General features: G+C 49.6%; 48 protein-coding genes and 1 tRNA gene (1 of these 49 running past the window's edge). 31 read left to right on the forward strand and 18 right to left on the reverse strand.

The genetic code is table 11. From position 1 onward, the window contains the following. The first annotated feature begins 220 nt into the window (after positions 1-220). Complete coding sequence (locus BUB73_RS12205; protein ID WP_073286332.1) at positions 221-2,926, forward strand: TIGR02171 family lipoprotein; 2,706 nt, start codon at positions 221-223, stop codon at positions 2,924-2,926. A 5-nt stretch (positions 2,927-2,931) separates the two neighbouring features. Here BUB73_RS12205 and uvrC read toward each other — a convergent pair whose 3' ends face one another. After that, positions 2,932-4,812: an excinuclease ABC subunit UvrC gene (gene uvrC / locus BUB73_RS12210; RefSeq protein ID WP_073286216.1), complete on the reverse strand. Its 1,881-nt coding sequence runs from the start codon at positions 4,810-4,812 to the stop codon at positions 2,932-2,934. A 130-nt stretch (positions 4,813-4,942) separates the two neighbouring features. On the opposite strand from uvrC, the gene BUB73_RS12215 reads away from it, so the two are divergent. Together BUB73_RS12215 and BUB73_RS12220 are read left to right on the forward strand one after the other, a co-directional pair. Beyond that, the gene (locus tag BUB73_RS12215; RefSeq protein WP_073286219.1) at positions 4,943-5,704 is read left to right on the forward strand and encodes a hypothetical protein; all 762 of its coding nucleotides are present in this window, start codon (positions 4,943-4,945) and stop codon (positions 5,702-5,704) included. Between the two features lie 45 nt (positions 5,705-5,749). After that, complete coding sequence (locus BUB73_RS12220; protein ID WP_073159711.1) at positions 5,750-6,073, forward strand: hypothetical protein; 324 nt, start codon at positions 5,750-5,752, stop codon at positions 6,071-6,073. An 87-nt stretch (positions 6,074-6,160) separates the two neighbouring features. Here the strand turns inward: BUB73_RS12220 and BUB73_RS12225 are convergent, their stop codons facing one another. Beyond that, complete coding sequence (locus BUB73_RS12225; protein WP_073159713.1) at positions 6,161-6,517, reverse strand: Hpt domain-containing protein; 357 nt, start codon at positions 6,515-6,517, stop codon at positions 6,161-6,163. Next, positions 6,517-8,172, reverse strand: coding sequence for a putative bifunctional diguanylate cyclase/phosphodiesterase (locus BUB73_RS12230; protein ID WP_073286222.1), 1,656 nt, complete (start codon positions 8,170-8,172; stop codon positions 6,517-6,519). The genes BUB73_RS12225 and BUB73_RS12230 overlap by 1 nt, the downstream gene beginning before the upstream one ends. Positions 8,173-8,372: 200 nt before the next feature. Between BUB73_RS12230 and BUB73_RS12235 the strand changes: the two genes are divergently transcribed. From BUB73_RS12235 to BUB73_RS12295, 13 genes are all read left to right on the forward strand, one after another. Then, complete coding sequence (locus BUB73_RS12235) at positions 8,373-8,876, forward strand: RNA polymerase sigma factor (protein ID WP_073159717.1); 504 nt, start codon at positions 8,373-8,375, stop codon at positions 8,874-8,876. After that, positions 8,876-9,661, forward strand: a complete 786-nt coding sequence (locus BUB73_RS12240; RefSeq protein ID WP_073236058.1) for a hypothetical protein — start codon at positions 8,876-8,878, stop codon at positions 9,659-9,661. The genes BUB73_RS12235 and BUB73_RS12240 overlap by 1 nt, the downstream gene beginning before the upstream one ends. A gap of 12 nt (positions 9,662-9,673) precedes the next feature. Continuing rightward, positions 9,674-11,971, forward strand: coding sequence for a caspase family protein (locus tag BUB73_RS12245; RefSeq protein ID WP_073286224.1), 2,298 nt, complete (start codon positions 9,674-9,676; stop codon positions 11,969-11,971). Positions 11,972-12,116: 145 nt separating this feature from the next. Then, positions 12,117-13,334, forward strand: a complete 1,218-nt coding sequence (locus BUB73_RS12250; RefSeq protein WP_083538196.1) for an HD-GYP domain-containing protein — start codon at positions 12,117-12,119, stop codon at positions 13,332-13,334. 144 nt (positions 13,335-13,478) lie between these two features. Continuing rightward, a complete protein-coding gene (locus tag BUB73_RS12255; protein WP_254795029.1) occupies positions 13,479-15,935 on the forward strand; it encodes a TonB-dependent receptor plug domain-containing protein in 2,457 nt (818 codons plus the stop codon). 43 nt (positions 15,936-15,978) lie between these two features. After that, positions 15,979-17,592 (forward strand): hypothetical protein, encoded by a 1,614-nt coding sequence (locus BUB73_RS12260; RefSeq protein WP_139259209.1) that lies wholly within the window; start codon positions 15,979-15,981, stop codon positions 17,590-17,592. A gap of 42 nt (positions 17,593-17,634) precedes the next feature. Beyond that, positions 17,635-18,486, forward strand: coding sequence for a DUF3450 family protein (locus BUB73_RS12265; protein WP_073236128.1), 852 nt, complete (start codon positions 17,635-17,637; stop codon positions 18,484-18,486). Then, a complete protein-coding gene (locus BUB73_RS12270) occupies positions 18,486-20,021 on the forward strand; it encodes a MotA/TolQ/ExbB proton channel family protein (RefSeq protein WP_083538195.1) in 1,536 nt (511 codons plus the stop codon). The genes BUB73_RS12265 and BUB73_RS12270 overlap by 1 nt, the downstream gene beginning before the upstream one ends. A gap of 2 nt (positions 20,022-20,023) precedes the next feature. Next, positions 20,024-20,677, forward strand: coding sequence for a MotA/TolQ/ExbB proton channel family protein (locus BUB73_RS12275; protein WP_073286233.1), 654 nt, complete (start codon positions 20,024-20,026; stop codon positions 20,675-20,677). Positions 20,678-20,688: 11 nt separating this feature from the next. Next, positions 20,689-21,327 carry an FISUMP domain-containing protein gene (locus tag BUB73_RS12280; RefSeq protein ID WP_170932316.1) on the forward strand — a complete coding sequence of 213 codons (639 nt, stop codon included), beginning with the start codon at positions 20,689-20,691 and terminating at the stop codon, positions 21,325-21,327. Positions 21,328-21,380: 53 nt separating this feature from the next. Then, a complete protein-coding gene (locus BUB73_RS12285) occupies positions 21,381-21,785 on the forward strand; it encodes an ExbD/TolR family protein (protein WP_073159736.1) in 405 nt (134 codons plus the stop codon). Positions 21,786-21,927: 142 nt separating this feature from the next. Beyond that, a complete protein-coding gene (locus tag BUB73_RS12290; RefSeq protein ID WP_254795025.1) occupies positions 21,928-22,575 on the forward strand; it encodes an energy transducer TonB in 648 nt (215 codons plus the stop codon). Next, entirely contained in the window at positions 22,568-23,620 is a 1,053-nt protein-coding gene (locus BUB73_RS12295; RefSeq protein WP_254795026.1) for a tetratricopeptide repeat protein, read from the forward strand. The genes BUB73_RS12290 and BUB73_RS12295 overlap by 8 nt, the downstream gene beginning before the upstream one ends. A 26-nt stretch (positions 23,621-23,646) precedes the next feature. Here the strand turns inward: BUB73_RS12295 and BUB73_RS12300 are convergent, their stop codons facing one another. Both BUB73_RS12300 and BUB73_RS12305 read right to left on the reverse strand, forming a co-directional pair. Beyond that, entirely contained in the window at positions 23,647-24,705 is a 1,059-nt protein-coding gene (locus BUB73_RS12300) for a GGDEF domain-containing protein (RefSeq protein ID WP_073159738.1), read from the reverse strand. A 68-nt stretch (positions 24,706-24,773) separates the two neighbouring features. Continuing rightward, positions 24,774-25,913: a diguanylate cyclase domain-containing protein gene (locus BUB73_RS12305; RefSeq protein WP_083539766.1), complete on the reverse strand. Its 1,140-nt coding sequence runs from the start codon at positions 25,911-25,913 to the stop codon at positions 24,774-24,776. A gap of 204 nt (positions 25,914-26,117) precedes the next feature. Between BUB73_RS12305 and BUB73_RS12310 the strand changes: the two genes are divergently transcribed. Next, positions 26,118-28,109 (forward strand): cellulase family glycosylhydrolase, encoded by a 1,992-nt coding sequence (locus BUB73_RS12310; protein ID WP_083539767.1) that lies wholly within the window; start codon positions 26,118-26,120, stop codon positions 28,107-28,109. A 54-nt stretch (positions 28,110-28,163) separates the two neighbouring features. Here the strand turns inward: BUB73_RS12310 and BUB73_RS12315 are convergent, their stop codons facing one another. Continuing rightward, positions 28,164-29,108 (reverse strand): DHH family phosphoesterase, encoded by a 945-nt coding sequence (locus BUB73_RS12315; protein WP_073159740.1) that lies wholly within the window; start codon positions 29,106-29,108, stop codon positions 28,164-28,166. Next, complete coding sequence (locus BUB73_RS12320; RefSeq protein ID WP_073286239.1) at positions 29,105-30,226, reverse strand: GGDEF domain-containing protein; 1,122 nt, start codon at positions 30,224-30,226, stop codon at positions 29,105-29,107. Before BUB73_RS12320 ends, BUB73_RS12315 begins: the two co-directional genes overlap by 4 nt. Positions 30,227-30,348: 122 nt before the next feature. Here BUB73_RS12320 and glmM point away from each other — a divergent pair, with 122 nt between their 5' ends. Further along, positions 30,349-31,689: a phosphoglucosamine mutase gene (glmM, locus tag BUB73_RS12325; RefSeq protein WP_073286242.1), complete on the forward strand. Its 1,341-nt coding sequence runs from the start codon at positions 30,349-30,351 to the stop codon at positions 31,687-31,689. A 280-nt stretch (positions 31,690-31,969) separates the two neighbouring features. Then, entirely contained in the window at positions 31,970-33,064 is a 1,095-nt protein-coding gene (locus tag BUB73_RS12330) for an MBL fold metallo-hydrolase (protein WP_073286244.1), read from the forward strand. Positions 33,065-33,141: 77 nt separating this feature from the next. Here the strand turns inward: BUB73_RS12330 and BUB73_RS12335 are convergent, their stop codons facing one another. Both BUB73_RS12335 and BUB73_RS12340 read right to left on the reverse strand, forming a co-directional pair. Beyond that, entirely contained in the window at positions 33,142-34,500 is a 1,359-nt protein-coding gene (locus tag BUB73_RS12335; protein WP_073286247.1) for a hypothetical protein, read from the reverse strand. 334 nt (positions 34,501-34,834) lie between these two features. Then, positions 34,835-35,212, reverse strand: coding sequence for an Hsp20/alpha crystallin family protein (locus BUB73_RS12340; RefSeq protein ID WP_073159749.1), 378 nt, complete (start codon positions 35,210-35,212; stop codon positions 34,835-34,837). A 234-nt stretch (positions 35,213-35,446) separates the two neighbouring features. Between BUB73_RS12340 and BUB73_RS12345 the strand changes: the two genes are divergently transcribed. After that, the gene (locus BUB73_RS12345; protein ID WP_073286249.1) at positions 35,447-36,793 is read left to right on the forward strand and encodes an MATE family efflux transporter; all 1,347 of its coding nucleotides are present in this window, start codon (positions 35,447-35,449) and stop codon (positions 36,791-36,793) included. A gap of 96 nt (positions 36,794-36,889) precedes the next feature. Then, the gene (locus tag BUB73_RS12350) at positions 36,890-39,874 is read left to right on the forward strand and encodes a diguanylate cyclase domain-containing protein (RefSeq protein ID WP_073236019.1); all 2,985 of its coding nucleotides are present in this window, start codon (positions 36,890-36,892) and stop codon (positions 39,872-39,874) included. Here the strand turns inward: BUB73_RS12350 and BUB73_RS12355 are convergent, their stop codons facing one another. The 4 genes from BUB73_RS12355 to BUB73_RS12370 all read right to left on the reverse strand — a co-directional run bounded on the left by BUB73_RS12355 (position 39,875) and on the right by BUB73_RS12370 (position 42,781). Further along, positions 39,875-41,176, reverse strand: a complete 1,302-nt coding sequence (locus BUB73_RS12355; RefSeq protein ID WP_073286252.1) for a TolC family protein — start codon at positions 41,174-41,176, stop codon at positions 39,875-39,877. Between the two features lie 135 nt (positions 41,177-41,311). Continuing rightward, positions 41,312-41,386: transfer RNA gene (locus BUB73_RS12360), tRNA-Val, on the reverse strand. A 62-nt stretch (positions 41,387-41,448) separates the two neighbouring features. Next, a complete protein-coding gene (locus BUB73_RS12365) occupies positions 41,449-41,913 on the reverse strand; it encodes a PTS sugar transporter subunit IIA (RefSeq protein ID WP_073159757.1) in 465 nt (154 codons plus the stop codon). Between the two features lie 112 nt (positions 41,914-42,025). Next, complete coding sequence (locus BUB73_RS12370) at positions 42,026-42,781, reverse strand: type I 3-dehydroquinate dehydratase (RefSeq protein WP_073236010.1); 756 nt, start codon at positions 42,779-42,781, stop codon at positions 42,026-42,028. A gap of 482 nt (positions 42,782-43,263) precedes the next feature. On the opposite strand from BUB73_RS12370, the gene BUB73_RS12375 reads away from it, so the two are divergent. From BUB73_RS12375 to BUB73_RS12410, 8 genes are all read left to right on the forward strand, one after another. Then, on the forward strand, positions 43,264-43,845 hold the full coding sequence (locus BUB73_RS12375; RefSeq protein WP_073159761.1) for an ATP-dependent Clp protease proteolytic subunit: 582 nt from the start codon (positions 43,264-43,266) through the stop codon (positions 43,843-43,845). 21 nt (positions 43,846-43,866) lie between these two features. After that, a complete protein-coding gene (gene ftsY, locus BUB73_RS12380; RefSeq protein WP_073159763.1) occupies positions 43,867-44,793 on the forward strand; it encodes a signal recognition particle-docking protein FtsY in 927 nt (308 codons plus the stop codon). Positions 44,794-44,960: 167 nt separating this feature from the next. Further along, on the forward strand, positions 44,961-45,266 hold the full coding sequence (locus BUB73_RS12385) for a hypothetical protein (RefSeq protein ID WP_139258366.1): 306 nt from the start codon (positions 44,961-44,963) through the stop codon (positions 45,264-45,266). Continuing rightward, a complete protein-coding gene (locus tag BUB73_RS12390) occupies positions 45,266-45,730 on the forward strand; it encodes a thioredoxin family protein (RefSeq protein WP_088658847.1) in 465 nt (154 codons plus the stop codon). The genes BUB73_RS12385 and BUB73_RS12390 overlap by 1 nt, the downstream gene beginning before the upstream one ends. After that, a complete protein-coding gene (locus tag BUB73_RS12395; RefSeq protein ID WP_254795027.1) occupies positions 45,715-46,896 on the forward strand; it encodes a glycosyltransferase family 2 protein in 1,182 nt (393 codons plus the stop codon). Before BUB73_RS12390 ends, BUB73_RS12395 begins: the two co-directional genes overlap by 16 nt. 56 nt (positions 46,897-46,952) lie before the next feature. Continuing rightward, positions 46,953-47,423 carry a hypothetical protein gene (locus BUB73_RS12400; protein ID WP_073286255.1) on the forward strand — a complete coding sequence of 157 codons (471 nt, stop codon included), beginning with the start codon at positions 46,953-46,955 and terminating at the stop codon, positions 47,421-47,423. Positions 47,424-47,732: 309 nt separating this feature from the next. After that, positions 47,733-47,981 carry a hypothetical protein gene (locus tag BUB73_RS17000; protein ID WP_139259210.1) on the forward strand — a complete coding sequence of 83 codons (249 nt, stop codon included), beginning with the start codon at positions 47,733-47,735 and terminating at the stop codon, positions 47,979-47,981. Positions 47,982-48,343: 362 nt separating this feature from the next. Next, positions 48,344-48,865, forward strand: a complete 522-nt coding sequence (locus BUB73_RS12410) for a hypothetical protein (protein WP_139259211.1) — start codon at positions 48,344-48,346, stop codon at positions 48,863-48,865. Between the two features lie 82 nt (positions 48,866-48,947). Here BUB73_RS12410 and BUB73_RS12415 read toward each other — a convergent pair whose 3' ends face one another. Next, positions 48,948-50,021, reverse strand: a complete 1,074-nt coding sequence (locus BUB73_RS12415) for a glycoside hydrolase family 5 protein (protein WP_073286263.1) — start codon at positions 50,019-50,021, stop codon at positions 48,948-48,950. A 54-nt stretch (positions 50,022-50,075) separates the two neighbouring features. After that, positions 50,076-50,366, reverse strand: a complete 291-nt coding sequence (locus BUB73_RS12420) for a hypothetical protein (RefSeq protein ID WP_073159777.1) — start codon at positions 50,364-50,366, stop codon at positions 50,076-50,078. A 90-nt stretch (positions 50,367-50,456) separates the two neighbouring features. Between BUB73_RS12420 and BUB73_RS12425 the strand changes: the two genes are divergently transcribed. Both BUB73_RS12425 and BUB73_RS12430 read left to right on the forward strand, forming a co-directional pair. Further along, the gene (locus BUB73_RS12425) at positions 50,457-51,281 is read left to right on the forward strand and encodes a menaquinone biosynthetic enzyme MqnA/MqnD family protein (protein WP_073159779.1); all 825 of its coding nucleotides are present in this window, start codon (positions 50,457-50,459) and stop codon (positions 51,279-51,281) included. 84 nt (positions 51,282-51,365) lie between these two features. Continuing rightward, a complete protein-coding gene (locus BUB73_RS12430; RefSeq protein ID WP_073159781.1) occupies positions 51,366-52,232 on the forward strand; it encodes a GGDEF domain-containing response regulator in 867 nt (288 codons plus the stop codon). Between the two features lie 207 nt (positions 52,233-52,439). On the opposite strand, the gene BUB73_RS12435 is transcribed toward BUB73_RS12430, so the two are convergent. From BUB73_RS12435 to BUB73_RS12445, 3 genes are all read right to left on the reverse strand, one after another. Then, on the reverse strand, positions 52,440-53,081 hold the full coding sequence (locus tag BUB73_RS12435) for a bifunctional 4-hydroxy-2-oxoglutarate aldolase/2-dehydro-3-deoxy-phosphogluconate aldolase (RefSeq protein WP_073159875.1): 642 nt from the start codon (positions 53,079-53,081) through the stop codon (positions 52,440-52,442). A gap of 164 nt (positions 53,082-53,245) precedes the next feature. Next, a complete protein-coding gene (locus BUB73_RS12440; protein ID WP_073286266.1) occupies positions 53,246-56,452 on the reverse strand; it encodes a glycoside hydrolase family 9 protein in 3,207 nt (1,068 codons plus the stop codon). 66 nt (positions 56,453-56,518) lie between these two features. Beyond that, positions 56,519-57,671: the 3' portion of an ABC transporter permease gene (locus BUB73_RS12445; protein WP_073286269.1), read on the reverse strand. The gene runs 53 nt beyond the window's last position; only the last 1,153 of its 1,206 coding nucleotides appear in the window; its start codon lies off the right edge, out of view; it ends in the stop codon at positions 56,519-56,521.

Consider the following 57,671-nt stretch of genomic DNA (forward strand, 5'->3'; position numbering starts at 1 on the left):
ATGGATTTGTATAATTTTGACATGGGCTTTTTCTTCTGTTTTTTTTGGCGATTAAATTTTAGAAAATAGCCCATTTTTTGTTTAATTTAGGCGAATGTCAACAAAAAAGGGTGGCGAAGCCACCCACACATGTTGATGAAGAGCCTAATTTTTTCTTATTTGGAGGACCCATTGTAGAATATGATTATCTGGAGTGGCTGAAAAACTTATTTTTGTGGATATGGCAGAATTTAGGTTTTCAAAATTTGCGTTTTTCCCTGTTTTTCAGGTGCTTTTCTCTGTTTCGCTTCTGTTGGGGTGCGATGACGGTGGAAGTTCTAGCCCGTTGGGGGAAGAGGATTCTGAACGCCCTGGTTTTGTAAGGGTTCTTTCTTCAGGGAAATCAACTGTTCTTGGAACTGATGTCGGTACGGCCAAGGCTAATGAACGTCCGAAAATGACGGTCACCTTTGATTATGATTACTCCATCCAAGATCATGAGGTCACTTGCGGCGAATACAAATCCTTTGACAAGTCGGTAAATTGCCAAAAGGATAGTCTGCCTGTTTCCAATGTCAATTATTATGATGCGGTTCTTTATGCCAATGCCAAGAGCAAGAACGAAAAGCTGGATACGGCATACACCTATGTCAAGGCCTCCTATGACGGCGAAGGTCATTGCAATGGTATAGAAGGTTTGATTTTTCATCCGGAAGTGAATGCCTACCGATTGCCTACCGAAGCGGAATGGATTTTTGCCGCGAACATGGATTGGAATGTCCGTAACAGTTGGACTGCAGATGATGACGTTGATTCTCCTAAAAAAGTATGCTCCAGGAAAAAATCCATGGTCTGCGATATGGAGGGTAACGTGTCCGAATGGGTGAACGACTGGTTGGGCCTGTTCAGGGATACCACTATCTCAAATTATGTGGGGGCTCCCAATGGGGGGAGTCTTGGGGAACGTGTTCTGAAGGGCGGAAGTTTTCGCAACGAGTCCTCCTTTGTTAACCGCTACAGCCGCGGGGATGTGTATGTCGTGACTTCGACGACCCGGGCGTCCTATGTGGGTTTCCGTCTTGCGTTCGGTGCAATTCCCAATGCGGTGTGGTTGTCTGAAACAGGATTGGCTCAGAATAGCTTTGTGGCTCCTCTAGCCAGTTCTGCGACAGTTCGAAAACTTTCGGGGGCGTATCGGGCCAAGTTGGTTTTTCGAGATGACAGCCGCGGGAGCCTGGCCTATGTGGATTACTCGAATGCGTTCCTTTCTGTTGTTGAAATAAAAGATTCCATTGATTCCTACCATCCGGAAATTTCGCCAGATGGAAAGTGGGTGGCGTTCTGCACGGGGCTTGAAGGTGTTTCTGGAAAATCCTCTGTCTATGTTCGCAAGCTGAATGCAAGCGGCGAGCCTGCGATAAGACTGGATGTTGAATCGGCGGCCATACCTAGGTGGAATGTTCTTGAAAGCGGAGATACCGTTATCGTGTACGTTTCGGATGCCGGCGATAATAGCGATGAATCTACCTTTATGAAAAAGTCAACATGGCGTGTTCCTTTTTCTGGTGGAAAATTTGGCAAGCCTAAAAAACTGTTTGACGGATCCTATCATGGTGGCGTCCAGGGAAATTTTGCCGTTTCTGGATCGAAACTTTTGCGAGCTCACAAGAAAGATGTTGATACCGTCTGGTTTGATTCGAAACAGGCCTGCAATGTATCTTTGTCGAAATCCGGAAATGGGCAGACCCTGTTCCTTGATTTTGGGGACAAGACCGACAAGAATTTTGTGGGCGAAAAATATGGCGTTCACGAACGGATCCTGATTGCGGATAGTACCGGTGAACTGGTGAATTCTATTGGCGCTCCTTCGGGTTATGCATTTGACCATACCGAATGGGCCTCGTCAAATTTGATCGCTGCAACTTTGACTAACGGGGATGGCGCCCATTCCAAGGTTGTTGCCGTGAATACAAAAGATTCCAGCGTGACTGAACTGGTTGAAGGTGTAGAATTATGGCACCCTTCCCTATGGACTGAAAAACTGGATGCAGAACTGGATCAGAAACTCAGCTTGGATAGTGCGGCCGCTTATTATAGCGAAGATCAGGCTACCCACTATCTTTCGTACAAGTTAAGGCTGTTCTGGAATTACAAGGACTCCCTTGAAATTGTGGGCTTGGGCAATTCCCACATGAATGCGGGATTCTCTTCCAGTCTTTTGAGAAATGCCTTGAATATGGCTGTCATTCCTTGCGATATGTATTGCAGTCGTTATCTAATTGAAAATTATGTGCTGAACCATTGCCGTAATATTAAGTTCCTTGTTGTAGGTATTGATTTTGATTTGTGGAGGGATAGAGATGGGGTTGCTATTCTAGAAAACCAGGGCTCAGCTCTGGGGTACAAGTACGATATCAATCATGACTTCTGGAAGGATGGTTTGCTCAAGGGTTTTGTGGATGTTTCCCAGAAAAGCATGGTGGAAAATGAAGATATTATGACGACCTTTGATTATTACAGAGGGCAGGCGGCAACTGATGTTCAGAATGGCTGGTATGGCGAAGATGGTACTGCTGAAATTCTGGAACAAGGGTGGGATAAGGATAGCCCGAATCCAGAAGGAAACTACCAGGAACTTTTGAATATTTTGAAAATGGCAAAAAAAAATGGAGTGTATGTAATAGGTGTTGTTTTCCCCATCAGCCCCTACTATAAGAAAACAGACCAGTATGGTCGTCATGGTATGCTTCGCAGCACGGCAAAAAATTTCATCAAACGTTTAAAAGAACTGGATGAACTTGAAAAGTATTTTGTCCTGTTTGATGAAAATAAGATGGGGGATCATGATTACCCGTCTTCCATGGCGTATGATTATGACCACCTGAATATCTATGGATCCAAGCAGCTGACGGCACGACTGGACTCTCTTCTCAAGACTCTGGAGTAGTCCCTTTAAGATTGATCCTGTTCTGGATCCTTATCAAAGTCAGGTGTAATAAAGTCGGCGCAATATTGAGCAATCTGTTCGCGGAGTTTGTTTCCGCGGACTTTTCCCAACAGGATTTCTATATCTTCGAGCGGAGCGGCCATAAAGGCTTCTGCACTCTTGTATTTGCTTAGAATCTTGATGCGGGTTTCATGGCCGACGCCAGGCTGCTTTAGCCATTCCACTTCCAGATCCTTCTTGCGTTTGCTGCGCTGGTAGGTGATGGCGAAACGGTGGGCTTCGTCACGGGCGTTCTGCAGGAGTTTTAGGGCGGGGCTAGTTCTGTGCAGCACGATGCTCTTTCGGTCATCGGGGAATACGATTTCTTCGAGACGTTTGGCGAGACCGATTAGCGGTAAATCCTGATCGTGTCCCAGCTCCTTCAGAATTTGCATGGTGGCGTCCACCTGACCTTTACCGCCATCGCATACCCACAGGTCGGGCATGGGTGTGCCTTCATCTTCGAGACGGCGGATACGTCGGGTCATGACTTCACGCATGCTGGCGAAATCGTCTACACCCTCTACGGTCTTGATGATGAACTTGCGGTAGTTGGACTTGTCTGGTTTCCCGTTCTTGAAGGCCACGAGACTTGCCACCGTGTTGGTGCCGCTCAAGTGAGAAATGTCTACGCACTCGATTCTGAAAGGAGTCTTCTTGAGACCTAGAACTTTTTGCAGTTCGAAGACGCTCTGGTCGATTTCACTGTACTTCTGTACTTCGGCCCGCATTTCTACGAGGATCATGTCGGCGTTGGCACCTGCCAATTTCAGGAAGCCCAGTTTTTCACCTCGCTGTGGGTTGTTGAAATAGACCTTGTGTTTTGCTTGCTGCGTCAGGGCGTCTTGCAAAAGAGCCGCATCTTCGGGGAGGGCGATGTCTGTGGCGATTTCTCCGGGAATGAATTCCGCTTCGGCGTACCAGGTGAGAATCATCTGACGGAAAATTTCGGATTCGTCATCTTCAAGTTCGCATTTCAGCCGATAGTGGCGTCTGCCTGTAAGAACGCCTGCACGGTACTCCAGGATGACTGCGGCGGCTAGGCTTCCGTTGCGGCGCAGCGTCAGAATATCCAGGGAAAGGTTCGGGTCGGAAGTGTCGGTCTTGGCGTGGATACCTGTGGACTGAAGGGCTTGAATGGCGTCCCTTTTTTTGGCTGCCATTTCAAAGTCCAGGTTGGCGGCAGCCTCGTTCATCTCACGAGTCCAGATTTCCTGCAGGTCATCCCGCTTGCCTTCTAGCAGGAGTCTTGCCTGCATGACGTCCTTGTAGTAATCTTCGCGGCTGACGAGTCCTGCGCAGGGGGCCTTGCACCTTCCGATATGGTAATTCAGGCAGGGGCGTTGAGGCGTTCGTGCCGGCAGTTCCATATTGCATTCGCGGATCTTGAACAGCCTGGCGCAAATATCCTTCAGCTTGTCCACATAGCGGGAACTCATATAGGGTCCGTAATACTGATTGGAGTCCTTCCTGACGGATCGGGTCAGGAACAGCCTGGGGAATGGCTCGCGCACACTGAATGCCAAGTATGGGAAATGCTTGTCATCTTTCAGCAAGACGTTGTACTTGGGCGTGTGTTTACGAACAAGATTTGCTTCTAGGATCAGTGCTTCTTCTTCGGTCTCGGTAATGATCCATTCGATGTCGCGAATGTAGGGGAGCATCAGGGTGGCGGCACGGTGGCCCTGATGGTCGCTACCGTCGAAGTAGCTTCGCACGCGGTTCTTTAAAACCTTGGCCTTTCCGATGTAGATGATCTTACCGGAGGCATTCTTCATGATGTACACACCCGGTCGATCGGGCAGTTCGTTCAGTCTGCGCTGGATGTGTTCACTAACCGAAATCATGAAGGTTTTTCCCCGAAATTTTCAAGTACATTTTTTATAAAAATCAGCGGTAACTTCTAGAAGTTCCAATGAAAATTTAGTTATCTTATGATAGGAAAAGTTTCAAAGAATTTCAACTTATGGAGCGAAGATGAATTTTGAAAATATGAATGCGCTTTCCCAGAAGGTCGAAGGTGTCCTGGGGACTGTGCGCACCCTCAAACAGGAAAACGCCAAGGTTCGTAAGGAACTGGAAAATGCCAAGGCACAGCTGCAGGACAAGAGCATTTTGCTGGATACCGCAAACGCCAACATTGCGTCCCTGAAGTCTAACCTTAGCGATACCAATGCCAAGCTGACCGCTGTGGGTGCAAGTCTTACAGACGCCAAGGCTGCCCTGGACGCTCGCGTCAATCAGGTGAATGCACAGGAACAGGCTCTGAACGAAAAGCTGGTGAGCATTGCCAACCTCAAGAATCTTGCTGCCGAAAAGGATCGCGACATTGCGGCTCTGAATGGCATTATCAACGAAAAGATTGAATTGCTGAACGCCCTGAATGCAAAGGTGGAAGAAAAGGACGCCATCATTGCTAAACTCATGGATCAGCTCCAGGCTCAGTCCGACGAAATCGCTGACGCCCAGGAAAAGTTCAATCAGCTGGTGGCCACCATCGAAAACGAACTGGGCACCGACTTGAGCATCGAGGAACCTTCTGTAGAAACTGACGACGTTCAGGAAGCGGAAGAATCTGTCGAAGCCGTTGAAGAAGCTGTTGAAGAAGTTGCCGACGAGGTGGAACAGGCTCCTGCTCAAGAGGATCTGCCCACCATCGAAGTTCATGGCGCAGAAGAAAAGGAAGAATCCAAGAGTCGTGCGAGCGGGGAGGGCTCGCAGACAAGTTTTTTCGACTAAACTGGCTGATGGATGAAGATCCATTCGGCGTGGGGATGAAGTAAAATGGCAGAAATCGCACCTCTTAGATCAGTTAGCGTTTCCGTTGCTCAGGAACATATCCAGATCCGTACGGATTTGCCTGATGCGGAACTTAAGGAGATCGGTGATTTTATCGATCAGCGCTTTGAACGTTCGGCAAAGTTCCAGATGGATAACCGCAAGCGTCTAGCCTTGCTGTCTGTGGAACTGACGTCTGAAATCTTTGAGTTGCGAAAGCAGCTTCGCCGTGCCAAGGCCTACTACGAGCAGATGGAAAAGGATCTCAAGAACCTGAACCTTCTGCTTGACGAAGGTATGGAACGGTCTAACAGAAATGAAGAACTTTAATCCCATTAAAGATTAAAAAAGGGGTCCTGATAAAAATCAGGATCCCGTTTTTTTAAACTGTTCTTTCGCCTTGCTCGTTTGCAAAGCCTACTTGCTGGCGTTGTATTCGTTCAATGCGGCTACAACCTTTTCGTGGGCCACCTTGAGGACTTCTACCATGGCGGCGTCGGCGGGAGCCGTCTGGGGACGGAGCTGCTCTGTCAGTTCAGAGGCTGCCTGCTGCAATTCTGTAAAGGCCAGATTGGCTGCAACACCTTTCAGAGTGTGTGCGGCACGGAAGCAGTCGGGAATAGACCCTGCGCTGATGGCGTTCTGCAAGGAAACAAAGCTGTCGTCTTTCAGATACATCAAGGCGAACTTTTCGATGAAGGATTCCTTCATCAGTCGGTTCTGGGCTTCGGCGTAGTTGCCGTTGATCTTTGCGTACAATTCCTGGAGTGTCATTATATCTTTCCTTCGGCCTTGCACTTGGCAAGGAACTGCTTAAAGTCTTCTTCGGGGAGGGGCTTGCTGAAATAGTAACCCTGGATGTAGTCGCAGTTATCCTCGCGGAGTATGTTGACCTGGGTTTCTGTTTCGGCGCCTTCGGCCACAACTTTCATTCCAAGAAGATGGCACATGTCGATAATCATCTTGACGATGTGCTTGACATCGGGATTGTTTTCCAGCTGGCGCACGAAGCTCATGTCGATTTTCAGGATATCGAACTTGTAGTGCATCAACATGCCCAGGGAGGAATAACCGCTGCCGAAGTCATCCATCAGGAGCCATGCCCCCTGTTCACGCAGGGCGCTCAAAACGTCTCCGCGATTTTCCTTGAGGGCGGCGAAAGAGGATTCGGTAATTTCGTAACGTACGGAACCAGGTGCTGTGACGCGCTGTGCCACATGGTCAAGAATATTCTGGATCATGTCCTGGTCATAGAAGTCCATCCAGGAAAGGTTCACGGAAACGGGCACGGTCGGAAGTCCCTGATCATGCCAGCGTCGCATAACCTGGTTTACCTTGCGGTCTACGAACAGGTCTAGCTTAGAGATGAAGCCGTCTTTTTCGAGGACTGGGATGAACAGGTCGGGGCGTACGAAACCGCGAACGGGGTGAATCCAGCGAATAAGGGCTTCTGCAGAAGCGATCTTTCCGGTAGCGGCTTCCATGATCGGCTGGTAATAGACCTTGAATTCTTCGTTGGCCATACTGGTGTCGAATTCTGAAGTCACGGAAGCGGCGTTGATATAGTTGTTGGCCATCTTGTCGTCGAAGATGGCGTAAGGCTTAAGATATTCGTCTTCGATGTAGCTAAGGGACAGCTTGGCGCGGTCCACAAAGTTGATGACGTCTCCATCGCTGTCGATATAGCTGATGCCGGTACGGAAACGGAACTGCATGCTGCGTCCGGTCCAATCCAGAACCTGGTTGTTCTCGTGCATCATCGCATCGATGTTGATCTTGTCGGCCTCGACTAGGCACACGAAGTGGTCTGCCTCGAATCGAGAAACGAAAATGGGTTCCAGGCCGGCGCCCGACATTCCTCTGTAGGTCTGCTTTAAGACTGCGTCTCCGCCTTCTGTTCCGAGGACAGAGTTAATGGCCTTGAAATTCTTAACGTCAAAGAACATGACGGCGTACTTGGTACGGTCTTCGCACTTTTGCAAGAAATTGTTGGCCATCTGGAGGAAGCCAGATCGGTTATAGGCTCCGGTAAGTAAATCTCTATAGGAGTATTCGCGGCTGGCGATTACGTTCATTACACGGCGCAGAACGATCTGCGGGTTGTAAGGCTTGGCAAAAAAGTCTGCGGCGCCTAGATCGTATGCTCTAGACAGGGCTTCGTCGGTGGAGTCGCCGGAAATGATGATGACGGGGAGCTTGTGTTGCCACCCCCTCTTGTTGAATTCCTGTAAGGTTTCGTATCCGTTTAGGACGGGCATGACCAAATCCAGAAGTACCAAGCGAAATACGTGGTCGCCCTTTTCGATTATATCAATGGCTTCTTGGCCGTTGCTTGCCTCTACGATGTCGTACTCGTCTTCAAGAATCAGCCGCAACATCTCGCGGTTGATTTCGGAGTCATCGACAATCAAAATTTCATTTTTTACCATTTCGTACTCATGTAAAAAATTTAGATACGGGCTGGTCAGGGGGGCTTGGCTCCCTTCGCTCTCAATAAATCTAACCAAAAAAAACAAGTTTTGTGAGAAAAAAATAACAAAATGAGGATTATCACATTGTTTTCGTGTATAGAGGGGCAAAACTTCTAAATTTGGGTGACATTTTTGATCTCCAGTAGTGTTACACGGGTATGAATAGGCAAGAAATCGCAAGCAAGATGGCTTTTTCCAGGCTTTATGAAAGCTATGGGCCAATGGTGTTTCGCCGATGCGTCGCCTTGTTGAAAGATGATGCGGAGGCTAGTGACATGATGCAGAACGTATTTTTGCGGATTTACGAACGTCGTGACTCGCTGGATTTGTCCTCTCCATCTAGTCTGCTGTGGAATACGGCAACCAGGTTATGCCTGAATCGGATCCGTGATAAGGCCCGCCGTGGCGTAAATACCTGCAGTGAAGACTTGCTTCTGCAGTTGGCGTCTTTAGACGATGAGGTGGATGCCTACGAAGCCGGCAGTGTCCTGAAAAAGATTTTTTCGAAGGAGCCCGAGTCTACCCGTACCATGGCCGTACTTCACTTTGTGGATGGAATGACTCTGGAAGAGACGGCCGAAGCTGTTGGACTTTCTGTAAGCGGAGTTCGTAAACGTTTACGCACACTGCAATCCAAGGTTAAGAATTTGGAGGTCAAATAATGAAAACGAAAATGAATGTATCCGATTTGAAATTGGAACAGTATTTGACAGGGGACCTGCCTTCTGATGAAATGCAGGAACTGCGTCGTCGTGAAGCGACTGATGAAATTTTCCGTGCTCGTCTGCAGGCAATGCGTGACGAAAATGCCAAAATTTTGGCGGACAATCCCTTTAGCAATTTGTCACCCCGACTTGATGAAATCGATAGGGGAATGTCCGGTGATTCTCGCATGGTGGCTCCCAGTCTGTTTTTGAAGGTTGCCGCCGTCATGGTTATCGCCCTGGGCATTTTTGCTGCAGTTTTTGTATCGGGTGGCGAAAGGAATCTTGGCGTGAAGGGTGTTGACGGTTCAACTTCTGAAGTCGCTATGGTTTCGGTTGATGATGGAACCCGCATCAAGGGGCTGGAAGCTCGGATGGAAGTCTGGAAGAAAAATGGTGAAACCGCTGTCCAGATGGAAAATCTGGGTGCCGCTAGCGAAGGCGATGAATTGCAACTCCGCTACTCGGTCCCTGAGAAGTGTTACGGCATTCTCTTTAGCATGGACGGTAACGGCGTCTTGACGGTGCACTTGGGTAATGGATCTGGATCCATCGCTCTGGAACCGGGTAAAATGGTGACTTTGCCTTTTGCGTATAAACTAGATGACGCTCCTCATTTTGAAAAGTTCTTTTTGATGACGTCCAGGAATACGTTTGCCATTGATGGAAATGATATTGATGCATCCTTGAAGCAGGAAGGCATTAAGGTTGTTGAATTTACGGTAAGCAAATTGGAAAAGTAGCGGGGGTTGAAAATGAAAAAGGTGTTGATTAAGGTTTTTGATAGTGTGGTTGGTGCGGGACCATGGAAAAGTATGATTGGTCTTTGCCTGCTTTCCTTTGCCATGTTGTTCCTTATGGTGGGTCGCATTCATGCTGCTGCCGCAGTTGCTCCGGGGTTGCCTTCGACGACCATCGATCGCTATGTGATTGCCATTAGCGCCAACAATGGCGGTAAGGGACGACCTGTTCTTCGCTATGCGGAATCCGATGCCAAATCTTTCGCGGCGGTGCTTAAGGATATGGGTGGAGTCAGTCAGAAGAATGTCTACCTGATCCAGGAACCTAGTGTGGCTTTTTTGAATGCCCACTTTGACAATGTTGACAAAATCCTGGCGAAGGGCAAGGGGAAAAGCGGCCGTGAGGAAGTGCTTGTCTATTACAGTGGCCATGCCGACGAAAAGGGACTGCATCTAGGTGAAGAAACTTACAGCTGGCAGGAATTCCGCAAACGTGTAGATGCCCTGAATGCCGATGTGAAGATTGCTGTCATCGATGCCTGTGGTTCCGGTGCCATTACCCGAGCCAAGGGAGGTGTGGCTGTTCCTGCCTTCATGGTAGACCAGAGTAGCGACATGAAGGGCTATGCCTTTATTACCAGCAGTACCCAGGATGAAGCTAGCCAGGAAAGCGATAAGTTGAGGGGTTCCTTTTTTACCCATTCCCTGGTGAGCGGTCTACGCGGTGCGGGAGACTTGAGCGGCGATGGCAAGGTGACATTGTCCGAGGCTTACCAGTTTGCCTTTAACGAAACTTTGCAGAAGACGGAGACCACCATGGGTGGAGCTCAGCACCCCAGTCGAGACATGAATCTGACGGGTACGGGTGATGTGGTGATGACGGACCTGCGCAGTACTAGTGCCGGTATGATTTTGGATGAAGGTATAGAAGGCCGAGTTTTTATTCGTGACGCCTCGAACGAACTGGTAGCTGAACTTTATAAGAAGTCCGGTAGATCGATGAGCCTTGGTCTTCCTGCAGGAAAGTACACGGTTCGTCTAGAAAGGAATGCTGACCTGAATGAAACGAATGTTGAACTTACCAATGGAAAACAGCAGAAAGTGACCGTTCGAGACTTTAAGGCTGTATCCGCCGAAAAGACGGTGGCTCGTGGCGAAATCAAGTCTTCTGTTGTTGATGAGAATATGGAAGCCCGCTTTGATTCCCTGGATCATAATAGTAGATTTAGAACAACATTTAATGCGGCGGATAAAGCCCACGAACCTCGTAAGGGCCTGATGATGGGTGTGTTCCTGTCGAAGTCGGATGATATTATGATTGGCGCTCAGGCAAGCCTGATTGGAAACCTGGCTAAAAATGATATGCACGGTATGCAGGTTTCCCCGATATTCAATATCGGCAAGAAAAATTTCCAGGGGGTGCAACTTTCCGGTGGCTTTAATTATGCGGGACATATGGATGGTCCGCAAATCGGTCCTGTGAATGTCATAACGAATACAAGTCCCAATGCGGTTCAGGTAGGTGCCGTTAACGTAGCAAGGAGCGCACGAGTTCAGGTTAGCTCAATTAATATCGCCAGGGATACCGTAAGTGCAACCCAGGTGGGTGCCATCAACATTGTAGGAACGACTAACGTTCAGGTGAGTGCGATAAATGTCGCTAGGGATGCCCATGTTCAGGTTGGCGCCATCAACGTGGCAAAGAAGGTTGACGATACCCAGATTGCTGTTATCAATGTAGCCGGTAAGGCGACGGGCCGCCAGTGGGGTGTCATCAACGTGGTGGGTCACGCCGAAAAGACTCCTATCGGTCTTATCAATATCGTTGGAAATGGTGTATGGAGTTTTACCGGATCCATCAACGAGATGAATGCCCCCGCCATGTCCGTTCATTTTGGTACGGCCTACCTGTTTACGGCACTTGAATTCTCCCGAGCCCTTCAGAAAGGTTTTGATGAATTCGAGGATGTCTATGAGAACGGCATCGGTCTCGGAACCCAGTTCGGCCAGTACGGTACTCATCTTGAACTGGAGTACATGTTCCTCCATGTTACGGATAAGTACGGCGAAGACCGTGAGGAAGAGGACTATAAGGGAAATTTCCACCATCGTATCCGTCTTGGCGGTACCGCCAGGCTGATTCAGGGAATCGGACTTTCCGCCGGCGCAACTTTGAATCTGGCCACGGAGGGTTATGGCGAAAGAATCCTCGTGGAACCCAAGGGAAAGTGGCATGACGACTGGAATTATCACGGTCATAAGGCGAAATTCTGGCCTGGAATGTATGCCGGTATAACATTTGGGCGATTCTAAATCCTCAAAATCTTCAAAAATCCTCAAAAAACGTGAAAAATGCAAAAAAGTCCCTCTTTTCGAGAGACTTTTTTATTTTCTTACAAAAAACATACGCGAAGAAATGTAAATTCTGCCTATCATTTAGTTTTAGTTTAGGTATGGTATGGCTAAGCATAGTGATTTTATAGTACGTCAGAACGAGGCCGAAGCTAATAGAATTGTGGCTAGAGTGCTTCGGATGACTCTTTGCATTTTCTCTCTGGTGTTGATCCTGAACCTTTGCAGGGTATTCATTATCGACCAGAAGGTGATGCTTTCTGCCTTTGGTTTGAGTGCCCTGCTGCTTTTGGCTCCTACAGTCATTAACCGTTTTGTGGATAATGCCAACCCGAATTTAAAGTATCTGTATGTGATTCTGTCCAGCCTGTTCTTGCTGGTTATCGAAACCACCCTTTCGTTCCATGCGGTGGTGGTGTATGCGTTTCCTATCGCCCTGGCCTGCCTTTACTTTTCTAGGAAGCTGACTTTGCATATTTGGTTCCTGACGGTGGGCGTTTCCATTGTGGGGCAATTTGCCGGTTTCTATATGGGTTGCGTTCCCGACCAGAACTTCCTGGTCTTTAAACGTCTGGTGCTGTTCAGCATTTTGCCTAGAACCCTCTGCATTTTTAGTATCGGTAGCTTGATCTATTTTATTTCTGCCCGTACCACAAAGCTGGTGGATCGGCAGATTGCAGATACGGCGAGAATCAAGGAACTGAATACGGACATGGTGATGGGTTTTGCGAACCTGGTTGAAAACCGTGACGAAAATACGGGTGGTCATGTCAAGCGCACTAGCCGTTATGTGGAATTGCTGGTGAAGGAACTGCACCGTCGTGGTGTGTACAAGGATATTATTAACCACGACTTTATTCACGACTTGGTGAATGCGGCTCCTATGCACGATATTGGAAAAATTGCCATTCCCGATCATATTTTGCAGAAGCCGGGAAAGCTGACCGACGAGGAATATGCCATTATGAAAACCCATGCGGAACAGGGTGGCCGAATTATTCGTCAGACCTTCTCCCATATTGGTAATGCCGGGTATAGGCAGATCGTTTATGACGTGGCTCAGTTCCATCACGAAAAATGGAATGGTCGCGGTTACCCGGAAGGCCGAAAGGGACAGGATATTCCCCTGGCTGCTCGCATTATGGCTGTTGCCGACGTATTCGATGCAGTTTCGCAGAAACGCTGTTACCGCGATGCAATCCCTCTTGATGAATGTTTTTCCATTATTGAAAAGGGCCGCGGAACGGATTTTGAGCCTATCCTTGTTGACGTATTTTTGGGGATGAAGGATCCTATCCGTCAGACCATGGATGAAATTGCCTAATTATTAGGTGACACTTATCGTTCTTTCTGGTGTTTAACGGTTTAGAATAGTAATTGCTAATTTCTAAATTGGTAGACAAGCGCGAGAGACGATTTGAAAAAACTTCTTTTATACCTTGCAATGTTTTTGTTGCCTGTCTTGGCAGTGGCGCAGGAAGCCGCTGGTGAGGGGGCGTCTCTTGCTGCACAGAAAGGGATTCTGTTTTACGGCATGGTTCAGGATTCTTCCTTTGCTCCCGGTGAAAAACTGAATGTGGAAATTCTTGAAACTGGCGAAGCCCTGCAAACGGTCGTGGGTGAAAATTTCCAGGTGATGCTTCCCGAAGATACCCTGTGGAATGTTTGCGTTACCAATTCCGACACCAGTGGCGCCGAAAAGGAAAAATGCTATGAGTTGGTCTACCATGGCCAGGATAGTGTTTTTAGCTCAGTCATTGGCGATGCCGGGTTGACGGAATCTGTTGCCGAGGCTAATGAGGGAACTACTGGTACGGCTGATGGTGACGATTCCAAGACTGCTGTGGCAGCAGCAGATTCCGTGGAACCGCGAAACGACTCGCTACAGAACGATCCTCAGGAAAAAGATGTAGATGTGGATGCCCTTTTGGCTGCAGGAAGCAACGGCAAGGTGACCGAAATGAAGAAGGTGGTGGTGCAGTTACGTCGTCGCCCCAAGCGCAAACCTGGTGAGTCCGTTGTTAGCGCCAAGAGTATCAAGCGCATGCCCGGCCTAGGCGAAGCGGATGTGATCCGCAGTATCCAGCAGTTGCCCGGTGTGGTTGCCAGTTCTGACTTCAGTACGAAAATTTATGTGCGCGGTGGGGCCGCCGACCAGAACCTGTTCCTGTATGATAACGCGGTGGTGTATTCTCCAACCCATTTCTTCGGATTGTTCAGTACCTTCCTGGTGGAAACCATTGACGGTGTGCAGTTCTACAAGAGTGGATTCCCTGCCCAGTACGGCAACCGTCTGAGTTCCGTTTTGAAAATGGATGGTCGCGCCGGAGGTAGCGATACTACGGAGGAATGGTTCAGCCGTAGCAGCTTTAAGATTAGCACTTTTGCCGCCCAGCTCCATACCGAAGGCCATGTGGGTGATGCCCGTTGGGTGATCGCTGGCCGTACCACTTACATCGGCTATATGCTGGATTTGTGCCGCGCCCTGGGTATTCTGGATTTGGCCATCGATTACGAGTTTACCGATTTGCAGGGAACGTTCATGTATGATTTCGATCAGGATACCCGATTGAAGTTCAGCTTCTACACCGGCAAGGACGTTCTTGAATTTGATCCCCTTTATGTGGACTGGGGTAATGTGGCTGTTCCCATTAATTTCTACCACCGCTTTGGCGATTGGGATTATAATGCCACTTTGGCGTACAGCCGTTTTTACCAGACAATGAAATTGACGGACTTGATTAATATCGGTCAGGACCTTTATACCTTTGCGGCAAAGCAGTGGCTCAATTTCCGCGGAATCGATAATCATGTTCTAACCTTTGGCTATGAACTGGAATATGACTGGGATAAGTTCTATGAATACATTTCCAGTATGAGGGTGGAAGATGTCCAGAAGCCTTTGCACCATGTTCTTTATGGGCAGGATGCCTGGCGCCTGAATGAGGACTGGCTGTTTACTTATGGGTTGCGTCTGAATTATCAGGACCTGTCCAAGGATTTTGGAATTGAACCTCGCCTGTCTCTGGTGTGGAACATCGATGATCGGAAGACTTTGGAATTTTATGCTGGACACTACCTGCAGTATATGAACTCCATTATGTTCGGTGACGGCGAAGCTCTTAACGAATTCTACTACCCGTCGGTAACTACCAGCAAGGGTAAGCACTTGAAGCCCGCTCGATCCAACCTCTTTGCGGTGGAATACAAACAGGCCCAGATTGCAGATGAACTTGATTTTATTGCAGGCGCCTATTTCAAGACGCAGAACAACTTGAACACCTTCATGATGGTTCAGGATTCAACAGATGAAACCGCTTCTGCGGACTTTTTGATGGCGGATAATTTCGGAACGGCCGAAGGTTATTCCATGGGCTACGAACTTTCACTCCGTCGTGAAAAGGGTGCGATCTTCGGTGGCATTAACTGGAGCCAGAGTCTCAGCGTTCTTAAAAGCAATGACGGTACTAAACCCTATTTCCCCAGTTGGCACCAGCCCTATGCCTTAAAGCTGGATGCGGGTATTAACTGGAGGGGTGAAGATGGATTAAAGCCTCACAAGGTTAAGGGACGTTACTTTAGGTCTTCTGTGGTCATGAAGTATTCTGCAGGCATGCCTATCAGTGAATATCTAGGCTATTTCTACCAGCAGAAAATGGAAGATCAGAAGTATACCGATAATATCCAGGTTATCCCTGGTTCCCGCAATGCAGGCCGCCAGACGCCCTACTTCCGTATTGACGTAAAGGCCATCGATATTGGACGTGAAAACAAGTGGAACTTCAGCTGGACCATTATCAATCTGACGGACCACGAAAACATGTTCTATTCCTACTACGATACCGACAAGAACCCGCCGGAGTATAGCTCGATTTCTCAGTTCCCCTTTTTGCCGATCATGATCAATTATGAGTATTACTTCTAATAGGTGTGAGGCTTCTCGGACAAGAAAAGCCTTAACTCGTGTTTTGCTTCCTACTGTTTACTTCCTACTATCTACTATTCTCGCGGCCTGTGATTTTCAGGGGCCTTGGACTTACTATCCGGAAGAGACGGAAGTGTACCGCGGTATCTATACTTTCGGCTATATCGTAGCCGATGAATCGCCCTATGTCTGCTTTTCCAAGGTGTATGAATTGGACGAAACCTCTGCGGAAAATTTCGCTTTCTATGATAGTGCCAGTGTGACGGTGTCAGGAAATTTTGGCCGTGCAGAAGGGGATTCTGTAGCCCAGTTGCAATCTCTGGAATCCAAAGGAAAGCCTAATTGCTTTGGTATGGATGAAGTGGGTTATGCAGGTATTCCTGGCAAATCCTACACTATGAATGCAACCTTCAAGTGGGATAGCGCGGGCCACAAGGTGACTTCCAAGATGAAGGCTGAAACGAATATTCCTACCAAGATTCATGCTAAGGGCGTCATTCCGCCTAGTGTCAAGGATGATGCCGCCTTTGTCAAAAATGATTACAGCTACTTGCCTTTTGAATTCCTGGGATTTCCCAATGATGTGAAGACCTATAAAATTCCCATGGAGTATGACGAAAGTGTCCGTGGTGTTCTTATGACCATGTCCTACGATAAGATGGAAGGTGGAGAGTCCATGAATACCACCATAAACAATATGCTGGGTTCGTTCTTGGATCCCGACTCCACTGGTTATGGCGGCGTTTCAACAAAGAAGCCTGAAGAAAGTACGGCTAGCATGGGCTTTATGACCCGTATGATGGTGGCCGGTCGAAATTCGTTGGACACAATGGAGTATCCCGGAATGACTGTTCCTGTCGGCAAGTCTACCATTTATTTCTATGCTACCGATCAGGCTTATTCGGATTATGTGAATACGGTGCTGGAGGCCATCAGTGATTCCCGTGTGGTGCCCAAGAGCAACGTGAACGGAGGAACGGGCGTGTTTAGCGGCATGCTGAAGGATTCCTTGCTGATGGAAGTGTCTGCAGAAAATTATGTGACGTACACGCATATGCGTGGCTGGGATTGCCTGCAGGAAGGTGGCATGGCGGAACATGTTCCGTTTGAAACGAAGTGGTGCCGCTTAATAGAGGAATCGGTTTGTGTTGAGAAAGAGCAGACGGATGATGGTGTAAAGGTAAATCTCCTCGCAATCAAGAGCCATTGTGTTTCTGTTGCCGAAAAGGTCAGAATTGAATTGTCTGACACTTATGATTTTAAGGTGGCGTGGAATGACTACATCGATGAAATTGCCAAGAACGATGATGAATGGTGGTGGGGCCGTGGAAACCGTGATAAGATTGTTTCTCAGAAGGGTTCCATCAATGATAAGGCTTTGTTCATGTTCTGCGCAAACAGCGATTTTGTAAGCAACCGTGTGGCCAGTTGCGATAGTCTGCTTGAACAGTGCCAGATAAATCTGGAAAAAAATAAGTGCAAGGAATCCCTTTGGGAATGGTGTTCTGACCGTGACTGGAATATTTCTGAATATCCTCAGTGCGGGACCGCCTTGGTTAGCCGTTATTATCTTGAAGAAATCCAGTCTCCGATTTTGAAAAGGGTGGTGGACAATTGGTGCAAGGAACACCCCAAGGATGCACAGTGCAAGCGGTAACAGAATTTGTAATTTGAAGTGTTTAAGAGAACGAGTATGAATATGAAAATAAAAACACTGGCTTTTTTAATGTTCGTTGCGGTGTTTGCCGGTAACGTCTTCGCCGACGTGGATTCCGACATTCGGGATCTGCAACTGCAGAAGGAAACCCTTAACAGCGAAATCGCAAAATTGAATTCGCAGATTTCCGCTACGGATTCCATGCTGAAGGCAGACGAAAAACGCTATAAGACTTTGCAGGATCGCTATAAGTCGGACTCGGAACGTCGTAAGGCTGAAATCGATTCCTTGAATACCAAGATCAAGGCTGTTGCCGCTCAGCTGAATGATGAACGCAACAAGCAGGCTCGTGCCAAGAACCGTAGCGACAATGTGGCCGCCAAGCGCAAGGCGCTCATGACCACGTTGGCTTCCCTCAGCAAGCAGCTGGAATTTCAGGTGGGGCAGACTTTGCCTTGGAATCGTGACGTTCGCCTGGACCGTGTAAAGTCCCTGACCCGCGATATAGAAAGTGGAAACGCTTCTGCCGAAGAATCTTTCTCCCGCCTCAAGGCGCTCATTGCCGAAGAGACCAAGTTTGGTGATGAAGTGGCCATCATCAATTCTCCGCTGACCCGTAAAAATGGTGAACTGATCAACGCACAGATTTTGCGTATCGGAAATCAGTGGATGGTCTACGCCGATGAAAATGCAACGGTTTTCGGTTCCCTGGTTCGCAAGTGTGCCGGCGATGCGGGCAAGGGCTGTGCTTCTGTAGAATACGAATGGAATGAAGACCTGAATTTGGAAGAACGTGCCGCAGTAAAGTTTGCCATCGATGTGAAACAGGCCAAGAAGCCGCCTCAGATGGTAACGCTGCCCGTAAGCCTCTCTATTGTGAAGGAGGGCAAGTAATGAAGAACTTGATTCTGATTGCCTTGTTGTGCGTTTCCTCTGCTTTTGCCTGGCCTTGGTCCAGCGACAAGAAGTCTGCCGCCGTCGATAGCGCCTTGATTTTGGATTCCCTGAAACGTGAGGAATTCAAGAACTTGCAGCGTGAAGTGGATGCCCTTACCCGCATTCGTTTGCAGAAGGCCGATTCCCTTGAAAAACTGGAAGCTGAACATTGGCGTAAGCGATATAATGAAACTCAGCTGACAGAAGAACATCAAACTGAAACCCGAGAATTGGATGGCCGCTATTCCAAGCTTTCTACGGATTTAGGCCGCGTCAACGAAGAAGTTCAGGCCAGCAAGGATCTGACTACGGATGCGGAAGAAAAGGCAAAGTCCGATGAAGGGGCTTACGATAATTTTAATACCCAGGTGAAACTGGCCGTTGAAAAATCCCTGGGCGAAGTGACGGGTGATTATCCGGTGGGAATGAACGATCGTCTGTTGCGCCTGAAGAAAGCCCAGAATGATGCGGATGCCAAGAATCCCAATACGCTTGCCGCCATGCGTGCCTACCTGGAAGATGTTCTGGGTCGACATGAACTGACCTACACTCAGTCTTACGGTAACGAAAAATCCCAGGTGGGAAGCCGCCCCGATGTTAACGTGAACCGCCTGCGTCTGGGTACGGTGTTTCTGGGCGAAGTGGCTACAGACGGATCTGCCGATGGTCTTGGCGAAGTTCAGGCCCTGCTCCGTTCCGGTGCTCTGCAGGGTAAGATTTTCGAATGGAATTCAACCTTGCCCATGGAACTTTCTGCAGGTATTCGTGGTGCTGTAAACGAAGCCGGTTCCGCTCCGGCCGTGGTCAGCGTCCCGCTGGATGTTCTCCAGAATAAGGCTGTAAAGAATTCCATTACCGATACCAAGGAATTGACCTGGAAAGAGGAACTGCAGGCTTTCTTCAAGAAGGGTGGCATTGTGATGTACCCCTTGATGCTGGTGGCCGCTTTCGCCTTGCTCCTGTGCCTGGAACGTTTTATCATGCTCACAGTCCGTGGTCGCGTCGGTCGCCGTTTTGTGAAGAAGGTGCATTCCCTGGTTGATGAAAAGCGTTATGATGATGCCGCCAATTATTGCCTGAAGCATATGAATAGCCTTTCCATGGTTATGTTTGCGGTGGTGAATCGCGCCAGGGATTCCCGTGAAACGGCGGAGCGTGCCTTGCAGGAAGCCTTGCTTCGTGAACAGCCGAAACTGGAACGCAGAATGGGATTGCTTGCCGCCATGGGTTCCATCGCCCCGCTGTTGGGCTTGCTGGGTACTGTGACCGGTATTATCACCTTGTTCAACGTGATTACGGAAGTGGGAACTAATGATGCCCGCGTTTTGGCTGGAGGTATTTCTGAAGCCCTTGTTACGACAGAAACCGGTTTGATTATTGCCATTCCCGTGATGATTCTGCATGGCCTTCTCAGTGAAAAAATCGAGAAGGTGACCAGCGAACTTTATGTGCAGAGTACGACCTTGTTGAATAAGATTTTCCCCAAGGCATAGAATTGAATAACAGTTGGTACATATTCATAGAAGCTTTGCAGAGCACTTATGGCGCCGGCGGCGTCGTGATGCTCCCTATTCTGCTGTGCGGTGCCATCGGATTCTATTTTCTGTATTCTACCTGGATTCGCATTGGCCGAGATATCTTCCGTAAGGATGTCCACAAGGTTGTGGATCGCCTTCGCAAGGACTTGCATGAAAGTGTAAGCGGCCGCGGTTTAACCGCCCGTAGGCATTTGAAGAAACGTGGCGGAATTGTGGCCCGTGAACTTCATTTGGCCTTGAAGGTGGCTATCGATACTCCGGCAGATTATCAGGACTACATGCAAGTGCGCATGATCAAGACCGTGCGCTATATGCAGCAGGGAACTCACATTGTTTCGGTGATGGCGGCTGCGGCTCCGTTGTTGGGTTTGCTTGGAACCGTTACCGGCATGGTGTCTACCTTTGAAGTTATTACCCTTTACGGAAACCAGAATCCGGTCCTTATGGCAGACGGTATTTCTGAAGCTCTAATTTCTACACAGAGCGGTTTGCTCATTGCGTTTCCGCTGACCTTGTTAAAACAGCGCCTGGACGAGCGTATTGAATACCTGACTCAACAGTTAGAACTTGGCGCTACGATTATTGAAAACTGGACCTCTGGTCGGGAATAATGAGGCTGATTATGAAATTCAAATTTTTTGTTTTGCTCGCCCTGGGCCTCGTTTCAATGAGCTGCTCTTCTAAGGAATCCGCTGAAGAGTATAAGGCGGGAAAAAACGAAGTGACGGCTGAACCCGCGGTTGAAATTTCCATGGAAATCGTAAATGGGGAATCCTTCGTAGATGCCCGCGATAACCAGGTGTACCGCTATGTGAAAATTGGCGACGCTGTCTGGATGAAGGATAATCTGAGGTTCGCTTCCGAAAAAAGTTTCTGCAATCAGGAATATGGCGGCTGCGACAAGGTGGGCCGTTATTACACCATCGAGGAATTGTCGACCTTGTGCCCTGAAGGCTGGAGGATTCCCAAGGCTAAGGATTTTGCGGCCATGCAGAAGGCCTGCAAGAAAAATCCGGGATTCTGTCTATGGCACGAATTTGAAAAGCAGGGCTCTGACGAAATTGGGTTCTCTGCCTTGGCGCTGGGACGTTACGACTTGCACGTCTCCAAATTTTCTGAGGTTGGAACGCGGGCTTATTTCTGGAGCGAAACGAACGGAAAGGCGAAAGATGTATTTACCCTTAAAAAAGGGGAGTATGCCAGCAGCATCAACCGTGCCGAAAAATCAGATGCCTTTGCGGTTCGCTGTGTGAAGATGTAGGATTTTGGGTTCGCAAAAAAAACAAAGCATACCTTTAGAGTAAGAGTTAAAAAATGGATTTTAATTTACCTCGCCGAAAGCAAAAGGATATGGGCATCGATATGGGCCCTTTGATGGACATTGTGTTCATCTTGCTGATTTTCTTTGTGGTGACTTCTAGCTTTACTCGCGAAACTGGCGTGGATGTGACAAAGCCCGAAGCCCAGAGTGCCTCGCAGCTGGAAAAGGAAAACATCCTGGTGGCCATTACCCGCGAAGGTACAATCCACATTAACGAACGTCAGGTGGATTTGGCCAGCCTGCAGGATATTCTAAAGCAGACTCTTGCAAAGACGCCTGATCGTGAAGCCGTGATTATTGCGGATAAAGGTGCGGAAACTGGGGTGCTGGTTCAAGTAATCGACGCCTGTAATTTAAGTGGAGTGAAAAAAGTGTCAATCGCTGCACAAGCGGACTAAACAATGAATTATGAGATATGAATTACGAGATACGAAAGAAGTGAGCTGTGTGGACAGTCGTTCTGAACTTGTTTCAGAATCCCATGAATGCACGAGACCCTAAATATCTCATATCTCGTAACTCATATTTGCCTTTCGCCTTATGATAAAGTTTGTTCTAAAACTGGTTAAACGTTTTTCTGTGCTGATTGTTGCAGTACTCAGCAGCCTTCTGCTGGTGTTTTCGGTGACGGTCGCAAACTTGTTCATTTCTGGAAAGATGAATGCCCAGAAGAAATTCGTAAAAACAGAAGTTGCCGTAAAGAAACCCGAAGAAGTCCAGAAGAAACAGGAACAGAAAAAGCCTGCCCGCAAACCTAACCGTCAGAAGTCCAATTCCCGTTCCCCCAAGGCGGGCCCCCGCATGGCCATGAATCTTGGGGTTGCTGGAGGCGGTGGCGGTGCGGCCATTAGCGAGGAACTGGTCTCTGATTTTCGCGGTGGCGCCATGGCCAATCAGTCTGGCGATGTCGACAAGAAACCTAATAGCAGATCTATGCCCCAGTTTGAAGTCCCCGCCCAGATTCGTGATCGCGAAATTGACGCCAGCCTGCGTTTGACTTTCTGCGTCGATGCCAGCGGGCGTGCCTATGATATCCGCATTGTGGAGGAATCTCCGGCGGGATCTGGCCTTGGCCAGGCTGGTAAGGATGCCTTGAGCCGTATGACTTTTGAACCTGCAGAAAAAGATGGTAAGGCGGTGCCTTTCTGCGGAATGGAACAACCGTTCGAGGTGAAGTTCCATGATTAGGACTAAACGAGCCTTGAAGGGCCTGATTATTCTTTTCGCATTTGTTCTAGCGATTTCTGCATTTGCGGCACAGTCTGCATCGGATGTTATGGATCGCGCCAATGCTCTTTATCGTGAAGGCCGCTTTAAGCAGGCCATCACATTGTATCGCAAGGCGGCTGACCGCGGGGCTGATCCCGTTGCGGTAAGTTTCAATATTGCCAATTCCTATTATCAGTCCGAAAAGTATCCCGAGGCTGCAGCAAGCTACCGTAAGGCGGTAGACTATTCCAATGGAACTTTCGCTCCGGCACTGTTTAATATGGCCAGCGTTTACTTTAGATTGAAGCAGTTCCCAGAATGCGTGGCCGCTTATCATCGTGCGTTAAAGCTGGAACCTAATAACATTAGCGGCTGGCTTTATCTTGGCGAAGCCTACAGCAAGACGGGCGATAAGATTGGCGCCTTGAAGGCAGTAGAAAAAGCCTATGCCTTGGACAAGTCCGACATTAGCATTGTGTACCAGCTATCAGAAGCGAACATTGCTGTAGACGATTTTGATCGCGCTGTTGCCGTGATTCGCGAAGGCTATACTTCCCACCCGGAAGAAATTGACTTCCTGGTTTACCTGGGTGATGTTTTCCGCCTGCAGAAAAATTATGAGCAGAGCGCAGGCGCTTACCGCGAAGCCCTTTCCATTCGTCCCGACGATGTGAATACCATGTATAAGCTTGCCGACGTCCTTGTTGAAGACAACAAGCAGTTTGTGGCCATGGATATTCTGAATAATGTCTTGCAGATCAAGCCGGATTTTGTGGATGCGGCCATCTTCCTCGGGAACCTGGCTTATGACGCCAAGTTCCTGGAACGTGCAGAATCTGCTTATGAGATTGCAGCGAAACATGGCAACGCCGAAGCGGTTTATGGTTTCAAGAATCTGGCTTATGACGCCCACGCCCAGAAACGGGATGACGAAGCCCTTCGAATTCTGAATCTCGCTCTTAAGTATTATCCTGACGATGCCACAATTCAGGTTGACATTCTGGATCTGACGTCCAGCCAATAAATCAACCAAAAATTCAACCAATAATTCTATTCTTCGAATAGAACCACGTTGTTCCTGCCGGCGGCCTTAGCTTTATAAAGGGCTTGGTCCGCCTGGTCAATGGCTTTCTTGTAATCCATTCCGTCGTATCGGGAAACCCCTGCCGAAATGGTGATGGGGCAAACCTTGCTTTTAGCCTGGGATACTTTTTTGCGAATTCCCTCGACGAGACTCATGGCGTGTTTAATGGAGGTGTTGGGCATCAGCAGCACAAATTCTTCGCCACCCCATCGGATGAAATAATCGCCCTGTCTCATGTTCTTCTTTACGATCGCGGTAAAATCCTTTAGGACGATGTCGCCCTTGGCGTGACCGTAGTTATCATTGACGGCCTTGAAAAAATCGATGTCGAACATGGCGACGCATAGGGGTCTTGTCAAGTCATCGATGAACTGGTTGTTTTCTTCCTTGATCAGATTCTGGATGGCATTTCGGCTGTTGGCTCCGGTAAGCTGGTCGTACATAGAAATGTACTCGAGCATCTTCTGAGCCCTGAAATGCTTGATGTAGAGTTTCTGCATAAAGAAGTGGGCTACCGTCGTTCCTATAAGGCAGGGGAGATTCAGGGAAATAAGGATGTCAAAATTGGGGTAGTGGATAATGCAGTCTGTGCCCAGAATAGAAACGAGTACAATCCCGCTGACGGCGACTACATAGTGCCAGGGGGCCGCAAATCCAACTGCAAAAAACAGGAACTGGTTGATGACGGAACCTTCACCAAAATGAGTCTTGTCGGGAAGGTAATAGACGACCCAGATTGTACACCACAACACCGAAAGGACCGTCAGGTAGGTGGCGACGGTCATAATCTTGTAGTTGGTGGTCTTTCGGCTAAGGATGGCGAGTCCCGCTGCTATGACCAGAGGGAACAAGCGCATGGGCAGAACTTCCCAGGCTGTGTATCCGAAAATCTGACAGTCCGAAACGAAGTAGGTTACCATGCAGAAGGATGCGATGATTGCAACCCAAAAAGTGAACCTGTGGTAGAACAAGTACTTGGACTTATAAAATTCCTGGGGGTCGATATCTATTGGCAGTAAACGCATCTAGGAAAAACTAAATAACCAAACTTTTTTTTTGATGGTTTGCAGAAATAAATAAGTTCCAAGTTGGACTATGCTCGCCGGCGATTATTTTCACCTTGACTGTAGAAGTCAGCCTTTTCTTCTAGCATACGTTTGCTGATTTCATCAAGGAATGCGGAAATGTCGTTTTCCGGGTTGATGTTGCAGCTGCTGAAACAGGCGGACATTTTATAGGAGTTTCTGGGATCCCTGTTAAATTCGCTGAAAGCGGACTTGATGCTGGCAATACACATGTTGATGGCCATTTCGTCTTGCGTGTTCACGATGGCGATGAATTCATCGCTGGCATATCTGACCACTGTTCCTAATTCACCGATGGAATGGGCTATAATCTTGGCTGCGTCCTTGAGGGCATTGTTTGCGGTCGATCGTCCCAGTTCCTTGTTCATTTTCTTGAACCCGTTCAGGTTGATCATGATTCCCGATACGTTATGGCGGGTGTTGCCTATATATTGCCCTTCGAGTACGTCTAGGTAGGCAAAGTTATAGATGCCGGTCAATTTATCCCTGTAAATGCGTTCGCGCTGGAGGCTGGCCATGAGGCCTGCAATAGAAATGGTAAAACAGGAAGAGATGGTTGAAATGCCGTAAATCAGGGACTGAGCCACATTACCTGCCAGGAGGGGGAGTAGGTAGACTATGATGGGGAAGTTTTTCATGTAACCGCCGCGATGCCTGCAGATCAGGTAAAGGACGATGCTGTCAATCATGAATCCATAGTCAATGACACAGAAGAACCAGTAACCTGCCCGACGGATATAGGTGTTGGAATCCGATATTTCGAAAATAATCGGGAGGAAAAAGTTAACCAGGATAATGGCTATACCCAGCATCAGGGCGCAATTGAGAATGTACTTGTGGGTCAGGGAGAGCTTGATTTTGAGATGGCTTTTCAGGAATATTAACCAGAAGAAGGAGCCGAACATGTCGGTTGCGTAAAGCAGGGAATTGCCCGCCTGTACGACAAAACGGTTTAATGTTCCAGGCTGGCCATCGCATGCGAAAACGAAGGGGTCGATGACGCAACCCATGAATGCCGAAATCATCATTAGGAGCAGACAACAGCTTTCTATGTTTTTTTCGCGCAGACGGCTCCAATTGCTTATAAGCAGAATGCCGATAAGCATGATGCCGAAGCTATTGGCGACATAGATTGCTGTAAGATTCAAACCTTTTTCCGTAAAAAACCGTCCTGTTGTAAGAAAAATATAATATCAAATTGTTTAAATGTTGCACTTTTGCAAAAAAATGTAAAGATGGATGTGAGGTTTGGTTTTTGCAAAAACTGCAAAAGTGTTTTTGGAGAGGTAATGGTTATAGGGGGGCTTGAAATTTATGTTTAGACTATAACGAAACGTAAAAAAAGAGGATGTATGGGATTGCGTTTTTCTGTAAAGGGTGCGTTGGCGGTTGTGGCTTTCGCCGGCATGGGGGTGGCAAGTGCGGCTACTTCTCTTTCTGTGAATTTGGGGGATAGCATAAGACCCGTGACCCATGTGGCCACGGGCTCCCTTTACGGTCTAACTGAAACATATCCGCTGGATATCGACAAGGATGTGGCTCCCCTGAAGCCCAACGTCTTCCTGGCTCCTGCCCGCAGCGGACAGGGACGTCAGCAGCCCATTGGAGGCGCGTTCCTGGTGTCTCCCCGTATTAAGAACACCACGGGAAAGGTGCAGATCCGCCTGGCGGACATTTTGCCTGGTTGGCCCTATCGGTTCAAGGATATGAATTCCTGGAAGCAGGAAGTGACCGCCGTGGTGAACGACAAGAAGGCCTCTGAAGTTCAGAATTTTGACGGTTACGAAATCTGGAACGAACCTAACGATACCTGGAAATCCACTACCATTGACTTTAATTCGGGTTTGTGGAAGCAGACTTATGATTTGCTCCGTCAGCTGGATCCCAAAGAAAGGATTGTGGGACCTTCTTACTCTTGGTATAACGCTTCCAAGATGGAAGAATTCGTGAAGTACTGTTCCGCCAACAACTGTATGCCCGATGTGATTAGCTGGCATCAGTGGGGTTCTGAAGGCTTGGCTGGAGCGATCGAGAATTACCGCAATCTGGAAAAAAAGTATAACGTTACTCCTCGTGCAATCAGTATCAATGAATACTCTTCCAATGAACATCTGGAAGAAGGATGCCCGGGTGTTTCTGTTCCCTTCATCGCGAAGTTTGAACGCCATGGTGTAGAAAGTGCCATGATTTCCTGGTGGTTCACCAACTTGCCGGGTCGTCTGGGAAGCTTGCTTACCGCCAAGAACGAACGCGGTGGTGGCTGGCATCTGTACAAGTGGTATGGCGACATGAGTGGCTATATGGCCAAGGTGACTCCTCCTAACGACAAGAGCGATGGCGTGGATGGATTTGCCGCTGTCGACGTGAAGAAAAATTTTGCCAGCATCGTTGTAGGTGGAAATACCCTCGGCGATGTAACCGTGGATATTGCCGGTGTCCCTGCCGCTTTCGGAAGCAAGGTGAATGTGGCTGTGGAATATGTGACCTGGAAAGATAAGGATACCGCCGTTCCCTCGACGACTCCGGAATCCAGCAAGGAATATACCGTAAGCAACGGAAAGATTACGGTTCCCATCAAGATTACCAATGTCTATAACGCCTACCGTATTTACGTGACACCCATTATTCCCCAGAAGCCTTTTGGCTCCGAGGCTATCAAGCTCCCCGGAAAGATCCAGGCTGAAAACTACGATGTGAACGGCTCTGGCGAAAACAATACTTCCTATTATGATGCCGATGACGAGAACAAGGGCAACGTCTATCGCGAAGACGGTGTAGACCTGGAAGAAATTGAAGAAGGTAATTATGTTGTCGGTTATACCATTGCCGGTGAATGGCTGGAATATACGGTGGATGTGGATGCCGATGGCGAATACCCGCTAACGATCCGTGCCGCTGCCGGCGGCACCAGCGGAAGTGTGCAGCTCTTTGTCGATGGCAAGGCTGTGACTGATACCGTCGCCATTCCCCAAACTGCAGACAACAAGTGGGATGTCTATGAAAATGTGGACGCAGGAAAGGTTACGCTAACTGTCGGGGAACATATAATCAAGTTGGCCATTACCGGAAGCTACGCCAATATTGACTGGTTTATGCTGGGCGAAATTCCCCAGGAAATTGTGGAACAAGATTCCATTGAAAGCCTGAAGGAAATGAACCTGCGTCTGGATAATGGTAGAGAGGCTTACACCCTGTTCGATATGCAGGGCAACCGAGTTGGACAATTCATGGCTGCAAATCTGGGCGAGGCTTACGCTACTGCCAGTCTGCAGGCTCGTAAGTCCGGAGTCTATATTATGAAATCCGCTAGAGGCAAGGCTCTGCGGATATCAGTAAAGAAGTAAGAAGTTTCACTCCTACAACCCACCGGCCCCGCAGTAATGCGGGGTCATTTTGGTTTAAAGCTGTTCCTTGATCAGGTCGATGATTTGGTTGATTGCTTCTTCGGGAGGCAATTCTGTGTCGCCACCTGCAGCGCGGACATGGCCGCCACCGCCAAAGGTGCTGACGACCTTGTTGACATCGACATAGTAATTGGAACGAAGACTGATCTTGTATTTGCCGTTGACGGGGTAGAGGAAGACGGTGACTTCGGTTCCACTGACTTCGCGGAGGGTGTCTACTACGGTTCCCATTTCAAAGGGCTTCACATCGTAGCGTTCCATGTCGGCGGGAGTGACGTAAGAGTAAACGACTTTACCGTCCAAGGCCAGTTTGGATTTTTCTAGGGCGAAACCTGTAATCAGGGTTTGCTTGTAGCTACGGGTATAATAAGTCTCGTTGACAATCTTTGCAAAGTCGCAACCCTTGTCGATGAAGTCTCCAACGGCGTTCATGGTGCGCTTGCTGGTGCAGCTGAATTTGAAGGCTCCGGTATCGTGGACGACACCGAGGTACATGCAGTTGGCGGCGTTCTTGCTGATCTTATTCTTGTCTAGCTGATAGAACAGAACCTCGCTGGCGGAACTGGCTTCGGGTTCCACGATGTTCACGTTGCAGAGGTTTAGCGGGTTACTAATGTGGTGGTCAATGTTGCAGGTAAACTTGGCCTTGGCTAGGCACTCTGCGCCCTTGGCTCCACAACGTTCAAAACTGGGGGTGTCCAGCAGGAATGCCAAATCCACGTCACGGCCGTCGTATTCTGGCAGCGTCTGGTCGGACCCGCTTAAAAGGCGATAGCTTTCCGGAAAACCTTCGACAAAAACCGTGGCGCTGATTTGCGGATAGTTGTCCTTGATGTAATTGAAGAGGCCGAGGGTTGAGCCAATGCAGTCTCCGTCTGGGCGAACATGTCCAAAAATGGCTACGGTATTCGCCTGGGAAAGCATTTCGTCGATGGTCATGTCAGTTCCTTTTTTGCTGCCTTTACAGAAATCTTCAGACCGTCCAGGAAGTCGTCTACGGTTTCCTTGCTGGCTTCGTGTTTCTTAAAGCCGATGGCGGCCTTGATCTTGTAGGGCGTCGTGTTTTCTCGGTTGAACTTGTCGAAGTTCATCTTGAGTTTTTCAATGCAGTTTGAAATATGCATTTCTTCCTGAGAATCCACCATGATGATGAATTCGTCGCCGGCATAACGTAGGATAGATCCCCACTGTCCGACAGAGTCATGGATGATTTCTGCAGTTTTGCATAAGACTTCGTCTCCGCCCTTGTGCCCCAATCTGTCGTTGATCTCTTCAAATTCGCAGAGGCTGATCATAATGCCTGTCGCCTTGCGTCCCTTCTGGGAATACAGATTTAGTACGTAATCTAGGAACGGACGGTTGAAGAGACCGGTCAGGTGATCGCGGAAGACTCGTTCATTCTGCAGGCTTGTAAAGGCGCCTGCGATAGCGACTGCGAAACTGGGCGCCATGATAGATACGCCGTAGAAAAGGGACTGGATTACGGTTGCCACAAAGATGGGAATTGCATAAAGCCAAATGGGGAAGAAGCGGATGGTGCCATCTTGCCTATAATTGAGGTAGTAGATGGACAGGGAATTTAGAATGATACTGTAGTTGACGCAGATATAGATCCAGTAGCCGAATTTGCGGATATAGACACCCTGGGCATCAACATCATAGATAAAAGGATGGATCGTATTGATCACCAGCATGGCGGGAAGAGTGATGATGGTAATCAGCATGCTCTTGCGTTGCAGGCTACCCAGTTCCACCTTGAAGTGTTCCTGGAGGAAGACAAACCAGCTGAGGGCGCAAAGGAAGTTGGAGGCGTAAAGCCAACTATTCATGTGGAAGACGATTAATCTGGCGTGGGGGCCTCCCATGCCGTCTGTTGCAAAGGAGAGCAGGTCTGCAAGACAGCACGAAAAACAGGTAGCAAGCATGGCAATCAGCAGCTTACTTTCCTTGCTTTTCAAACGGAGACGCCAAATGTTGCCGATGATCATGATAATCACCAGAACCATACCGATAATATCGGTTCCTAGCGCCATTCGGATGTCAATAGGTGATTCCATTAAGTACCCTTTTTTCCCAACCCTTTCTAAAATTATAATAATATCTAATCTGTGGTTTACTTGATGGACTGATTTTTGTATGAAAAATTTATATTTTCTGCAGTTCCAAATTGGAGTTTAATATGTCTAAGTTGATGCGTTCTATTTCGGGTATTCGCGGTATTGTGGGCGATACCCTTACCCCCCAGGTTTTGCAGAGCCATGTTCGTGCTTTTTTGGAAATTACCCAGGCCAAGCGTATTGTCATCGGTCGCGATAGCCGTCCCACTGGCGATGCCATTGTGCAGTATGTGGCAGGAATTTGCCGTCTTTCCGGTGTAGACGTGGTCGATGTTGGCCTTTCTACGACTCCTTCCGTGGAAATTTTGACTACCCATTTTAAGGCCGATGCAGGTATCATCATTACCGCTAGCCACAATCCCCTGGAATGGAACGCCCTGAAGTTCCTGAACAACAAGGGCCTCTTCCTGGGTCCCGATGATGTGAAGAAACTGTTTGAATTGGCCGACGCCAATCAGTTCAGCTACCCTGACTACCGCACCATGGGCAAGTACGAAGTGGCTCCCGATGCAGACGGTATCCACATCGATGGTACCCTGGGCATCCCCTTTGTGGACGTTGAAGCCATCAAGGCCAAGAAGTTCAAGGTGGCCGTTGATGCCGTGAACGGTGCCGGTTCTTACATCGTGCCCCGCTTGCTGGAACAGTTGGGCTGCGAAGTGGTTCGCGTACACTGCGAACCTGACGGAACTTTCCCCCGCGGTGCAGAACCTCTGCCCGAAAATCTGGGCGACCTTCGCGAAGCTGTAAAGGCAAACGGATGTGCTGTTGGCTTTGCCGTAGACCCGGATGCAGACCGCTGCGCCCTGGTGGATGGCCTTGGCCGCAGCATCGGTGAAGAATACACTCTCGCCATTGCTACCGAAGAAGTCCTTTCCCAGAAGAAGGGCTCCGTCTGCGTGAACCTCTCTACCAGCCGCATGAACGAAGATGTGGCTACCAAGTACGGTTGTGAATTCAGCCGTGCCAAGGTGGGTGAAATCAATGTTAGCCTGCAGATGATCGAAAACGGTTGCGTTATCGGTGGTGAAGGTAACGGCGGCGTGATTCTGCCGGCCCTCCATTATGGTCGCGATTCCCTGGTGGCAGCAGCCCTGGTCTTGAGCTGGATGGCTCACCACGATGGCGGTCCCGAAAAGTTCGTTGCAGAAAATCCGGCTTACTCCATGCCCAAGAAAAAGTTTGAACTGGGCGACAAGAGCGTTGCTGAAATCCTGCCCAAGGTGAAGGCTGAATTCGCCGGCTGGACCATGGATGAACGCGACGGCCTCTGGCTGGGTTCTGAAAAGTCCTGGGTTCATGTTCGCGCAAGCAACACTGAACCTGTGATCCGCGTGATTGCCGAAGCCCCCACGGCGGAAGAGGCTGAAGCCCTCTGCTCTAAGGTGGAAAAGCTCATCTAAACGCCACAATTGCTTGCCACTTACGGACAGAATTGCTCAAACGGGTTACTAAATGAGGCTAAAACCTCGATTTAGTAACCCGTTTTCTATACAAAGTAATTTACTTCTTGCTGAAATCTTGTTTTAGAGGTTACTAAATGACTTTTTTACTATTGTTTGGTAACCGTATTTCTCAATAGAAAATGTCAAATTGATTAATTTTATACGTACAAACTAAAATTTTGGTTACTAAACTTGTTTAGAATTATGTTTTAGTAACCTCATTTCAAAAAAGAGATATATGCTTACCGCCATAATTCTTTCAATCCTATTCTTGCTGGGGGATGCCGGTGTGTTGTTCTTAAGTCAGAAAAGTTTTGGCCGCCTGCCTCAGGGGGAACGCCTTGCCCGTATCAAACAGTCGCCGAATTACAACGGCGAACAGTTTGTGAATCTTGATACCACCGTCAACTTGATTTACAAGAAAAGCAAACTGCAGGTATGGAAGGAATTCCTCTTTGACAATTCCGGCGTGCAGATCGCCCCTGCCAAGGGTGATTCGTTGACCGTTATCCGCACGGACTTGAAGGCGCTCCCTGCCGACAAGGATTGGTTGGTATGGTTCGGGCATTCCAGTTACCTGATGAACCTTTCTGGCAAGAAAGTCCTGGTAGACCCTGTTCTGTATGCGGGCTCCCCGGTTAGCTTTGTCAATAAGATGTTCAAGGGTACCGATGTGTATAAACCCAAGGATTTCCCCTTCATCGATTATCTGGTCATTAGCCATGATCACTGGGATCACCTGGATTACGAGGCCGTTGTCGAGTTGGAACCTAAAGTAGGCAAGGTCATTACTGGCCTTGGGGTGGGTGAACATTTTGAATATTGGGGTTATCCAAAGGAAAAGCTGATTGAACTAGACTGGTGGGAAGATTCCGTCTTGCATCAGGAAAAGGACGTCTCTGGTAATGACCGCATTTTTAAGGTCGTCTCTACGCCGGCCCGACATTTCTCCGGTCGCGAACTCCATCAGAATAGAACCCTCTGGTCTTCTTTCTATTTCAAGACGCCTAAACGTAACGTATGGATCAGCGGTGACTCCGGTTACGGTTCCCATTTCAAGACCATAGGCGAAAAGTTCAAGGATATCGACTTGGCTGTTCTTGAAAACGGTCAGTACAATCCTGACTGGGCCTTCATACATACCATGCCTAAATATCTAGGTCAGGAAATGAAGGAACTGAACGCCAACCGCTATCTGACCGTTCATCATTCCCGATTCGCCCTGTCGAAACACGATTACCGGGAACCTCTGGAAAACGCGAAGCAGGCTGCCAGCGAATCCGGCAAACCTGTTCTGATGCCCCAGTTGGGCGAAGTCCTCTATCTTGAATAATCGAAAGGATTGAATAAAAAAGGATTCCCTGCAACAAACAGGGAATCCTTTTTAAATGAGAGAGGATTTAAGATTCTTTAGAACTGTTCAAAGAACTTGTGGACTTCTTCAGGTACCCAGGTGTTCTGCCAGCTGCCATTGTCGAAAGCAGTCCACTGATGGGAACCGTTCCAGCTGCACCACTTCACAGGGAAACGTTCATCGACCTGCTTGAAGTCATAGCAGAGGTGACCGGAACCGCCCACTTCCTGGGGTTTTTCGGAACTGGCGTCAGTGAATTTGCTATCACCGTCAGATGCCTTGCCGTTCTTCTTGAGAACGCGGGGCAGTGCGCTTGTGAGGGCGGTGTTGTAGGGGCAGGTGCCGTCGTTCTTGCCGTGAACATTCATCCAGGCGATGGGCAGCTGCTTTTCAGTTCCGCTCTTGTGGGGTTCGTAAATGTTGTAGTCTGCTACAGCGTAGGTAACCACAGCACGGACTCTTTCCTGGAATTCTTCTGCCAGGGAGTAGCTGTACATGGAACCGAAGCTAAAGCCGGTGACAAACACGCGGGAGGTATCGATACAGTAGTTGTCTTCCATGGTGGTGAGGAGCTTGTCGAAGAACTTGTGGTCCTTGTCGCTGTACATGCTCCAGGGCATGCCATCGGTGTCACCGCGGGGAGCTACGAAGATGTAGTTTCCTTCGGTGTCCAGTTTCTGCTGACCGTAGTAGGGAGACGGATGGTCCTGATCTGCGAAGTGATGAACGAAATCTTCTGCATTGGAGCCCATGCAATGCATTGCGAAGAGCAACTTGTATGGCTTTTTGTTGTCGTAGTTAGACGGCAGGGTAATGAAATATTCGCGGTTTTCGCCGTTGATGTTCATTTCGAAACGGTCACCGTTTTCAACGCTCTTGGTCTTCACCAAGGTAGAATTCTTGCCGCAGCCTTTGGAGGGGCGCGGAGCGTTCTTTAGGGCATAGCCAAATGCATAAGTCTTTTCGGTGGGGCCCAGGGCGACTTCGCTGGAACTTTCGATTACAGGTTCGCTATCGGAGCTGGCGGGAGTGGGATCGCTATTGGAGCTTGTCGGGTTGGGTTCCTCGCCAGGGATGCCGGGGTTCACTTCTTCGCCGGGCTCGCCAGGAACAACTTCTCCACCGGGCACAACTTCTTCGCCGGGAACGCCAGGATTGACATTTTCACCGGGATTAACTTCTTCACCGGGGATGCCGGGATCGACATTTTCGTTGCCGGAGCCAACTTCTTCGCCGGGGACGTCCGGGTTGACATCGGGGTTCAAGGCCGGATCGCCACCCAGTTCTTCACCGACGGAGGCGCTGGAGGCCAGCAGACTTTCGGTGTTTGTGATGGTGTTGGTAGAGTCTTCGCTGCAGGCCATTAGGGACATGGCGACCAATGTTGCGCAGGCCAGACCGAACTTCTTTTTCATAACTACTCCTTTATAAATCGTACAACGAACTCAATGCCCGTAATACGCTCTATTTATATCTATTCAAAAAGGTGGATTATTCCTATAAGGAACACTTCCTTTTTATGGACAATATGTCCAAGCGCAAAGCGCCCCAAACCAGCTTAAATCTATGCCCAAAACTTCGCAAATGTTCCAATTCGGAATAAATGGTGTTGTTAAATGTTGTAAAGGGCGAAATATCGCGAAAAAAACGCAAAAAGGCCAATTTAATGCATAAAGAGGTTCCTCTGGGGAGGAACCTCTTGGTGGATTGGAGGAGTACGAATGAAGATAAAGAGCTGTTTTTTATGGCCTAGGCCACGGTGAGCTTGCGGGCGGCGGCCTGCTGCTTTTTCACCAGGGAGAATGCCAGGATGCCGTTTTCCAGGGCGACCTTGATGTTTTCGCAGTCGATATCGTCGGCCAGGCGGAAGCTACGTTCGTAGGTGGTCTTGGTTTCCTTGCGGGTGCGGGAAGCCTTGACGGTGATGATGTTCTTTTCTACCTGGATGTCGATGTCTTCCTTCTTGACGCCCGGCAGTTCCACTTCCAGCATGAAACCATTCTCGACTTCGTAGTAGTCTGCCTTGGGAGAGTAGTTGCATTCGCCCTGGGCGTTGGCGGCGTTCAAGCTGTCCAGGAAGTTCTGGATGCCATAGAAAGCGGTGGGGATAACGTTTGCATTGATCATGATTTTACCTCTTTTTTAATTTTTTTGCCCTTCGGCACTCGCCGTGGGTTTCTTTTTGTTTTTACACCCTGCCTATTGCAAAGGCCGTGCCAACTTTTTAAAAAGCGGTTCTTTTGGGCGAATTTTTTATAGTATGCGTTTTTTGTCTGCGTTCCCCATAAAACTCATTTCATCCCGAAACGTATGGTGTTTCAACCCTGCAACATCGGTCGTTTAATTTCTAAATTACCCCCTATGCCGCGCAATCTATACGAAGGAAATATCCTAAAGAACATCGGACTTTTCTCGGTCCCGTTCTTGATTGCGAACTTTTTGCAGACCCTTTACGGCATGGCGGACCTGTTCATTATCGGTCAGTTTACCGATGCGGCGGGGATTACGGCTGTGGCTGTTGGCAGTCAGGTCATGCATTTCGTGACGGTAATTCTTATTGGGCTTACCATGGGGGCGACGGTCCTTATGGGGCAAGCCGTGGGGGCGAAGCGTCATAGGAGCCTTAGCCGGATTCTCGGAAATACGGTGGTGATCTTTGCTGTGGTGGCCATCCTGTTTACGGCGGTGCTCCTGGCGACGGCTCCCCAGATTGTCTCGTTGCTTTCGACGCCTGCAGAGGCTGTGTCCGGAACAGTCCGTTACCTGGTTATATGTTTTCTGGGCGTTCCCTTTATTACGGCCTATAATGTCATTGCCGCCGCTTTCCGCGGTCTAGGCGATACCAAGAGCCCCATGTATTTTGTGACGGCTTCCTGCGTGGTGAATATTGCGCTGGATTACCTTTTTGTCGGGCCTCTGGGAATGGGGCCGACTGGGGCTGCGCTTGCCACGGTGTTTTCCCAGCTGTTCTGTGTGGTCGTTACCCTTGCGGCTATCCGGCTTGAACGGGTACGTTTTGGGGTGGGGCTGTGCCGACGGGATTTCCGCCTGAACAAGGCGCTTATGTGGTCCTTGCTGAAAATCGGATTCCCCGTGGCCTGCCAGGAAGGCTTTATCCAGATTTCGTTCCTGTTTATTACGCTGATTGCCAACTCCCGCGGCCTTGAAATTGCCGCGGCGGTGGGGGTCGTCGAAAAGATAATCTGCTTCCTGTTTTTGGTGCCGTCGGCCATGCTCTCTACGGTTTCTGCCATTAGCGCCCAGTGCATCGGTGCCGACCGTTATGATCGTGCCCGACAGACGTTGTATTGCGGCATCGGTATCGCTGCCGGTTTTGGCCTGGTCTGCGGAATCCTCTTCCAGTTCGTTTCGGAACCGGTCCTTGCCCTATTTACCGATGACCTCCAGGTTGTAAAGTTTGGGGCCCAGTATCTGCACGCTTACGTTTTTGACTGCATGGTGGCGGGAATTCATTTCTGCTTCAGCGGATACTTCTGTGCCTGCGGGCTTTCGCTTGTTTCGTTTATTCACAATGCCGTGTCCATTGTGACTCTCAGGGTGCCCGGAGCCTACCTCGCTTCGGTCTGGTATCCGGATACCCTGTTCCCTATGGGAATCGCCACTTTGTCGGGGTCCTTCCTATCGGTTGTGATTTGCGTCACAGTCTACGCTTGGTTAGAACGTCGCCGCCGCCAGAAACAGAATTAAAACACAAAAATTTCCCATTGTGGTAAACGCATTTTTTGCCACGAGATTTTATTTTTATACTTATAAATTGGGTGATTTTTGTTTTGCGGAGTTTTTTTGTCTAATTTCCTGATTGGATATATTGTTGCCTCGCTGTTTATTGCGGTGTTGGATTCTCTCCTGGCCATTGTCTCTTTTAGAAAGGGTGGCGTTCAGGGGAAGGCCTTGGGTGCGACCTGTGTTGGCTGCGCCTTTGTGGACTTGAGCTATCTGGTTAGCGTTCTTGTTGACGATTACTTCGTATATTCCTGCCTGTCCAGCGTCTATTTCGTGTGTATCGACATCATGCTGCTCTGCCTCGTGATGTTCATTCGTGATTTTTGCAAGTTTAGGAACTCGGCTGTTGGTAGGGGGCATTTCATGGCCGCCCATTTCATTATTCTTGTCGATATCATTGTCTTTGCCATTAATCCCTTCTGTGAAATCGCCATAAGCTATGTTCCCCGTGCAACGGAATTCGCCAAGTACAGCTATAACATGCATGGCCTTTTCTACGTGCATCTGTTTTTCTGCTACGCCATGGTGGCGACTTGCGTTTACTTCTTGCTTTATAAGTTGGTCAGTGTTCCCCTGGAATATAAGAGGCAGTTCCTTTATGCCGTCGCAGGTGTAGTTTCCATTGTGGCGATCAATGCCGTATTCCTGTTCCTGCCGGGTCTTTCCAAGTACAACTTCCTTGATTATTCCATTCTTGGCTATAGCATTGGCGCCTATGCGTTCTATTGGGCCTGCTTCCAGTATTCTATCAAGGGCATGACAAATCTGTTCAAGATGAGTGTCTTCGAGAATATCGACCAGGGACTCATGCTGTTTGATTACGAAAACCGTCTGATTCTCTACAACGATATGGTGTATAAGCAGTTCCCTAGGCTTAAATTTAGGGATATGCTGCCGCTGCGTGAATTCACCGATATGTGCGGCGTGAACATCAAGGACAATTACGAGAATTACGTGGTGCAGTGCTATGCCGAAACAGATGCCGGCAAGAAGCCTCTGCGTTGCGACTTTAGAACGTTGCGTAATAAGCGTGGCCGCATCATTGGCCGACTGTTCATGTTCTCCAATGCGGTTCTCGCGACGGATCCTCTGACCGGTTTCCATAACTGGGATGATTTCGTTTTCTATTCCGAAGAAAACAAGGACGTTGCTCGCGGAGACCTGGTTGTTCTTGCCTGCGACATTATGGGCTTGTCGTTTATTAACGGCTCTAAGGGCCGGCATGCCGGTGACCGTTGCATTAAGGAACTGGCAGACTTGATGCGTAACTATTTCCCGGATGATGCCTATTTTGTTCGCGGTCAAGATGCTATTCTCATTGCATTCTGCGCCGGTGGGTCCGAAGAAATAGTTGTTGACTCCTTGAAGGCGCTGGAAGAAAAGTTTGAACCTAAAATCCAGTATGGTGTCAGCGTATGTAGAAGTTCCGACAATATGCTGGAAGGCATAGGTCTTGCCATAAAGGGACTTAAGCAGAAAAAACTGCTGTGTAAGGAATCCAACCATTCCGTAATCCTGAATTCCCTGGTGCAGGCCCTGCAGGAAAGTGACAACGATACCGAGGAACATGTCCGCAGAACTCAGCTGATGGGCGCGGAACTTGGCCGCCGTATCGGCCTGAACGACGTGCAGTTGAGCGACCTTTCCCTGCTGTGCCTCCTGCATGATATTGGCAAGATCGGTGTTCCCCTTGAAATTTTGAACAAGCCCGGCAAGCTGACTGCCGAAGAATGGGATACTCTGCGAACTCATCCGGTGAAGGGTTATCAGATTGCCCAGAGTTCTCCGGAACTTTGCGGTATCGCCGATATGATTTTGCACCATCATGAACGTTGGGATGGTGCCGGTTACCCGGATGGTCTGGCCCGCGAATCGATCCCCCTGCTTTCTAGAATTATTGCGGTGGTGGATGCCTTTGATGCCATGGTGAATACCCGTGCCTATCGTAAGGCCCTGCCTCAGGATGTGGCTATCGAGGAACTGAAGCGCTGCGCCGGTACTCAGTTCGACCCCAACATTGTTTCTGAATTCATCCAGATGATCGAGGCGCTGCCTTCCAAGGCTTCGGAAGTGGCCGAGGCGGTTTCCGAAGAAGTCCGTGAAGTGGTCAGGGATGAATTGACTCAAGGTGCAAGTTCTGCCAATTCCTTCCATAGTGTGCATAACCTGCGCTATGTCCGCTATACCCTGGACGAGCAGAATAACATTATTGATTTTGACAAGGACTTTGAACGTCTAACTGGATTTAGTGCGTTGGATATTCAAAAGAATCGCATGAACCAGACGGACTTGCTGCCGCCTGAAGACCGTACCGAATATGTCTGCCAGATTACAGAAGCGCTTGGCAAGAATCCCAGTGCGTTCTTTGAACATCGTATCATGCGTAAGGACGGTTCTGTTATTTACGTGCTGTGCTACGGTCGTCGTTATTTTGATTCTGCCACCAGGTCCGGTCGTGCCGAGGTCATTGTGGCCGATGTGGCGGACACCTATACTTTGCGTATCATGGCTGACATGGAACGTAACAAGGTTCGCCGTCAGCAGGCTCAGTGGGAAAATGCTTACCGCAGGGATTCCCTGACCGGCCTGTTGACCCGAAACGCCTTCAAGAGTGATACGGAATTCAAGTTGCTGGAAGGCAAGTGCAAGGTGATGCTGTTGATGCTGGATGTAGACAAATTCAAGGAATACAACGACACCTATGGCCATGTCGCCGGTGACGAGTTCCTGAATCTTATCGGTCAGACCTTGCTTTCTTCCTTGCGTCGAGATGACATTGCCGGACGTATGGGCGGCGATGAATTTGCGGCAGCCCTGTTCTTTAAGAAAGAAAGCTCCGATGAATTTATGTATGAACGCGCCCAGCAGATTTTCGATAAGATCAACATGACCTTGAAGATGGCTGCAAAGGGAACCAGCCTTTCTATGGGTGCCATTATCTCTAACGAAGAGATGAACACCTTCAATGAACTGTATCAGTCTGCTGATAAGCTTCTGTACAAGTCTAAGGAAAACGGTCGTTCCAGACTTTCTGTTCGCCAGTAATTAGTCCAGCTTGCCCTGGTAAAGTTCCAGGAGCTTGCGGGCCAGAAGGCTTGTGTACTTGGCGTTGGTCAAGGTGACCTTGGCTTTTTCCAAGTTGTTTTTCTGGGAAAGATAATCGGTATAAGTGAGGGCGCCTGCGTTGCGCTGTTCTTCGGCGACGGCCAGGGCTTCTGTTTCGGCATCGACCTGGAGGCTGGCGGCCTTCCACTGCATATCGGCACTCATGGCGTTGATGTACAGCTTCTCGATGTTGTTCTCCAGATTTTTTGCGGATTCCTGGAGGGCTACCTGGGAAGAGGCTTCGTTCACCTGGGCCTGCAGCACCTTGTTTTCGGTGGAGCCGTTATCGATGATGGGAATATTGATGTTCAGGGAAAGCGTGTTTGTCCAGCCTTCCTTCATCTGTTTGCCGTACTGGTCTGACTCAAAACCTGTAAATCCTGTTGTGGAGCTTGCGCCCAGAGTGACGGTAATGGAGCTATTCTTGCCGGTCACTTCGGTGTTCTTCTTGGCGGCCTTCACGGAAATACTGTCTGATTTTAGACCCGGGTTCGCAATACGTGCGTCTGCCTGTAATTGTTCGTAGGGCGGAAGAGCCTCTAGGGAGTCGGGGGTAGAAACGTTAGCCTCTAGGGCCACCACGTTCATGCTGTCGCTGGCGTCCACTTCCATAAGCTGGCGCAGGGTGGTCTTGGCGGTGCTGACATTCAGCTGGGCGGTCAGCTGGGAAACTTGTTTCTGCAAAACGCTGGACTGGGACTGGGTCAAATCCTTCTTGGTGACGGAGCCCGCTTCGTACAGCTTACCGTAATTTTCAAATTCGGCTTGGGCCAGTTCGACGGAGGCGTCGGCGGTGCGCAGGTTTTCCTGGGCGGCCAGCAGGCTCATGTAGGCGTTCAGCACACTTTCTTGAATGGAACGCTCGGTCTGCTTGGTGGCGAGGACTGTGGCTTCCTTGGACAGCTGAGACGCTTCGGTGTTCAGCTTGGAGGATCCGCCATCCCAGAGGGTATAGGAGCCGGAAACGCCTACAGAAAAACGGTAGTGGTCCTGGGGGTGGGCGGCCAGGGGGCGGTCGTAAATGGAGTTGCCGATGCTTGCGCTGACAGTGGGGCCGCCGCTAGCCTGGGCCTGCCTTACAGAAATGTCGGCGGACTGTTCCCTGAGCTTGGCTGCTTCCAGGGAGAGGCTTGCCTTTTTGGCCTGATCAAGGCATTCTTCGAGGGTCCATGTGCCGTTTGCTGCCCAGAGCGCGGTTGCACTGGCGATAAATCCGTAGAAAAATGCTTTCGAGTTGATCATGACCTTTGGATGCCTGAGGTGGCGGTTTCGTTGCCTCGGGCAATCGTGGCGAACGGCGAATACAAAATAGAAAAAGTGGTGTGGCTATGGTGGCAATAAGAAAAAGACCCGGCGTATTGCCAGGTCTTTTTTCAGTGGACGGTATTGGATTTGAACCAATGACCTCTGCCGTGTGAAAGCAGCGCTCTAAACCAACTGAGCTAACCGTCCGAAGTGTGAGCCAAATATATAAACAACTTTTGGGGTTGTCAAGGGACAAGATGAGTTTTGCCTTACAGGTACTTATCTTCGGCGGCCTTGAGGATGGTCAGGAATTCAGCCGGGGTCTTGGAGGCAATCAAATCCTTACGGACGCCGCCATCGGCTAGCAGACGGCTGACGGAGGACAGGGCCTTCAGGTGGGGGCCAACGGTGTTGCCCGGGCTGACAATGAGGATGATCAGGTAGACCGGTTCGCCATCGAAAGAAGCGAAGTCCAGACCGTTTTCGATGGTGGCTGCCACCATGCACATGCGGTCCACGTAGTCAATCTTGGCGTGGGGTACGGCCAGTCCGCAACCGATACCGGTAGAACGGCTCTGCTCGCGGTTCCATACTGCATCGAAAATTTCGTTGCGGTGATCCAGTTTGTAGGCACTGCAGAGCGTGTCCACCAGCTCGTTCAGGATAGCTTCCTTGGTGGTGCTGGCGGAATTGATCAAGATGCAATTGTCAACAAATCTTTCGGAAAGACGCATATTGTCCTTAGTCCTTTTGTAAATGTCTATAAATAGATATTTTAGAAAAAAAATCGCATTTGGGGAGTCCCCAAATGCAGATGTAGTCAGAAAATATTAAAAATTGCCGTTTTTAACGTAAAAAAGCCAATAATTCTGTCTGCGAGTTGAGTGCAGTTTCGCTTTCCAGGGCGTTTTTCATGGTCAAGACATCAATTTGGCCGGGTGCTTCGGCCTTTCCGATGGCGCCGTAGGTCAGATTTGCGCCCTCTTTTAGGCTCCAGAGGCGGCTGACCTTGCCGGTTTCGCCCATGCCGAAGGCGGCGAAAAGTTCGAATTTCTTGAAATTCTTCTTGATGAACTTGTAGAGGCGGTCGCAGTCGTTTTCGGAATTGCTCATGGCGGCGATCTTCAGACCGGGTGCCTTGAACTGCAACAGTTCCTTGGCGTATTCTTCCAGTTCGGCGTCGCTAGGAACCCTTTCGAAGTTGTGTTCCGAAATGAGCAGCTTGACCCTGCGGAGGGCGGCCATGTCGTGCAGCTTGCTGTAGTTGGCCAGGTAGTCTCGTTCCAGGTCCAGCCATTCGGGGACTTCGGCGGCATCCAGAATCTTGCTCCACAGTTCCATGCGGTCTACCACGCGGGCATCGGGGAAGGTGCCGCCGTCGTGCTTGAGACGGATGGTGCCGATCTGCAGCTTGCCGGGAGCTACCTTGCGGACGCGGGCGGAGAGGCCTGGCCACTGGCTTTCTTCAAAGAAATCGTAACGGATTTCTACGGCGGTGCAGCGGTCAAAATCCTTGCGAACCGGATGGTTGGCGTCTTTTTCTGCGGCTTCTAGGGCGGCGGGGCCAATGAGGCCGACAAGATACTTGGTTGAACTGGTCATGGGCGTAAATATAGCAAAGGAGCGGGGGGAGGGGGCGCCTTTAGTGATGAGCGATGAGTTGTGAGCGGTGAGCTAGATAATCGCGCCGGAGGCGACTTGTTCAGCCATGAGCGTTCAGCTTTGAGCCATGAGTTTAATAATCGCGTCGGAGGCGCCGGAATTAGGTGTCAGGTATGAGGCAACAGGCTACAGGCGCTTGGCTGTCATCCTGAGCGAAGCGAAGGATCTAGATATCAGATACCAGATATGAGATACGAGATATGAGTTTTTATAATCGCGTCGGTGGTGCCTATCTTTATAATTTGCAATTCATATCTCGTAATTCATAATTAAAAACAGTGGGATCCTGAAACGAGTTCAGAATGACACCCTCCCTTCACTGTTCACTATTCACTCCTTTTTGACAGTTCTTAAAAATCTGACGATATATAAATTGCTAATATTAACCTTGAACAAAAAGATTGCATTAAAGGATGCTATTTATGGCAGATTGTAACGAAAAGAAAGAAGCCCAGACTCCGGACATGATGAAGAAGGCCGAAGAATACTTGGCCAACAACCGTCGCATTTTCCTTTGGGGCGGCGTGGATGATGAAAGTGCCGAACGTATCGTGAAGCAGCTTCTTTACCTGGATTCCCTGAATCACGACGATATTACTCTTTATATCAACAGCCCCGGTGGCGTTATTTCTAGTGGTCTCGCTATTTATGACTGCATGAACGCCATCCAGAGCGATGTGGTTACCGTTTGCTGTGGCCAGGCTGCCTCTATGGGTGCCGTGTTGCTGACTTCCGGTGCCAAGGGCAAGCGCTATGCATGGCCCAATGCCCGCATCATGATTCACCAGCCCCTGATCCACGGCGAAATCGTTGCCCCCGCAAGCGATATCCAGATTCAGGCCGAAGAAATGCTGCGCATCCGTAACATCACCGGCAAGATTCTTGCAGAAACTTCTGGCCACACCATCGAAGAAATCGACCGCGATACAGAACGCGACAACTTCATGAGTGCCGAAGAGGCCAAGAAGTACGGCCTGGTTGATATCGTCGAAAGCAAGCTTTAATTTATTGCCCGCGAGAAAACTATGGGATTTTTTTCAGCCATTAAGAATGGTCTTGCCAAGACCCGCGACGCCCTGATCGGGGAGTTGAAGGGTATTGTTGGCGCCGGTAAGATTACCGACGACACCCTGGAAGATCTTGAAGAACATCTGATCAAGGCCGACGTTGGCGTGGAGGCGGCATTCCTCCTGACCGACGCCCTCCGCGAAAACGCCCTGGGCAAGTCCCTGACTACGGAGCAGGTCCTTGATATTATGCGTAACGAGGCGGAACGCCTTCTGAAGGATCCTCCCAAGTTCGAACTGAAGGGTAAGCCCCATGTGGTTCTGGTGATTGGCGTGAACGGCGCCGGAAAGACCACGACCATCGGCAAGCTTGCGGCTCGTCTTATTGGCGAAGGCAAGAAGGTGATGATCGCTGCCTGCGATACCTTCCGTGCTGCTGCCATCGACCAGCTGGAAACCTGGGCCGAACGTTCCGGTGCGGAATTCGTGAAGCATCAGGAAGGCTCTGACCCGGCTGCGGTTGCCTATGACGCCTGCCAGGCTGCCCAGGCCCGCGGTTGCGACGTGGTTCTGATCGATACGGCTGGACGTCTGCACAATAAAGACTACCTGATGGAAGAACTGAAGAAGATTGTCCGCGTCATCAAGAAGGTAAATCCGGATATGCCCCACGACATGTGGCTAGTCATCGACGGCAATACCGGACAGAACACCATCAACCAGACCAAGATCTTCAACCAGAGTTTCCCGCTGACGGGCCTGGTGGTGACCAAGTTGGATGGTACTGCCCGCGGTGGCGCCGTGCTTTCTATCGCCAGCTCCCTGCAGATTCCTATCCGCTGGATTGGCATGGGCGAACGCATCGACCAGCTGGTGGAGTTCAACAAGCGTGAATACGTAGACGGACTCTTCGAAAACGCACTGGACGAAAAGAGCGAAGGCTAATGTTTTTGTCTTGCAAAAAAGCATGTTTTGAGGAGGGGCGTCTTGCCGCCCCTTCTTTTGCGTTTTTTGCTAGGCGCCTTGGCGCCGTTGTTTTATTGTTTGCGTTACCCTTTCTGACGTCATGCCAAAAAGAAGAATCGTATAATTCGAATTTTGTGGACGCCTTTGTGGAAATGCGCGTGGTGGAAATGACGTTTGGGGCAGATTCTCCGTCGGCCCGTATTCTGCGTCAGGAAATCATCAAGAAGCATGGCTATACCCGCGAACAGTTCCTGGCCGAGACCGAAAAACTGCTGGACGATGAAAGGCAGTGGGTCGTATTCCAGAAGGCCGTGGTGGCTCAGTTAGACACTTTGTTGGCGGACCGCAAGGAAGATAATGTCAGGGCTTCCAAATCGGTTCCCCATTCTCCTCCGGTTAAGCCCGCGAATCCTATGCTTCAGCAAAGGAAGCCTAAGGGAGGTGATGACTGATGCGACTCCTGTTCTTGATCTTGTTTGCTGCGGTCTGCGCCTTTGCCGACCCGCAGGAACCTAAGAGCCTGGTCCATTGGATGGGGTACAGCGAGGCCTTCGCGCTGGCTAAGTCCAAACCCAAGCTGGTGTTCGTGGACTTATATGCGGACTGGTGCGTTCCCTGTCGTGTCATGGACAAGAACGTGTATATGAATCCTATGGTGGCTGATGCGCTGAACCGGTACTTCTACCCGGTGAAGCTTGATGCGGATTCCCAGGATTCCATTATGTGCGACGGTCAGAAGAATACCGTGCAACGTTGTTATTTTGATGTGTGGGAGCTGAACGCATTGCCCGCCTTTGTGTTGGTGGCTCCGAAAGGCATGAGCATTCTGACGGTGACGGATTCCATGTCGCCCCAGGAGATGCTTGAATTGCTCCTCAAGTTTCTAGAAAAAGAAAAGGAATGGATATCCCGATGAGCGAATTGATGGGTGAAGATTTCCTCTTTGGTGTTCAGATTGTCTTTTGGACGATGCTGGTGCTGTTGATCCACTGCTATCTGCTGTTCCCTGTAACGCTTCCTTTTGTCAGCGAGCTTTTCAAGCGCAAGAAGTCCTGCGATGCCTCTGACGGTGAGCTGCCTACGGTGTCTATCCTGATTTCTGCCTACAACGAAGAGGCTGTTATCGAACGCAAGATCCAGAACATTCTTGAGATTGATTACCCCAAGGAAAAGCTGGAAGTTCTGATCGGCGATGACGGTTCTGCGGACCGCACTGCAGAAATTGTCGCCCGCTATGCCGACCAGGGAATCACTTTGGTGAAGGCTCCCAAGAATGCAGGCAAGGCCGCCATGCTGAACCGTCTTAACGGAATCGCCAAGAATGACATCCTCTTGCTTTGCGATGCCAACACCATGTTTTTCCCTAACGTAGTCCGTAAACTTGTCCGCGCCTTCCAGGATGAAAAGATCGGCTGCGCCTGCGGTCACCTGATTCTTTCTGACAAGAGCGGAAGCGTTCTTGGCCGCGGCGAAAGCTCCTACTGGGATCTGGAATCTGAAATCAAGAAGTTCGAAGGTGTGCTGGACCGTCTGATTGGCGGCAACGGCGCTCTCTATGCCATCCGCCGTAAACTTTATACGGAACTGCCGGTGAAGAAGAGCGTCATGGATGACTTCTTTATTGCCACCAAGGTCTTGCAGAAGGGTTACTATTGCACCTTCGTTTCTAGTGCTATCGGCACGGAACAGACCTCCAAGGAATCTACAGGTGAATACCGCCGCAAGGTCCGTATCGGCCGCGCCAATTTCAACTTCCTGTTCTCCTACTTGCCTTTGCTGAACCCGTTCCGACCCCTGACCGCCTACCTCTTCTTTTCTCATAAAATTCTGCGTTGGTTCTCTGCGCACATCTTTATCTTGCTGTTTATCTCCAACGTTCTTCTGCTGACCAGCGGCCTGGTGTACCAGATTTTCTTTGGTGCCTTTGTCCTTGGACTTCTTGTGGCGATCTTCAAGATTGTTCCTAGCGGATACTATTTCCTCTTGATGAACTTCGCCATGCTTAAGGGATTCTTTATGGCCTTTGGTCGCGAGAAAAGTGGCGGCTGGGCACGCGAAGCCCGAAGCGATGATGAAGCCTAGTTTTTTGTGGAATCGCTAGATCGGAACGTCTGATTTTAAAACGAGAAGGAATTTGTATGAAACGTCTGCTTGCGAGTCTTGCCTTGGCGCTCACACTGGTTGCCGGATTTGGCGTAACTCCTGCCCGAGCCTTTACCATGGATGTGCAGGGCGGTGTGGTAAACGCCTGGAGCGACATTACCAGCTTTAACCTGAACATTTACGGCCATTTCTGGTTCCCCATCGATCAGATGCTTTTTGTGGGTGTCGGTAGCGGCTATCAGGAACTGGACAATGTGTCCCTTGTGCCGATTGCGGCCAGTGCCTGGGTGCGCTTGCCTATTGGCAGTCAGATGCTTCCTGTGGCAACGGGCGATTGGGGCTACCTGATCGGATCGGACCATCAGATGTTCTGGCGCGCAGGGGGCGGCGTTGACATCAAGAATGGGGATTATTCCTCTATCATGCTGATGGGCGGCTACCAATTCCTGGAACACGACGGCCACGGATACGTTTACGTGCAAGCAGGAATTTTAGTTGAACTGTAAGCTGCGCTCCGCTAATCGGTAACGTTATTGCATTTAAAAAAGGGCTCCCGTGGGGGAGTCCTTTTTAAGTTTATAAATGCGTGTGAAAAATTGCACTATTGTAAACAACTTAAGAAAAATTGTGCTATATTCTTTGTGCCAAATGATAAGGAGAACAAAGAATGAAAAAAATAATTTACTCTATTATGGCGTTATTGTGGTTATGATAGATATGAAAATTTTTCATGTGCAAAAACTTCCCATGGAACTGACCTGGACAAATGTTGTGATACGGAAGATATTACTGTAAGATGTAAAATTACACCTTTTGTGGAATTTTCAACGGGGGACAGTCCTTCAAATCCGAATGAAGATTTAACTGGTTATAACCCGAATGCTAATACGCAATTGACTGGGAACGAAAAGAATACGAATTTTACTAAAGCATCTGAATACGGAGTGATTGGATTGCATTATGTAAAACATAAAGATTTGGAATTTAAGGCTAAAACAAGCAAGAATTTAACAAGCGAAACTCGTAAAGCGGTTGTTTCAAAGTATACTCTTTCTTATCGCTGAATAATGTTGTGCTGGTGAGACTCTATGATGAAACCTATACAGATCTATTTTATGCTTTTGGTAGTTCTTTTTTTTCAAGGAATCTGCCTTGCGCAATTAATTAAAGTCGCTCCAAAAGAGGCTTCCGTGAAGTCGGATTCGTTGTCCGTAAATCTGTCTGGATTTTCTGATACGATAAAAGAATTTGTTTTTGATAGTTCTACGGTTATGGCTAATCAGCCCAAAAATGAAGCGAACTTATTACTACGCATGGGAATATGCGCGGCTTCGGCTTTTGCGTACAGGCCAGGAGGTACTCCAGCATTGTGTAACATAGTTCCGTCTTTAAAGCGTTAGTGGAAAAAATGAATAGGAGGTTGTTTATGAGGAAACTTGTTTTCTTGCTATCGGTTCTTGCCAGTTTGAGTTTTGCCGGGATTGAGGCTTCTCTCGGTTTTGGGCCTTATCATGGAATAGTCGGTGTCGGGTACACCATGATGGATGATCATTTTTCTGCGAACATCCACTTGTCGAACTTTAGCACCGATTATGATTTTTTGGGTGGAATGGGTGTCGCCTATCGTTTCAGTGGACTGTCCGGCGCCTATGTATTCCATTCCTCCGATTGGATGACCGGTGAAGTGGAGGGCTTTAGGATTAGGTTGGAAGATGGTGAATTTGCCGATGTGGAGGAAACCTGCAGAAGGTTTGACTACTGGCGTCTGGTTTTCGGCCTGGGTTTTCAGTACCTGATAACAAAGCATCTGGGAGCCTATGTTGAAGTTGGGTTCCAGTTCCTTGCTGGAGATGGCGGCTACTATACAAATTTTGACGAGCTTTATGGCAGACTCGATAATGATAAACTTGTTTTCCCCGTGGGTCTAGGTATCGTTGCTGACTTTTAAAAAAAAGACTCCAGTTTAACTGGAGCCTTTTCTATGCGGCCTGGCGCCTGATACCTGATACCTAAATCCTGACGCCTGAATTCTAGCCCTTTGCCAGCAGTTCCATGAGTTCGCTGTCGAGGCGTTCCGGATTGTTGTACTGGGCCAGGTTGTTGTGCAGGGATTCGCCCTTGGATACGATACCGAAGTCCAGGTTCTTGTAGTTCCAGTAGCTGTAGCCGACATCTGCGTCACGGAGGATTTCCATGAAGTCGCGCATCCAGGCCATCTGATACTGACGGGGCACCTGGACGTAGACGCCGAATTCGTTACAGGCGACGGGCAGGTCGTACTTGGCGCGGAAATCCAGAGCGTTCTGGATGCTTGCCTGCAGGCGGGCCTTGTCCCATTTGCCATATTCAACGTCGAGGCGGGTGCAACCGTCATCGACAGGGGCGGCATAGTCACCGGGCCAGGGGCGTTCCATGTGGAAGAACGGGTCCTTGATCCATGCGGCACCCTGGTGAGTGAATGTCACCGGAGTGTAGGTATGGAAGCTATAGATAGCGTTGTCGTCGTCCAGCGGAGTCAGGTACTGGAATTCGCGGGCGCTGTTCCACTTGTTGGCACCGACCACGATGGTGTTCTTGGGGGCGTGCTTACGGATGGTCCAGAAGATTTCATCCTTCACCTTGTCCCAGACCTTGGAGTCGCCTGCTGCAGGTTCGTTCAGCAGTTCCATCATGACGCGGGATTCACCGCTGTAGCGTTCTGCCAGATAAGACCAGACCTTGTTGGTGTCCTTGCGGGCGTCGGCGCTGACAAAGAAAGCCTGTTCTTCGTAGCTGGCCAGGTGGAAGTCATGGCCGGGGCACTTGTGCAGGTCCAGGATGACATCCAGGTCTGCAGCCTGGATTTCCTTGAGGGCCTTGTCCAGCAGGGCGAACATTTCTTCGTTGGGCTTCAGTTCTTCGCCGTCGAACATGTTGAAATAGTCCACCGGCAGACGGACGTGGTTGAACCCAGCATTGCGGATGCGCTTGAAATCTTCCACACCGAGGAAGGTCTTTACGTGTTGGATGATCCCAGGGAAACCCACGGGATCTTTTTCCTGGATGCAGTCTACCTGACTGAACCAGCCGCCCAAATTAACTCCCCGCAGTCTTTCTTTAATCATGTTACCATCCCATTTAAGTTGAGGCCGTCGGAATTGACGGCCGATTGAGAAACTTTACTCGTTAACGATATTCAGGTCTTCGTCTGCAATGTTCAGACCGAGAACTACTTCCATGTCGTCGGGAAGTCCGTTAAAGTCAACGATCAGGCCAACCTTCTTTTCGTCGTCCTTCTGCTTTTCGAACAGGGCGACATCATAAATCTTCATCTTTACCACAGCTTCCTGGGTAACGGGAATTTCGATGGTCATCCCCTTGCTGATGGGGCCTTCAATAATCTTACCCTTGAACACCAGAGTATTCTGGTCTTCGCCAAGGGAGGTTTTCTTTACGTGAAATACAGCCATTGTACTTTAGCCACTATTTATACTTCAGTTAATCCTCAGTTTATTAAATCCAGCCTGTTGTAAGGCTTTGGGAAAAGTTAATTTTTTTATATGACTTTGCGAGTAGGACGAATTCCTTTTTTGGTCTGTGCACCCTTTTTTCACGACTTTTTGGGCCGCGAATCCGAATTTGGCGATGTAGATTTTGTGGATGGGCCACCTAGCGCCCATTGTGCGGGTCTAAAAGATGGATCTATCCACCTTTCCCCGGCATCTTCCATTACTTTTGCCCAGAAACCGGGGGCTTTTGTGCTGTCTCCGACGCTCTGCACTTCCTGCTCCTTTGAAGTCCGTTCCGTTAAGTTGTTTTCAAATCTGCCGGTCCAGGAACTGTCGGGGAAGCGGGTGCGTATGACAGCCCAGAGCAAGACGTCCGTGACGCTTTTGCGGATCTTGCTGGAGACTCGCTTCGGTCTGCGTCCTGATTATGTGGATGGGGCGTATCAGCCTGGGGATGACGCCTGCCTGCTTATTGGCGATCAGGCCCTTGAAGAAAATGAACGTCGCCGGTTCGCCTACAGTTACGACCTTGGAACCTTGTGGCAGGACTGGCAGAAATTGCCCTTCGTCTTTGGCGCCTGGATTATTGCCAAGGAGGCTTTGTCCGACGAACTGCGCCCGACTCTCCTGCGGTACATGGATGCGACCAGGAACAGTATCGAAACATTTAGCGCTAGGCCTTCTGCGGCCCTAGATAAATGGCTTGCCCGTTATCCTGTCAACTTGCCCCGCCCCGTTATTGAAAGTTACTACTCGGCCCTGGATTACCGTTTTACCGAGGAACGCAAGGAGTCCCTGAACCTTTTCTTTAGGTATGCCGCAGATTTGGGGCTTGTTCAGGCCGCTCCGGTATTGGAATTTTTACAAGAACGGTGATGACTTTGGTCCCTTGAAAATCTATTTTTAGTATGTCTCTGTTGGTGTGTGTGTAAAAGGTTAAGAGACAAAGATAGGGATAAAATGGTCGAAGAAAAGATTCTCATCGTTGATGATAGTGCGGAAGTTCTTGAGCGTACCCGCAACCTTCTGACTCACGTGGGTTATAATGTTACTGCCTGTACCTCTGGCGAAGAGGCCCTGGAGTATTTGGAATTAAACTGCGTTGACCTGGTTCTTCTTGACATTAACATGCCTAGCATGAACGGGTACGAAGTCTGTCTTCGAATCCGTCAGCGTTATGCCTTGGATGATCTGCCGGTGATTTTCTTGACGAGCCGTGAAGATACCGAAAGCGTGACTAAGGGATTCCATTCAGGTGCGTCTGACTTTGTGAGCAAGAATGCCGTGGAAGACATTCTGTTGGCCCGCGTCAATGTGCATATTCGACTGTCCCGTTCCCTGCGCTACCTGCGCGACATTTCCCTGACGGACGACATGACCGGCTGCTACAACAGACGCCACGGTATGAATTCACTCCGCGAACTTTTCTCTCGCGCACGCCGTTATGGAACGCAGTTCTCCCTGATTTATTTTGACTTGAACGGACTTAAGCAGGTGAATGACCGCTATGGCCACCAGGCTGGCGATTTGATGCTCCGTTCCGTGGTGAATTCCGTCAAGGCTTTGCTCCGCGATTCCGACTTGTTCTTCCGCATGGGCGGTGACGAGTTTATGATCCTCTGCCCCGAAACCGATAAGAAGGGGGCCTTCATTTGTGTCGAACGTATGGAAAGGGCTGCAAACGCAATTACCATCGTCGATCAGAAGGTGACTTTCGCTTATGGTATCGCACACTCTTCTGAAGACTACTCCGAAATGGACGACATGCTTCACAGTGCAGATGTATCTATGTACGAATGCAAGAAGAAGATGAAAAGCGAAAAATAGCGGAGAGCTTATAGCTGACAGTTTAAAGAAGGACCCGGAGAAATCCGGGTCCTTTAATTGTGGGATGATATAACTAGATATGAGTTATGAGTTAAAGTAAGGCGCCGTTGGCGCGATTATCTAGCTCATAGCTCACCGCTGAAAGGAGTCGCAGGCCCGAGCTCATACCTCATACCTGAAGCCTGAAAGCGCGCTCCGCGCGCGCCCTCACTTAAGGGCTGCGCGTACAGCGTCCAGCAATTCTGTCAGGCGCTTGCCGATTTCTTCCCAGTTACCTTCTTTCATCAGCTTGGCGCTGAAGATGCTTCCGCCGAATGCCAGCAGGTTGGCGCCTGCCTTGATGTATTCACCGGCATTTTCGGCGTTCACGCCGCTACAGGCCAGCAGGGGTATGTCGCGGAAGGGACCGCGCAAAGCCTTGATGTACTTGGGACCGCCAACGCAATCTACCGGGAAAATCTTGACGGCCGTTGCGCCCAGGTCGTAGGCCTTCTGCACTTCGGTGGGGGTCAGTGCTCCGGGGATAATCGGGGTCTTGGAGCCTGCCGCCGTGCGGATGATGTTGCTACGGGTATTTGGGGTTACGATGAAGTTGGCGCCTGCGTGCATGGCCTTTTCCAGGTCGCTATCATGGCGCACGGTGCCTGCGCCGACGGTAATGCCGTAGGGCTTGCAGGCGGCCTTCAGTGCCGTAATGATTTCTGCGGCATTGTCGGTGTTCATGGTGACTTCAATAGCCTTAAGACCGCACTTGGCCGCAGTCTGTGCACAGAGTTCTTCGGATCCCCGGGGGATATCGCGAAGGATGCCGATGACCGGCATGTCTTTCAAAAATTCAAGTAGTTCCATGGCAATAAATATAGTGCAAAAAAAATTGGATTGGATTTTTTGCATGAAAAATCTCACATGGGTCTAAGGGGATGTGGTTGTCGTTTTCTGCGACTTTTCCGCAAAATGAAAAACGCCGGCTTTTTTGTAGCCGACGTTCTTTACGCTTGATGTAATTTGATGGATTACTTCAGTTTGAATGCCTTGGTGGCAAGAACCTTCTCGCCGGACATGAGACGTGCAACCATGGCGCTACGATGAGGAAGCTTTGCGAGGCTGACCTGTGCGGAAGTCCCTTCGAAGGTCTGTGCCATGAGCTGGTTGCCCAGCATGTCGAAGACCTTCAGGGTCTTTGTGCCCTGTGCAGGTGCAACTACATAGAGGCCTCGGCCGTTGACGATCATCTTTGCATTTGCGGCAGGAGCGGCAATCTTGCGGACTCCTACGCGGTCGCTGGTTTCGTCTGCGGGACCATAACCCCAGATGAGTTTGCCCTGGCTGCGGAGTACGATGTAGGGAGCATCAGGCGCTTCCTGGACTTCGATGTAATCCTTATCCTTGTCGGAAATTCCTTCGTAGGCGGGCATGCTGTTGCTTGCGGTATGCGACTTGAAGCTCCAGCCCTTGGTGAAGTCTACCTTTGCGGGCTCAAGAGCGTATTCGCAGGCTCCGCTAACCTTTGTACCGGAGGTTACGCTAAGGTCGAGACGGACATATCGGCCGATACCTAAGGAGTCCAGAACAATGGGGAGTGCCCAGGTGTAGGTCTTGGATTTCTTGTCGTAGGTATCCCCGATCTTCTGGGGATTGTTTTTTCTCAGTTCCTTGCGAATCTCGTCTTCGTTGCTGCAAGGCTTGTTGAATCCGCCCTGGTCGTAGGCCTGGCAGATTGACAGGTTGAACAGTACGTTGCAGTTTTCGACGTCATCTTCGGTTGCGTCGAAGTAGACGTATGTAACAACGCTGTCCATTCTCTTCAGGGTGCTGTTGCTGAAGCTGATGGTCAAGTAGTCCAGTTCGTTGAACTCGTAATGGTATGCACCGACGTGAATGTTGTCTGCCTGGAAAATGTCGGGATTCTTGTTGCAGTTGTCGCACTTCTTTTCAAAGTAGTCGTCGCCGCCGTTGCTGACGATTGTCAAGGCAGAGACAAGTGCAGCAGATCCATCGAGGCAAGTCTCGGAAAGATGATAGTCTTCCCAGCTCAATGCGCTAGGACTAATGGAATTTTCTGCACCAGGAATGATTCCTCCGAAAAGACCTCCAACGGGTCGTACGTACTTGTATGCGACGCTACCTCGTGCATTACGTCCTTCGGGGTTTGATATTCTGTGGTGGGGATGGTTGTCGTTCTTGTCGCCAACGCCGTAAATGAAGGAAACGTCCCAGGGGTTGACGCCTAGCATGTAGTTCAGCTGGTTGATACCCAACTGATGCAGTTTTTCGGAGTTCCAGTTCAAGGTGCCCAATGTCGGAAGCTTTACCTTTTCCAGGTCCTTGGCGATATCGGCAAGGGCGAGGACTTCAAAGATATTTCCCGCTTGATAGCGGTTATATATCCATGATTGATCCGTTTGCATGCTATACCATGCACCGTCATAGCTGATGGCTCCGGATTCGCTTGAGAGTTGGCTGACAGGAAGTTCGATGCTACTTGTGCCGGAGTTCGAAAGATTTTGCAGGTTGATGGCCATGGTGCTTGCCACCTTTTCTGCATATCCCAGACGTTTTTCATCGGAGATGCCGTACTTGGTTGCGGTCTTTGAATCCTTCAGCAACAGTTTGTAGAAAGCATAGAGTGTCAGCGTGTTGACGTTTGCCCAGCTGGTGTTCCTGCTGGACTTTAACATGCCGTTTCGACCATGGGCCATCCAGCCGCCATTGAAGGCGAAGCTTCTGCTCATCTGATCTGTCCCGATTTCCGTATCTTCGACGGCGTCGTTCAGGTAATCCATTTTGCCGGACTTTTCGTAAGTGGCGTAGTGGAGGGCGATCGCTGCCAGGGCGAGATCGTCGTGATATTCATTATTGCCGTTGTAGGCTGGGGTACTCCATCCTGCGGCCATTGTGTTGTAAACAAACTTCTTCCCCTTGTCATAGGAGTCGTTGCCAAGTGCCAGGTTCTTGGCGAAGTCGTACATCTTTTCGGCGACCATCAGGCAGGAGTCGGCGAAGTCCTTGTCGTATTTGGCGTAGTCCTTGCTCAGGATGGCAAGGCCAGCCGCGATTTGACCGGAAATATTGGAACCCAGTTCGCCGAGACGGACGTCGCGATCTGCGGGACCGCCGCGCATCGAAATGACGATGTAGTCCTGAAGTTCAGGGCGAACCCATAAACCATGATCGCTACCGAAGTTACCCACGGAAACGGCCATGTTGTCGACAACGCCATTGGCAGCCTTGAATGATCTCAGGAAGAAATCCGCACCGTGCTTTGCTTCGCGAAGAACGTCAGGAACGTTGTCGGTCTTTACGAATTCCCCGTGGTTGTATGCATAATGGTCAACGTCCTTGGAGGGGTTGGAGGCCGCGGCGACGGCAAGATTTGCAAATGCGTAAGCCTGGGTCTGGGATTCCTTCAGGTAGTCACCGCAGTCGTACCAGCCACCCTGCAGGTCGCCTTCATTGGTTGTTACACCGGAGACTACTTTTTCGTCGAGGACCACCTTGCCTGCGCCGTCCTTGACGTGGCTCGGGCCATGGAACCAGGAATCGGAATTGCCGCTGCGCTGGATGCCAAAGAATTTAATGGCCGCATCCTTCACCATGGTGTAGACGTCTTCGCTTACGATGAAGGTGCTGGAGATCTCGTCACCGACCTTGATGCGGAGGCGCTTGTCGGTGGGGACGGACTGGGGAATGTTTCCGACGAGGATACTTCCGGAGGGGCCGTTGAACTCGACAGAGTAGCGTTTATAATCGCTAATAGTTGCGTCAGTGCCTGCGACGATAAGCCAGCTGGAGGTGGTTTCTTCGGAAGTCTTCGTGAGGGTCCCGGTAATTTTCTTGCTTAAGGACTTGCCGTTCTCATCGACGACTTCGAATTCCTTGGCGGTGCCGATAAAATAGAACTGACGTTCCGTATCGCTCTTCAGGTAGCCGGCCTGGTTTACGCGAATGGGAGAGATGGTCGTGTTGATGACGTCAAGATAGGCCTGGTCCAGGGTGTCGGGCATGAGGGCTCCGGCCTTGAAGTTTGCCGGGGTCTTTTCTTCGGGCAGGACGTTATCCTTTTTTGCATTCGGCTCGAAATTGTCGAGAGCCTTGGCGTCCCAGGTCAGGGGCCAGGTGGGGCGAATCAGGTCATAGGGGGTGGTAGCTGCAAAGGCGGTTGCAGAAAGTGCTGCAATGGCGGAAGCGGCTATCAGGGTTTTCTTTTTGGGGTGACGCATTAATACCTCGTTGTTCACAAGGTAATAATAGCTAACCTTTTTAAAAGAATGCAAGTAAAAAATATGTTACTCGAACCTTAAAGCATCTATGGGGTCCAGGCGGCTTGCCTTTCGTGCAGGGTACCAGCCGAAGAATACTCCAGTCACAAAACAGACGCCGAAACTGACCACCACGCTGGTAATGGAAACGCTCATGGGCCAGTTCAGTATGGACTTGACTGCCTGAGAGGCTCCGATGCCGAGACCGATTCCGATGAGACCGCCCAGCAGGCTGATCATGACGGATTCAATCAGGAACTGCAAGAGTATATCGCGACCGCGTGCGCCAATAGCCATGCGCAGGCCGATTTCCTTGGTACGTTCCGTAACGGAAACGTACATGATGTTCATGATGCCGATACCGCCAACCAGAAGGCTGATGCCCGCAATTGCCGTAAGGACTAAGGACAACATATCGGACGTGTTGGTCATCATGGTAATCATTTCTTCCTGGGTGAAAATTCGGAAGGGGTCCGTGGGCTTTGTCCAGCTGCGACGTTCCTTCAGGATACCCATGATTTCTTCTGTGGCCTGTTCCGCGTAGCCTTCGCCGATGGAGTTTGCGTAAATCTGGCGGATTTCCGTGGTGGCGTTAAAACGTTTCATTACCGTCTGGTAGGGCGTGAAGATGACATCATCCTGGTCCTGCCCGAAATCACCGCTGCCTTTGGCCTTTAATGTGCCGATGACCTTCAGCGGGATGCTCTTGTATCGGATGGTCTTTCCGATGGGGTCTGTATCGGGGAACAGGTTCTTGATGACAGATTGGCCGATGACGCAGACTTTGGACATCCGGTCCGCTTCGTCGTCGAACATGACGCCGTCCTCGATTTCGTAGTTGCGGATCTTGAGGTAGTCGCTGGAAATTCCGCTGAGTTGGGTGGGGGAGTTGTTGTTTCCTGCAATGGCCTGGCCGTTGGCGGTAATCATGGGCGATACGCCATTGATGAACTGTGCCCTGTTGCGGATTTCGATAACGTCGTCTTCTTCTAGGGAGACCGCGGATTCCGTTTGCACGCCGCCGCGACGGTCGCGATTAGGCATGACGATAATGGCGTTGGTGCCCATGCTGGTCATCTGTTCCTTGATGGACTGCTTGGATCCTTCGCCCATGGCTACCATGGCAATCACGGCGGCCACACCGATGACGATGCCCAGCACCGAAAGGAAGGTTCGCATG

It is taken from the genome of Fibrobacter sp. UWH6 (assembly GCF_900142465.1).
GTDB lineage: Bacteria > Fibrobacterota > Fibrobacteria > Fibrobacterales > Fibrobacteraceae > Fibrobacter.

What these genes read in the sequence shown, in the direction of transcription:
- BUB73_RS12205 (WP_073286332.1), top strand. Translation starts at nt 221, where the DNA reads ATGGCAGAATTTAGGTTTTCAAAATTTGCGTTTTTCCCTGTTTTTCAG.
- uvrC (WP_073286216.1), bottom strand. Translation starts at nt 4,812, where the DNA reads ATGATTTCGGTTAGTGAACACATCCAGCGCAGACTGAACGAACTGCCC.
- BUB73_RS12215 (WP_073286219.1), top strand. Translation starts at nt 4,943, where the DNA reads ATGAATTTTGAAAATATGAATGCGCTTTCCCAGAAGGTCGAAGGTGTC.
- BUB73_RS12220 (WP_073159711.1), top strand. Translation starts at nt 5,750, where the DNA reads ATGGCAGAAATCGCACCTCTTAGATCAGTTAGCGTTTCCGTTGCTCAG.
- BUB73_RS12225 (WP_073159713.1), bottom strand. Translation starts at nt 6,517, where the DNA reads ATGACACTCCAGGAATTGTACGCAAAGATCAACGGCAACTACGCCGAA.
- BUB73_RS12230 (WP_073286222.1), bottom strand. Translation starts at nt 8,172, where the DNA reads ATGGTAAAAAATGAAATTTTGATTGTCGATGACTCCGAAATCAACCGC.
- BUB73_RS12235 (WP_073159717.1), top strand. Translation starts at nt 8,373, where the DNA reads ATGAATAGGCAAGAAATCGCAAGCAAGATGGCTTTTTCCAGGCTTTAT.
- BUB73_RS12240 (WP_073236058.1), top strand. Translation starts at nt 8,876, where the DNA reads ATGAAAACGAAAATGAATGTATCCGATTTGAAATTGGAACAGTATTTG.
- BUB73_RS12245 (WP_073286224.1), top strand. Translation starts at nt 9,674, where the DNA reads ATGAAAAAGGTGTTGATTAAGGTTTTTGATAGTGTGGTTGGTGCGGGA.
- BUB73_RS12250 (WP_083538196.1), top strand. Translation starts at nt 12,117, where the DNA reads ATGGCTAAGCATAGTGATTTTATAGTACGTCAGAACGAGGCCGAAGCT.
- BUB73_RS12265 (WP_073236128.1), top strand. Translation starts at nt 17,635, where the DNA reads ATGAAAATAAAAACACTGGCTTTTTTAATGTTCGTTGCGGTGTTTGCC.
- BUB73_RS12270 (WP_083538195.1), top strand. Translation starts at nt 18,486, where the DNA reads ATGAAGAACTTGATTCTGATTGCCTTGTTGTGCGTTTCCTCTGCTTTT.
- BUB73_RS12280 (WP_170932316.1), top strand. Translation starts at nt 20,689, where the DNA reads ATGAAATTCAAATTTTTTGTTTTGCTCGCCCTGGGCCTCGTTTCAATG.
- BUB73_RS12285 (WP_073159736.1), top strand. Translation starts at nt 21,381, where the DNA reads ATGGATTTTAATTTACCTCGCCGAAAGCAAAAGGATATGGGCATCGAT.
- BUB73_RS12290 (WP_254795025.1), top strand. Translation starts at nt 21,928, where the DNA reads ATGATAAAGTTTGTTCTAAAACTGGTTAAACGTTTTTCTGTGCTGATT.
- BUB73_RS12295 (WP_254795026.1), top strand. Translation starts at nt 22,568, where the DNA reads ATGATTAGGACTAAACGAGCCTTGAAGGGCCTGATTATTCTTTTCGCA.
- BUB73_RS12300 (WP_073159738.1), bottom strand. Translation starts at nt 24,705, where the DNA reads ATGCGTTTACTGCCAATAGATATCGACCCCCAGGAATTTTATAAGTCC.
- BUB73_RS12310 (WP_083539767.1), top strand. Translation starts at nt 26,118, where the DNA reads ATGGGATTGCGTTTTTCTGTAAAGGGTGCGTTGGCGGTTGTGGCTTTC.
- BUB73_RS12315 (WP_073159740.1), bottom strand. Translation starts at nt 29,108, where the DNA reads ATGACCATCGACGAAATGCTTTCCCAGGCGAATACCGTAGCCATTTTT.
- BUB73_RS12320 (WP_073286239.1), bottom strand. Translation starts at nt 30,226, where the DNA reads ATGGAATCACCTATTGACATCCGAATGGCGCTAGGAACCGATATTATC.
- glmM (WP_073286242.1), top strand. Translation starts at nt 30,349, where the DNA reads ATGTCTAAGTTGATGCGTTCTATTTCGGGTATTCGCGGTATTGTGGGC.
- BUB73_RS12330 (WP_073286244.1), top strand. Translation starts at nt 31,970, where the DNA reads ATGCTTACCGCCATAATTCTTTCAATCCTATTCTTGCTGGGGGATGCC.
- BUB73_RS12335 (WP_073286247.1), bottom strand. Translation starts at nt 34,500, where the DNA reads ATGAAAAAGAAGTTCGGTCTGGCCTGCGCAACATTGGTCGCCATGTCC.
- BUB73_RS12340 (WP_073159749.1), bottom strand. Translation starts at nt 35,212, where the DNA reads ATGATCAATGCAAACGTTATCCCCACCGCTTTCTATGGCATCCAGAAC.
- BUB73_RS12345 (WP_073286249.1), top strand. Translation starts at nt 35,447, where the DNA reads ATGCCGCGCAATCTATACGAAGGAAATATCCTAAAGAACATCGGACTT.
- BUB73_RS12355 (WP_073286252.1), bottom strand. Translation starts at nt 41,176, where the DNA reads ATGATCAACTCGAAAGCATTTTTCTACGGATTTATCGCCAGTGCAACC.
- BUB73_RS12365 (WP_073159757.1), bottom strand. Translation starts at nt 41,913, where the DNA reads ATGCGTCTTTCCGAAAGATTTGTTGACAATTGCATCTTGATCAATTCC.
- BUB73_RS12370 (WP_073236010.1), bottom strand. Translation starts at nt 42,781, where the DNA reads ATGACCAGTTCAACCAAGTATCTTGTCGGCCTCATTGGCCCCGCCGCC.
- BUB73_RS12375 (WP_073159761.1), top strand. Translation starts at nt 43,264, where the DNA reads ATGGCAGATTGTAACGAAAAGAAAGAAGCCCAGACTCCGGACATGATG.
- ftsY (WP_073159763.1), top strand. Translation starts at nt 43,867, where the DNA reads ATGGGATTTTTTTCAGCCATTAAGAATGGTCTTGCCAAGACCCGCGAC.
- BUB73_RS12390 (WP_088658847.1), top strand. Translation starts at nt 45,266, where the DNA reads ATGCGACTCCTGTTCTTGATCTTGTTTGCTGCGGTCTGCGCCTTTGCC.
- BUB73_RS12395 (WP_254795027.1), top strand. Translation starts at nt 45,715, where the DNA reads ATGGATATCCCGATGAGCGAATTGATGGGTGAAGATTTCCTCTTTGGT.
- BUB73_RS12400 (WP_073286255.1), top strand. Translation starts at nt 46,953, where the DNA reads ATGAAACGTCTGCTTGCGAGTCTTGCCTTGGCGCTCACACTGGTTGCC.
- BUB73_RS12410 (WP_139259211.1), top strand. Translation starts at nt 48,344, where the DNA reads ATGAGGAAACTTGTTTTCTTGCTATCGGTTCTTGCCAGTTTGAGTTTT.
- BUB73_RS12415 (WP_073286263.1), bottom strand. Translation starts at nt 50,021, where the DNA reads ATGATTAAAGAAAGACTGCGGGGAGTTAATTTGGGCGGCTGGTTCAGT.
- BUB73_RS12420 (WP_073159777.1), bottom strand. Translation starts at nt 50,366, where the DNA reads ATGGCTGTATTTCACGTAAAGAAAACCTCCCTTGGCGAAGACCAGAAT.
- BUB73_RS12425 (WP_073159779.1), top strand. Translation starts at nt 50,457, where the DNA reads ATGACTTTGCGAGTAGGACGAATTCCTTTTTTGGTCTGTGCACCCTTT.
- BUB73_RS12430 (WP_073159781.1), top strand. Translation starts at nt 51,366, where the DNA reads ATGGTCGAAGAAAAGATTCTCATCGTTGATGATAGTGCGGAAGTTCTT.
- BUB73_RS12435 (WP_073159875.1), bottom strand. Translation starts at nt 53,081, where the DNA reads ATGGAACTACTTGAATTTTTGAAAGACATGCCGGTCATCGGCATCCTT.
- BUB73_RS12440 (WP_073286266.1), bottom strand. Translation starts at nt 56,452, where the DNA reads ATGCGTCACCCCAAAAAGAAAACCCTGATAGCCGCTTCCGCCATTGCA.